Consider the following 57,671-nt stretch of genomic DNA (forward strand, 5'->3'; position numbering starts at 1 on the left):
GTGGGGAGTGTGGGGAGTGTGGAGGGTAATTTTTTGGATACTTAGCTAGAAATCCCACACAAAATTTCGTTCACCCGCTGGGGACATTGGGAAAGGGAAAGGGGTATGGTTCGACAAGCTCACCAACCGGGGAAAAGGGGAAAGATTAAATTTATTCCTTTTCCCTTTTCCCTTTTCCCTTTAACCTTTTCCCTATCCCCCCATCCTCCACACTCCCCACTAGCTTTTACAAAGAAACTTCTAGCCCGTAATGCTGACAGAGGGTTTTTAGTTTTGCAACTATTAGTGCTTGCACCTTTTCTGGTGCAATAATTACACAATCGGGTGCATATTGCATGACTTCCCGAATGAACCAAAAAGTATTAGAGACACCCCTCACCACGCGCTTGACTTTTGCTTTATCTGGTAGCCATTCATTGATTTTGTCTTCAAGTTTGGCTTGATAAGCAAAGGCTAAACCAGCCAACAGATGCATTTCTACATCTATCTCTGCTAATCCAGAACGTCGCCACTCACCAACAATCGGTGAAACAGCAGCATCTTGGATACGATCTAAACGTAAACTCCAATTGTGCTGTAAGTCTTCTACATCTAAGTTTCCCTCGGTCTCTTCACACCAGCAATCAAGATATTGGCGCTTTTCATGAACCGTAACTTTGGCGTAACGGACAGTAAAATTCCAGATATGCTGTCTTGCGTCTTGATAACTCAGTTGAAACGGTTGCTCTCGTAAAATGTAACGGTCTATTTCTAAACGCCAAGGTGGTGGTAAATTTCCTAAAAAGGTTTCGATTTCGCTACGCAGAGGTATAGGTAGTTCGCCACGCTCAAGTAATAATTGTGCTATTACCTGCGCTTGCTCATTTTGCCCAATATCAGCTAATGACAGCATTGCAAGATGAACAGCACGGATACGGGATTTTGACCAGTCGTGATTTTTACCAATGATTAAATGATGGCGCGCGATCGCTTCTATTAGTTTAGAGATATTCGGGCGATCGCCCCACATCATACCAAACTCCAGCGCCAGGTTTTCTAATTCGGTTTTATCCTGTTCTCGCAGAGACAGAGTTATCGATTGACCTTTACGACTCATTTTATACGGACACTTTTATACGGATATATCTTGCCAACTTCTATTGTGCGTGCCAATATAGGTTTTAACAACCAGTTACGGACACTATTTAAATGTATGTCCGAAAGTTACAAAATTACTCTCAAGCCTGTTTATTCCCAAACCGTCGCCACACCTGACGGAGTAAAATTACCTGAAAATTGGTCACTATCTTGGCATCAAGTTGAAACATTAAAAGCATTGCAAAACCCAAATATTGACGTAGTATTTAATACGGCGATGACTGGTGATGGTAAAAGCTTGGCTGCTTATTTAGAAGTGCTGCAAGGTGAATTTTCGGCTATTGGACTTTATCCAACTAACGAATTAGCGCGTGACCAAGAAATACAAATTCAAGGATATATTGAAGAATTTCAACCCAGAGATAAACCGCGTGTAGTGCGGCTGAGTGGCGCTGATTTAGAAATTTATGCTGAGAATGAAGGATTGAGAAAAAGTGCAGCGATCGCAACTTTGACAAATCAACGGGAAGCATTATTAACTAACCCTGATATTTTTCACTATTTGCATCGGGGTGCTTATATAATTCCTGGTGACAGCCCCGATAAACTATGGGGAAGAATAGATAAAGACTTTGACTTATTTATCTTTGATGAATTCCATGTTTTTGCGGCTCCTCAAATTGCTAGTGTAATTAATACCATGCTGTTAATTCGCTGTACAAACCGCCGCAAGAAGTTTTTGTTTCTTTCAGCTACACCAGATAAAAATTTAATTACCAGATTGCAAACAGCAGGTTTTCGCTGTCAAGAAATTAACCCTTTAGAGAACAATAAATATCAATTTCCTAATACGGCAGAACAAGAAAACGAACTGCGATCGCAAGGATGGCGGCAAGTAGCACGAGCAATTTCACTGAATTTTATTCCTTTGGAACCTGCTTTTAAAGCTTCGGAAACTTGGTTAAGAGAAAATAGCAATTTGATTTTGGCTCAGTTTCAGCAGTATCCAGGGAGTAAGGGAGCAATTATTCTCAATTCCATTGCAGCAGTCAAGCGGCTGACTTTATTTTTTCAAGAACTTTTGCAGCCTCATGGCTTGACGGTGGGGGAAAATACCGGATTATCAGGAAAAGCACAAAAAGAGCTAAGTTTGTCGGCTGATTTAGTTTTGGGCACAAGTACCATTGATGTTGGCGTTGATTTTAAAATTAACTTTTTAATTTTTGAATCATCAGATGCGGGGAATTTTATTCAGCGTTTGGGACGCTTGGGTAGACATGATGGCTATGAGAAAAATGGTGAGCAAATTAAGTTTGAAAACTTCACAGCTTTGGCTTTAGTGCCCAACTTTTTAGTGGAGAGATTATTTCAGGTAGAGTCACCACCTTTAGTAGTTAATAGTATTTGCGATCGCCCCACTCTGCAAAACATAATCAAAGAGCAATATCGCCAAATCAATGATTTTCATGGTTATTATCGCCGTTGGGGTGCTGTGCAATCATTTTGGCTGGCTTACAAATTAAGCGATCGGACAATTAAACAACAGTATGCCCAAAGTCGAGAGCAGTTTCAAGTAACTTGTGAAGCAGTCTTTGAAACCAGTTTAAAATCTCTAGCTGGACGTATTCAAGGATGGGCTAAAGATTGGCAAGCGCTTTCAGGTAAATCAGGAAATCCCATTGCTGATGATGCTTATAGTTTTCGAGGTTCTAGTCCTTTGCAATGCGGAATTTATGATTTAACAGAAAAAAACGAAGTAGACAAATTTAAAACCTATGATTTACCGGGAATTTTAAGCAACTTAGAAATTGAAATGTGGACAGAAGCGGCGTTTATACGGACACTCCAAGAAACCGCCAAACGCACCGGACAACCCATAGCCAAAGGTAGATTTGCTCACTGTCTCGCATTTATCAAGTTGCGTTCCTACCGCGAGGAACGGCTGAACTGGAAATTTACCTATTCAGGCGACTTGCAACCAAAAGCAGACGCTTGGAAAGTTCAGGTTTTAAAAGGTGTGGAAATTTGGCAACCTGACAACTACTGGATTGGGGAGATTAACAAACGCTTGAAAACACAGGGTTTAGTTTGTTATGTGATTCGCCGTCCAGTTGCAGAAGTACGGATGCGGTTGCGGCTACCGATGCATTTTCAGATTTACCCAATCAGCGATCAGTATAGCTTTCATGATGTTAACGCACCGTATGCGATCGCTTTCGGTCATTCTGCACTGCTGCTGGATACGCTTGCTTATACGTTTAAAAGCAAAGGAGATGAGATATGGGTTGCTTAGAGTTTCAATCCCTAATAGGGATTTTGTTTATTCATTGTCTTAAGGCAGAACAAGGAACAGTAGTACGTTCACAGAGAATTGTTTCAATCCCTAATAGGGATTTGAGTGCCTTAGACTTATACTGCTACTATAGTACACAAGTTTTAGTCATAGTAAAAGCTCTTATAGGGTTAATTACTGTGAACGTAAAATACTGTACCTTATTCTATGCAAATGAAACAATCTCAAATGCAGAACCAGAATGCCGACCTCCACCTGATCCGCATGGTACTCGATCAACTTCACTATTTAGTTGACGCAATAGAAGCAGTGCGACTCCAGAATGCCATTCAAGATAATCAGCTAGTTGACCTTGAGAATCGCGTCAGTGTTTTAGAGACAAATTTCGGACACCAAGTTTGTCGGAATCAGGATTTACAGAATCTCGTAGATTTCCATTATCCACCAGATTAAGATGCTGTTTGCAGTGTACACCCGACTTGTAATCGGAAGGTCGTTGTTTATATCTCTACCTACAAGACTGAGTTGCTGTTTCGAGTGTACACACGATAAAACAATCCACTCACACCACGTAACCATCAACGAACAAAAACTTTTGGAAAGAATCACAGTCAATCCTCAAATCTTTAGCGGTAAACCAATTATTCGCAGTCGTCGCCTTGCGGTTGAACATATTTTAGGAATGCTAGCAGCAGGAGACACTATCGAAACCTTGCTAGAAGGTTATCCCTGGCTAGAAAGAGAAGATATACAAGCCTGTTTAGTCTACGCGCGTCGGCTACTTGGTGATGAACGAGTTGAAAATTTTACGTTATGAGTAACCCCATTTCAGACAATTACAAAGATTTACTCATGGAAATAAAACAGCGTATTCGTTCAGCCCAGTACGAAGCACTAAAAGCAGTTAATCGGGAAATGATCAAGCTTTACTGGGACATTGGACAGATGATTTTTACCCGACAGCAGGAAGCAGGCTGGGGTCAATCGGTAGTGGAACAGTTAGCAAAAGACTTACAAGCTGAGTTTCCTGGTATTAGCGGATTTTCTGCCCGTAATATTTGGAGAATGCGAGATTTTTACTTAACTTACCACTCTAAAGAAATTCTGCCACCAATGGTGGCAGAAATTGGATGGACTCACAATATAGTCATTTTAGAAAAGTGTAAAGATGACCTAGAACGAGAGTTTTATATTAGAATGACTTGCAAATTTGGTTGGACAAAAAATGTTTTGATTCACCAAATTGAAAATCAAACGTATGAAAAGACTCTGCTGAATCAAACCAACTTTGATCGAACTGTTCCAACAGAAATTCGGAACCAATTAAAACTAGCTGTTAAAGATGAATATACATTTGACTTCTTGGAACTAGCAGATGAACACAGCGAACGACAGCTAGAGCAAGCGATTTTAACAAGAGTGGAACCATTTTTGCAAGAAATGGGCGGGATATTTGCTTTTATCGGTAGTCAATATCGGCTAGAAGTTGATAATGAAGAATATTTTATAGATATTTTATTATATCATCGCAGTCTAAAATGTTTGGTTGCAATAGAACTGAAGATTGGTAAATTTTTGCCTGAGTATGTTGGCAAGATGCAATTTTATTTAGCTGTTTTAGATGACAAGGTAAAGCTACCTAATGAAAATCCTTCTATTGGAATTATTCTTTGCAAGTCGAAGCAGAGAACGATTGTTGAGTATGCATTGAAAGAATCTAATAAACCAGTTGGTGTAGCAACTTATCAGATAGTTTCAACATTACCTCAAGAATTAAAAAATCAACTTCCTGCTCCTGAACAAGTTGCGAAATTACTGGAAGGATTTGAATAGAATTATAGAGTGAGCACATGAATGTTGACGATTATCTATTCGATTGGAGAATCATCAAATGCAAAACAATACTCCAACCATCTCAGAACTGCAAGAACTTTCATTACAACTTCCTGAAAAAATTCCTTACTTAAAAATGTTAGTTTTGTTTGGTTCTAGAGCTACTGGTAACACAAATGCCAAGAGTGACTGGGATTTTGCGGTTTTGTATGATGAAGAACAACGTGAGGTTTACGTAAAAGATAATGTTGTACGTTGGTTTGAATTACTTATGCAGATTGGTGAATTATTCAAAATAAATCCTGACCTGATTGATATTGTAGAACTTAATCATTGTTCAGAGCTAATAGCCCATTTTATTGCTCGTGACGGGATTATGATGTTTGAAAAATACCCTGGACAATTTGAGGAATTTAGATTAACCTCATTAAAATCAAAATCAGAGTTAAAGAAATTCCGTGAAGATCAACACAAAATTATTGAAATAGAACTAAATAAGTGGGGAGTATGAGTAATATAGATCCCGAAATAGTTTTAGTGAGACTGAGGTTAATTACAAAATATTACAATACTTTAGAAGAGTTTCGCTCTGCTAGCCTTGATAACTTCTTAACTGATTTTCGTCAACAGCTTGTTGTAGAAAGACTACTGCAATTAATGACTCAAGCTGCAATAGATATCAATGAACACATATTATCAAAATTAAGTCCTGGAAATTCGGTTACTAATTTTGAAGCTTTCATTGAACTTAGCAAATATCAAGTAATTACACCAGAATTAGCAAAACAAATAGCACCATCATCAGGATTAAGAAATCGTCTTGTTCATGAATATGACGAGATAGATCCGCAGCAAGTTTTTGAATCTATCAGTTTTGCATTGCAACAATATCCGCTGTATGTACGCCAGATTAACTCTTATTTAATTTCATTGAGTCAAGAAGATGATTAAAAAAAGTAAAATTGCTAATAAAGTTCAAAAATTATCACTTTTAGAAACAGAAAACGATATAAATTCTCAAGTAATGGATGAAGATTGGTTATCGGGTGATTTTGGATTTGATGGTGATTCTTCAGACCGCACTATCGAAATAGAAGCTGAACTACTCACACTCAAATTACTACGTGAAGCAATACAAACACAAAATCCAGGCGATAAAGTTATGGCGGATTTTGGCGAATATGTGTTACCAAACTTGCTGCGAATAGCAATTGGTGTCACTGCTAAAGGTGGTAAGTTTTTTGATGAAATTGACCAAAAACGAGAAGCAGAAGGTAAAAGTAAAGTTAGGCGAGATAACGCTGCTGACCAATCACTCAATACTCACTTACTTAATGGTTTATTTCCTGCAAATTTAATTGAGAAACGATTAGAAAATTTAGACACCACCGTCCGGCGAGTAGTAAAAGAACGGGAACGGCGATTAGTAATTGCTGCATTTATTCTACATGACTTTGAAAAATTCCCTGATGCGCCAGAAGAATGTCGCAAATTACCTTTAGATAAACATCGGCAAATCATTGAGGAAAAAGTTCAACAATTAGGACTCGATCAATTTATTAATCCAGAGCATCCCGAAGGGTATAAAGAATATATCGATGATTTGTTGTGCATGGCTTATAATGCACAAAGTCGCTGGGATACTAACTGGAATTTTTCTGAATTCGGTCTAAATCCTGTTCTTAAAGACCGCACTATTCGTAGTTTATGCGATCTGACTCGTTTAGCTGATTTACTCGCATCAGTAATTAAACATCCCCAAGATGCAGAACATAGGGGATTAAATGATATTCTCCACAGTCTTAGTGATGGACAATTGCAATTTACCTATCACCACATTGCTGAAAATCGGGGTGTTTTAACTAATGTGGTGAATAATGCTGTAATTCAAGCTTATACTAGCCTGAATACTGATGAGCATACATATTATGAACCCTTATTATATCTGCCAACAGGTGTAATTTACCTAGCTGTGCGTAATGCTCCTCCAATCTCTGCAAAAGATTTACCAGACCTTGTAGTTAATAATATTAAATCTCTGTGTGCGGGTCAATTGCGTTTGAGACAAACAGGATTTGGTCGAGATGGTAAAGGGATGAAATATGCCGAATATTACAACTTATTTTTTGATTCTCCAGGCTTGATGCAAGTGGCTTTGGATGCAACTCTACGCATTTTAAATTCTAATAAACCATCTGTTGCTCAAAGCCGCAGTGAAAATTTAGTCAAGTTTCAACAACAAGGAGTTTTACCAGCTGAATTTGATTTCAACTTTGCTGATGATATCCGCATTGACCAAATTGCAGAATTTGGTGATTTAGTAAGTCGGAAGATTTGGGAAGAAACTGTTAATCGGATTGAAGCTATTCGCAAAAAAGATAAAAAGTTACCAGAAATACCAAGTTTAAATTTGATTCATCAGGTAGCTGAATTTTGGCATTTAACAGAATATATTCCTCAAATTCGCTACATTGAGCGCATTAATGAAAGCCTGAAAGAAAATAACTTAAAGGGAAATACAGGCGGAGTTCCTTATGAATGGTATTATCTTGCAGCTAAATATCTGGAAAACCATCCTGGTATTGAAAATGTCAGAGAAAGTTGTCAGGAAGTTATCAACTATTTAACAAACTTAATTTCTCCAATTCTTGCACAATATGAGTTACCTGATGGTTGGGATGATTTAAGGGAATGGGTAACGCGAGTTGTGATGTTACCAAGTACAAATCAACAACTATCATCCAAAATTCAAAGTGAAAATTTTTTCCAGGAGTTAGATAACTATAATGCTGCGAAAAAACCTGGACGAGGACGGCAGTTAATTTGTTCAATTTCTCATTCTGCTTACACTGTCACCGAACAGATGGAATCAGCAGTTTTATTTACACCCCAAGTTTATACAAATAAACAAATGTTGGGTGGTTCTAATGCCAAGCGTAATATTTCTAGCATTGCGGGTGTAGAAATGATGCTGAGGCAAATTTTGATGAATCAAACCCAAGCAGTAGGTAAAAGATTTGAAGATGGTAAATATCGCTATCTCTACTTTTATCCCACTTATTATTTTACACCAGAAACTAATAAATTTTTACAAAAAGCTTATAGTGGGATTGCTCAAACTCGCTTTGATACGAGTGTTCGCAATCATTTTATTACTAAGGATTTGCAAGCTCATTTGGCTAAGAAAGATTATCAAAGTGTGGATAGTTTTTTGATTGATGAAAACTTAGAAGACGATAAAGACCGCACATTTAAGCTTTCCTATCCTGAAGACCAACCTTTAACATTTTACTTTATGGCGCTACCACCAGGAAGAGATAGCACTGATACAGAATCTTGGGTAATGCCTAGCTGGTTAGCGTTTGCTTTCCCGATGATTTTGGATGTGAAAACTGTAGTTTCTGAGTCGCCAATTCCACCTTTTAATGATGGTGCTGAGTTTGAAGAAAGCGTTTTTCTTGACAGTGCGCCTCATGCATTTCGCGCTTTGGTAAAAAGGGACAGATTTCGATTGGATTACATTCTTGAAGGTTGGAATGAAAATGGTATTGAATATCCAGCACCTTTAAATGTACTTACTGCTGCTTACGCGATTCATTTAGATGTGAACGCGCGACAAGGAAAGTCTGGTTATGATGCCAATTGGGGAAGATTTACAGAACTAGCAAAGGATTTTGAAACTAGTGCGTTGTATGTCTTTTCTTATCTTAACCGTTGGGTACGAAACCAGGGTGTGGAAACAGCCAGAATTGAAAAAATTCGGCTTTATACCTATCATTTTTACCCTTGTTTTGACCCTTATGCAAAATTTGACTCTATCAATGAGGAATTAATTGTGGGAGAAGAATCAAGTCTGAATCATCCTAAGAAATTAACCGAACTTTATCGCCGTTTTTATAGAGCTAATAAGCGTTATAATCCCAAGTCTAATGCGGTGTTGAAACCGATTGATATTGCTGCTGAAACTATACTCAAAGCTGAGTTAAGTGTGTTTCATGGTGAAACCTTAGTTGCAGCAGTAGCAGCAGAGGTTTTTAAACTGATGGATCGGGTGCATTCTTCCACAGCAGAAGGACGTTGGATAATGAGTAAACGGGAAGAAGAACGGCTGGCTGTTTTAGAATTTGCACGGTATTTTGTAGAGGAGGTATTTGAAAAATCTTTTGCAGGCGATCGCGCTCGTTTAGCAGGTCGTCAACTCAATTTAATTCGAGATACTTGTGAATTTCTCTATCGCCTAAAAGACGATCAAGAAAACTTAGAAAGAAATGAAAAATCTCCTGAATCTGAGTCTGACTAAAAATTTCACTTTTTCTAAAAAATACATCATTTTGGAGGTTTATTATGGCATTGCTTAAAGCAGTTGATAGCAAATTATTCCAAGCTGAAATTCCCTATAAACCTATGGGTAAATACGCTCATTTTTTAACGATTCGCATTACTGAATCTTATCCGCTATTTCAAACAGATGGCGAACTCAATAAAGCAAGAGTTAGGGCTGGAGTCAAAGATAAAACTACTATTAGCCGTCTATCAATGTTCAAACGAAAGCAATCAACCCCAGAACGTTTAGTTGGTCGTGAATTACTGCGTAATTATGGCTTAATGACTGCTAAAGAATGCGAGTATAACGTTAATTTTGCAATGGATAATCCTGATTGCATTATTTACGGTTTTGCCATTGGTGATTCTGGCTCTGAAAAATCGAAAGTTGTTGTCGATACAGCATTTTCTATCACAGCTTTTGATGAATCACATGAAACTTTTACCTTGAATGCTCCTTTTGAAAATGGGACAATGGCTTCTAAAGGAGAAGATGGTTCTAAACCTGGTGAAGTTACTAGCAGAATTAACCAACAAGACCACATCAGACCGCAAGTTTTCTTCCCCAGTATTGTCACAGTAAAAGACCCCACTGAAGCTAGTTTTCTCTACGTCTTTAATAACATCTTACGCACTCGTCACTATGGAGCGCAAACAACCCGTACAGGTCGCGTTAGAAACGAATTAATTGGTGTTGTATTTGCTGATGGAGAAATTACTAGTAATTTGCGTTGGACTCAAGGAATCTATGACAAAATGCAGTCAAATCAAACTATTAATTCTCCTGAGCCTTTAGATGAAGATGATGTAATTAGTGCTGCGAAAAGTGCAATTGAAAGTTTAATGGCTGATGAATTTATCGTTCATACCGACTTTATTGGTGATGCTTTTAAACCTCTTTTGAATGAAGTTAAAGTTCTCACAGGTAGCGAAACAGGAATCAAGTCAATTTTACAAAAAGCTGATGCGGAAGCTAAAGAATACGCCAAAAAACACATTACTAAAAAGAAAACTGCTGCTAAGGCTGGATAATAGCTATGCCAATCATCTATTGCTGTCAATTAGAGCTTCATGACAGCCTTTATTATGCAACTCGTGAAATCGGGCGACTTTACGAAACAGAACCAGTAATTCACAACTACGCACTCTGCTATGCGTTAGGCTTAGTAGACAGCGAAATTTACTCTACTACTGTCACTGAAGAACATTCTTATCGTTACTTTTGTTCCGAACAAGTTCCTAAGTATGAGGCACATTTAACGCCGCTAAATCAACAAGGAATTTATGTAACACCTGGGCGTGCAGTTAAACATACTGCTATTCTCAACACATGGAAGTATGCTAATAATAACTATCATGTGGAAATGGAGAAAACGCAAAAAAATATTCCTAGTTTTGGTAGGGCGAAAGAAATTGCACCGGAAAGTCAATTTGAGTTGTTTATCATTTCTCAAAAGCAACTGAAGCTACCAAAATGGATTCGTTTAGGCAAATGGATGAGTAAAGCTGAAGTGACAATTCAAGAAGTTACCAAAATTGAATTAAAAACAGGTGACTTTACTTTTTCTTACCCTTTAAATCCTTTGGATGTGATGTTTACTCATCAAGTTATTAGCTACGATGTAGTAAATATGCCCCCGGTGAGTCTGATTCAAAATGTCAGTATTCGCCAAGGACAATATTACGAATTCAATAGTCCTAATAAAACTGAAAAATTGCGCTTACCTGCAAAAATGCAGTATCGATTTAAAGCTTAATTTCAACCTTTCAAGGTGACTGGAAAAATTACCCTCTGCGCCCTCTGCGTCTCTGCGGTTTAATAGTAATTTATCTAACCACAGAGGCACAGAGAACACAGAGATAAGAGGAAAGAAAGGGATTTTTGACCCTTGAAAATAGTAGCAATGCCTACCTTACATCTACCATTTTAAATTATTCATGCCCCACAGTCTTGTCCTCAACTTGATTCCCCAATCTCCCATTTACCCGGAATTTCTGACTGGGAGACATTACCATGCACTATTTCTGACTCTGATTAATTCTGTTGATTCTAGTTTGGCAGATTATTTGCATTCTTCTAATACAGATAAAGCCTTTACTCTCTCGCCGTTGCAAATACAACGACAACACAAACAACATCACCAGATGTTGCAATTTAATCATCAAAAACCAATTCCGGCTGGTACTCCCTGTTGGTGGCGTATTTCTCTACTTGATGACAGTTTGTTTAGTAAATTAACTGGACTTTGGCTCAATCTTAATCCGGAACATCCTTGGCATTTGGGTTCTGCAAATTTACATATTACCAGTATTCAAGGTACTCCGCAATCTACGCAACCTTGGGCTAATGCTTGCAGTTATACACAATTGTATGAGCAAGCATCCCAAAGCGATCGCACTATCAATTTCACTTTTGCTACACCGGTATCTTTCCGCCAAGGTGGATATGATAATGTCCTCCCTATCAAAGAATCTGTGTTTAATAGCCTTTTGAGTCGTTGGAATAAATACAGCGGGATTGAATTATCTAGTATTTCTGTTGAATCAATTTATCCCAGTGCTTTTGATATTAATACTGAAGTTATCAGCAACTATGAAAGTAAGTTTATTGGTTGTGTTGGTGGAATTAGCTATCGGATTTTAGGTGATGTTGAACCGTTAGTAATTAAGCAAATCAATGCTTTAGCTAATTTTGCATTATACGCAGGATTGGGACGGAAAACAACAATGGGAATGGGAATGGTACGCCGAATATAACCATTTTAAATTTTGGATTTTGGATTTTGGATTTTGAAATAGTTAATCAAAAATATGAATGAAAGTGATTACATTGCTATTGCGGCTTTAAATCAATATAGCTACTGTTCCCATCGCTGTTGGCGAATGTTTTGTGCTGGAGAATTTATTGATAATCAATACACAATTGAAGGCACAAGTTTACATGAGCGAGTGCATACTGTTGGTGAGGGACAACGGGAAGATACTTGGCAAATAAGAGCTATTTGGCTGAAGTCTGAAAAATACAAATTAATCGGTAAATCTGATTTAATTGAATCGGAAAATGGTGAGTGGTATCCAGTAGAATATAAACGAGGACGTAAGGGCGAATGGGATAATGATGAATTACAAGTTTGCGCCCAAGCTTTATGTTTAGAAGAAATGACAGGCCAAGTTATTAATACTGGCTATATCTACTATGCACAAACTCATCAACGGCAATTAGTGGAGATTTCTGAAGAATTACGACAAAGTGCGATCGCCACTATTGAAGCCGTGCAAACACTGTTATTCACGGGTGCAATGCCCAAAGCTATCAAATCCAAACGCTGTGATGGATGTAGTTTATTTTCACACTGTTTACCTCAAGCTACAGAAAAATTACAACGCTATCAAGAAGGGAATTAATCAGAATTCAGAATTCAGAATTCAGAAGTCAGAATTCAGAAGTCAGAATTCAGAAGTCAGAATTCAGAATTTAGAATTTAGAATTCAGCATTTAGAAGTTAGAAGTTAGAAGTCAGAAGTTAGAATTCAGAAGTCAGAATTCAGAATTAAAAGAGAGTTTTTAGGTCAATCCAATTCATTTCAGTGCAAATTTACTCTTGTAGAGACGTGATTTATTGCGTCTTAAAAGCCAGTTTTTTGTTAATTTAGGATGTAATTATGGGTACAGTATACGTTACTCAAGAAGATGCTTTTATTGGGAAAGTTGACGAAAGGCTACATGTCAAATTTGAAAAAAAGACAATTTTAGATGTGCCATTAATTAAGGTTGATGGTGTTGTAGTTTTAGGACGTGCTACTGTTTCCCCAGCAGTGATTTCGGAACTACTAGAACGACATATACCTCTGACTTTTCTCACAGAAAATGGTCGTTATTTAGGAAGGATAGAACCAGAAGTGACTAAAAATATTTTTGTGCGTAAAGCCCAATGGCAAGCAGCCGGTGAATCAGCCCAAGCAATTCATATAGTACAAGGTTTTGTGCGCGGAAAGTTGAAAAACTATCGAAATCTTCTCAACCGCCGTCAACGTGAAAATCCAGATTTAGATTTGTCTGTAAATGTAACACGTTTAGAGCAAGCGATCGCTCCCATTGAAACTACTCAAAATATTAACTCACTGCGCGGTTTAGAGGGTGCTGGAAGTGCAGCATATTTTGGTTGTTTTGACGAATTAATTAAGAGTACAGAATTTAGTTTTGATAAACGCGTCCGCCGTCCTCCAACCGATCCGGTGAATTCTTTACTCAGCTTTGGTTATTCGTTATTGCGCCATGATATTCAAGGTGCTGTCAATATTGCTGGATTCGATCCATATTTAGGATATTTGCATTGCGATCGCTACGGTAGACCATCACTAGCATTAGACTTAATGGAAGAGTTTCGTCCGTTAGTTGTAGACGCAATTGTATTGTCTGTATTAAATAGACAATTGTTAACAAAACCAGATTTTATCACAGAACCGTTGAGTGGAGCGGTTTCTCTAACCCCAGAAGGGCGAAAAAGATTTTTGCAGCAATATGCACAAAAAAAACAATCCGAATTTAAACATCCTGTATTCGGACGCAAATGTACTTATCAAGAAGCATTTGAATTACAGGCTCGATTATTAGCAAAATACTTGATGGGTGAAACCGAAAAATATCCACCATTAGTGTTGAAGTAGAAACTTAGCTATTTTTCATAATAATTCGTAATTAATCAATCTTTAATTACGAATTACCTTACCAAAAAGCGGCCTACCTCATTACAAATTAGTAATTATTGAGTCATTGGTGTTGAAAGTGCAGAAAAAACTAGCAATGAATGTTGTTGTGTCTTATGATATTTCTGAAGATAAACGCCGTACTAAAATTCACAAAATTCTCAAGTCCTATGGACAATGGGTACAGTACAGTGTATTTGAATGCCATCTGACAGATACTCAGTACGCAAAATTGCGATCGCGTTTAAACAAGTTAATCAAGCCGGAAACCGATAGTATACTTTTTTACTTTTTGTGTGCCTGCTGTCTCGGTAAAGTTGAACGTATTGGTGGCGAAAAAATTCGTGATGACTCTATTTTCTTTGCTGAGTGCGCGGATGGGTAGATGTTCAAAACCAAATTGCAGTAAGTAACCTTCAAATCCCTCTGCTGCAAGAGTTTCGGGGAAAATAGCTCAGAAAGTACCCGCGCACCTTACACAGACTACGTTCTAGCCATTTTCCTCAAACCCAATGTCCATTTCACATGCTATGATTTCCTCATCCGCGCTACCGAACCTTGAAAACCAAATACAAACAATGTTTCAGGCTACCGCTATTGAAATTTCATCTACTCCCTATTAGGGATTGAAACTAGAGCAATATACATGAATAAAACACATTCTGATTATTGAAATTTCATCTACTCCCTATTAGGGATTGAAACGGAATTTTCAACATTACTGAGCTGATGGGCTAGCGCATTGAAATTTCATCTACTCCCTATTAGGGATTGAAACGAATAATCATCTGGTTCTGGAGGTTCGCCAGAATTGAAATTTCATCTACTCCCTATTAGGGATTGAAACGGATAAATAAAACTTGCGACGAATTGATTGATAAAGAATTGAAATTTCATCTACTCCCTATTAGGGATTGAAACTAGTAACCGTGGTGGATCACCAGTTATTAATAACTGATTGAAATTTCATCTACTCCCTATTAGGGATTGAAACCTTGAATTGCTAAAGCTTGGGCTTGGGGCGTACTATTGAAATTTCATCTACTCCCTATTAGGGATTGAAACGCAAATTCAACAACAAGACAAGGATTTATTAGAAAATTGAAATTTCATCTACTCCCTATTAGGGATTGAAACTTACAATCGCTTGCTCAAGCTATCATTGCGATCGCAATTGAAATTTCATCTACTCCCTATTAGGGATTGAAACTTCATAATTCACGCCACTGCCAAGTCCTACGCGCTTGGCGATAATGATTGAAATTTCATCTACTCCCTATTAGGGATTGAAACGGCAAACAGCCTTTGACATCCTGAAATTCCAGTAGATTGAAATTTCATCTACTCCCTATTAGGGATTGAAACACATCTAAATCAAGTGCATTCGCCTGAATTTTATTCTCATATTGAAATTTCATCTACTCCCTATTAGGGATTGAAACTCTCCGCAGGATGCAGAGAGAATAGACACCTTTAGAGAATTGAAATTTCATCTACTCCCTATTAGGGATTGAAACACCTAGCACTTCATAAATCGCTTCTTCTAACTGAATATTGAAATTTCATCTACTCCCTATTAGGGATTGAAACACAGATGAAACCTAATGTGCAGAGATACTTAATACATCGCTAATAAAACTGAGCAAACCTCTGCGTACCTTTGCGCTGTCCTCCGCGCCCCTCTGCGTTTAAAACATTGCTCCCATACCTCACTTAACTAAAAATCCCTATAAAAAAGTGAGAGATTACAACTGATTCCTCAATCAAATAGAAATCATCACATTCAATAGTGAAACACCAATATCCAGCATCCAAAATCCGAAGCTGACTATAGTGTTAGGAACTTTTTTTTTAAAGATTTACCTCCTGAAATATCCGAAATTTGTGGTAATTCAGTTCTATTTAATGACTCAACAAAACTCAAACCCAGAGACTTACTAGAAATGCTGTGAGTGTAGCTAGCATTAAGATAACGAATATATTGTGACTTTCCTGCAATATAACTTTGGAAAAAAGGCAAACTTAAAACAGTCATATAACGACGCGCTTGGGAAGCATCGCCAATCATATCAGCAGGTAATGATACTTGTTGGTTTGTAGGATTTGCATTACCAATAATGGAAAAGTGAGTACCACCTACAAGCATGACAAGATACTTTTGGGGATTTGCTAACCCAGAGAAAGGTAGAATTTGTTCGTATAAAGCTGGTGCAACAGTATCATCACTACTGCTAACAATCATCACTGGAGTTTTTATTTGATTTAAGCCAGATTCACCGAAAATAGAACTAGTAACTGGATTAACTGCGATCGCTGCTTTAATTCTCTCATCTCGTAGGCTATAATTTTTCCCAAAATGATTAATATTCAATTCCAAAGCACGACACTGAAGCAGTAAAGACATGTTCCAGGTTTTTTTCAATCCTGTTAACTGACAGTCTTGTTTTAACTGCTCAAAATTAATTTTAGCGCCCGCCAAGGCTAAAGCTGTGTAGCCTCCCAAAGATTGACCAAATACACCAACGTGTTGCACATTTAACCGATTTTTAAACCTTGAATCAAATTGGTTAGCTTTTTCCAATTGATTCAATATATACGTAATATCTAAAGGTCGGTCTTTAAATTCACTTGGTTGTGCTAGTTCGTTGGTGTGTTTATTCAACAGCGAAGGCGATTTTATTGTATTGCTACCAGGATGATTGGGAACAACTACAGCAAATCCGTATGATGCTAAATGAGAAGCTAAATATTGAAAATTGCTGCTGTCTAAACCCAAGCCGTGAGAAATCACAATTACAGATGCGGGAGTTGAAATTTTGGGAAGATAAACATCAGTTAATAGTAGGCGATGGCGTTGGGAATCCAAAAATTTTAATGTATATTTTTGTGACTTATATTTTCCCGGAATTTCTAACTTAGGTAGTTGTGATAAATTTGATTGTTGGATGCTATTAGCTTCGATATTTGACTTTTGAGAAACTGCCGCGATCGCTCGATGGGTTTGATTAACAAGTTTATCCAATTCTGTAGCTATTTGAAAAGTCTGCGCTACATCCAGATGAATGCTTTTGCTTGGATATTTACGTAACACATTTAAAAGTGTTAAACCTCCTGATTCTCCAGATGCTAAAATCAGCGCCGAACGCAAAGCAGCAACTTCTGATTCTGGCTGAGGAGATTTGCTTTTAATCACTTGCGCCAACCGATGCAGTAGAAATTCTCCTTGGGATGTGTACAAAAGTTGCGAAACTATTGGCGGACTAACTTTCACGCGATTTAGTAAAATCCGTCGCAATTCTTCAAACTTTTCAACAGGTAAATATTGTTGATATGCAGCTAAATCACCTTCGATTACACCTGTTTTAGCGTAATTTTCTAAAGCCGTCACAGAAATTGACAGCTCTAAAGCTGAATAAGACGCATAAATGCGTTCTGCTGCCAAAACAGAATTACTCATTCCAAACATTGGCAGCACCATTGACAGAACCAGCAATAGAGAATTTTTTCTCAGGGTGCTGGCCCAATTACCAAACAAACTATTCATCGCTCAACTGTTTCGGTAGTCTGGTTTTGACGTGTTGGCTTTGGTAGTTTTTCGGCCACCCTGCTACGTTGATAAAAGAATTCAGAATTCAGAATTCAGAATTCAGGAGTTAGAATTCAGGAGTCAGAAGTCAGAAGTCAGAATTCAGGAGTCAGAAGTCAGAATTCAGAATTCAGAATTCAGAATTTATTATGATTTGTGTATCAATTGCAGATAACACAGCATTACCAAGTGCGCGAGCATCTGAATAAATGGGTTTTAAACCCCCTACAAAATCATAAATTTGACAGTCAACAGTCAACAGTCAACACTCAACAATCAACTGTCAACATTAATCCCGCCTTCCAAATTCTTCTTCAAACATTTTTTTTGGCTATCAATTGAACAAATTAAATCGCTACAAAGTCAAACTTGTGGGAAAAGTATCGATTTTACAGAAGCATGACTTCAGTAGTTCGCCTTCACTAGAAAATCATAACAAACGAAAAAATATCTTGCCTCAGTATCTATGTTGTAACTTTGAAGATGGCACAACTTTGATTGATAAAAAAATAGCAAAATTGTTGAAAAAAATTCTTATTACAATGAAAAATAATTCCGAATTCAGAATCAATCACGGTTCGTAGTAAGCACTTTAGTTCTTGATTTTTTAAGCACTAAAGTGCTTACTACGAACATTTTTTACTACAACATTAATGGGACAGACCACCAGAATAAATTCCGACTTCCGACTTCCGACTTCCGACTTCTGACTTCTGAATTCTGAATTCTGAATTCTGAATTCTGAATTCTGACTTCCCACTTCCCACTTCTTCAATCACTTTTGCCCAAAGCAATAGCCACTGAACCCGCGACTACTAAACCTGCTCCTAATATTCCAACAAAAGTGAAGCGTTCTGGTGGAATTAAATTAGGTGCGATCGCTGATACAATGGCAACTGATATTAATGTGACAATGGGAGCTAACGCTAATACTGCACTTACTCTTGATGCTTCCCAATGTTCTAATGATTCAGCAAAAGCACCATAAGCAATTAGAGTATTCAAAGCACAAAAAATCAACATTCCTGAGTGCAAAGTATCAAGTATAAAAATTGATTTCACTTGAGCTAAGGGAGTGAATAATAAAGCACACCCTCCGTAGATAATTAGCATGATGCTAGGGGAAGATAAAAATTGTAATAATTGCTTTTGCGCCAAAGCATAAATCGCCCATGCTGCTCCTCCCAGCACAATTAAAATGCTACCTATTATGTAGGTATTAGGTGCTGTAATTAAATTCGTTAGCTGTTCCCGAAAAAATAACAAGTAACCGCAACTCAGTACACTTACACCAAGCCATTGATACAACTGATAACGTTCGTGAAAAATTACTAAACCGCCCAAACCTAATAAAACAGTAGCTAATTGAATCAGAACTTCAGCATTCGCCGGTGATGTTAAGGCCAGCCCTTGCATAAATAAAAAGTAATTCATCGCTAAAAACAATGTAGCGATCGCTAATAATTTCCTAGAACCAGAACGCAATTGTTCCAATCTTGGTAATTTTCCACTTGTTCCCAAATACACAAAAAGCAAAACAAATGATACTAGAAAACGAAACCAAATAACTGTATATACATCCAATGCTTGCAGAGTTACCGCCAGAGCAATTGGTAAAATTCCCCACAATAATACTGTCAGCAATGATAACGCCAGCCCTAAGCGCCAGCGGCCAGAAATTTGATGTAGTGACATTTAAATATGCTCTGCAAACTATGGCTAATAATCAACTTAAACATATATATTCTACATATCTAAATTTTATCAACCTCTTACTAGTTAAGGATATCAACGATTTTTTCTCTAAAAAATGTAAATAAAGATTGCTAACTTTCATCAATTGAGTTATGCCTTCATGAGTTTTTTGTTCACATAAAATTAGTAATTCTTTTACCTAAACAATAAATTTCATGGTTTTTACTGAACGTATAATTTTTTTCAGTCTTAATTTATAACCAACAACTATGGGGACTATACCCGTAATAGTCTTGGTGCTAGTTTTGACTAGCCTACCAATTTATTTACTACTCAATTCAACAGGTAGATTTTCGCTCAAATTTTTGGTCGCAAGAATCAAGCAAGCAATTCCAGGCTTAGCTAATCAGCCAAAATTGCAGCGCTATGAATTGCCTATTGACATCAAGCCCCAAAGGCAAAGATCTAAATCTGGCAAGTTTAATCCTTGGAGATGGAGATTTTCCAAAACCATAGTAATTGCTGTGATGATTATGGCAGCAGTAATAGCTGGAAATACTGTCTCAGCCCAGATTACCACATCGCCACCTTCCCTCAAAAGTGTGCCTGTTCCAGAACCAGACAATCTCAGAGACTTTATCAAAGACAAAGCAGCCGCCATCAAATTAGGAAAGGCTTTTTTTTGGGATATGCAGGTGGGTAGCGACGGCGTGACCTCCTGTGCCACTTGTCACTTTCACGCTGGAGCCGACAATAGATCCAAAAATCAAATAGCTCCAGGACTGTTGCGGGTTAACGCAGATGGCACAGAGAATCCCGATACAGTTTTTGACATCGGAGGACTACCAAACTACCAACTCAAGCCACAAGATTTTCCCTTCCACAAACTAGCAGACCCCAACGATCCTAACAGCGTCATATCCGATCGCAACGATGTCAGTTCTTCCCAAGGAGTTACCAATACGAAGTTTGTTGATGTCGTACCTGGTAGTGCGGAAGACCAAGTACAAACTCAGCCAGATCCCGTGTTTAACGTGGGAGGCGTAAATGTGCGTCGCGTCCAGGCCCGTAACACCCCAAGCGTAATTAATGCAGTATTTAACTTCCGCAACTTCTGGGACGGAAGGGCACAGAACATCTTTAATGGGGTGAATCCTTTCGGCTTGAGAGATCCTAACGCTTCTGTTGTCAAAGCCAAAAATCTAAATCAGCTGGAGTTTGTCAAAATTAGCCTGAATAATTCCTCTTTAGCATCCCAAGCAGTTGGGCCGCCACTCAGTTCCTTTGAGGTGTCTGCTGATGGTCGGACTTTTCAAGAAATTGGTGATAAATTTGGCCGAACCAACCCTAGTAAAGGTAAAAAACTACCCCGAAAACTTGCGAAAAAGTTATTTCCTCTGAGACCGCTAGGTAAACAGCTTGTGCATCCACAAGATAGTGTTTTAGGTGCAGATAGCAGATGGCCTAGACCAGGACTCAAAGATAGAACCTACGATCGCATGATTCAAGATGCCTTTAAACCAGAGTGGTGGAAGTCTAACAAACTCATCCAGGTTGATTCCCAAGGTAGACGTACTTTCGTTAAAAGACCCGATCGCTCCTTGGAGACTAATGAATATACATTGATGGAGTACAACTTCTCCCTATTCTTCGGTCTGGCAGTTCAGTTGTACGAGTCTACACTCATTTCCAATGACACACCCTACGATCGCTTCCTAGAAGGTAAAAACACCGCCCTCACCCAACAGCAGCAACTAGGTAAACAACTATTTGAAGGTAAAGCTTTGTGCATTGGTTGTCACACTGCACCAGAATTCACCGCCGCTTCAGTGAGCAATGTCACCAAGAACGGACGAATCAAACGTGCGCCGTTCCCACCAAACAGCCCCGAAGATAATGGCTTCTTCAGAATTGGTGTTAGACCAAACACAGATGACCTTGGCTTGGGTGGTAACGATGGTTTATTTGGTAACGGCCAAGGTAATCCCTTGTCAGAGGCTCGATTGGCGCAGTTAGGGAAATTTCAGCTTCTCCTTGGTGAAAACCCCCCTACCCTAAATCCACCGTTGCAGCCCACTGAAACCGTAGTTGCCGATGGAGCTTTCAAAGCACCCGGACTTCGCAACGTGGAACTCACGGCTCCCTACTTCCACAATGGAGGTCAAGCAACTTTAGAACAAGTCATTGATTTTTACAATCGCGGTGGTGACTTTGGAGCGCTTCCCCGCCTGAATCTTTCACCAGAAGAAAAACAGCAATTAGTAGCCTTCTTAAAAGCGCTAACCGATGACCGAGTCCGTTACGAAAAAGCACCCTTTGACCACCCGCAACTGTTTGTCCCCAACGGACATCCCGGTGACACCACAAAAGTCACCAACGACGGTACTGGCAAAGCCACAGATAGCCTAATAGAAATTCCCGCCGTTGGTAAGAATGGTGGTAATGGTACGCCGAATTTCCTGAGCTAATACCAATTTGAAAAAAGAATGCGACACATAGACAAGACCCCTCCCCAACCCTCCCCTTGGCAAGGGGAGGGTGCCGTCAGGCGGGTGGGGTATCTGTCGCAAACATTTTTTGAATCGGTATTATTTGCATTTGTTCTGAGAGATAAATTGTCAGGATTTACGCTTATTAGACTTCTAGCAGAAGTGGGGAAAAGGGGAAGGGGAAAGGTTTGGTATTTTCTCTTTCCCCAATAAAGATGCATCCCTTTTACCACAACAGTGCAAAAAGCACTTTTGCAAGATGTCTATTGATTTTAGGCAAATACTTGCATCACAAATTGGCATAGATAGGATTTTGGAGATTTATGAAACACGCTCTCAATCCAAAATTTCAACTCTAAAATCCAACATTTGTATTCATGCCTTACCCTACATTTTACTTGAAGTTGAATAATTCCGATTCCGAAGATTCCCAGCATAAAATGTTGCTGGAAATCTTTCAATTGTTTTGATTTCCTGTTATTTATAAATTTTTTACCGAAATAACCTTAGAGTGGCTTCACCTACTATTTATGAATGACTATTGGTGTACCCACGGATGCCCATCCAAATAGCCATTTAGCATGTTTAGGTGCAAGATTTACGCAGCCGTGGCTCACTGGAGTACCAAATCTCTTATGCCAGTAAGCACCGTGAATACCGTAGTTACCTTGGTAAAACATGGCATAGGGAACGTTAGGAACATCGTAGCCTGTTCCCCTCATCCTTGTAGTTTTAAACTTGGATTGAATATTAAAAGTACCAACTAAGGTGGGAGTGGATTTTTTACCAGAAGAAATGGCACTCCCATAAACAACTCTGTCGCCTTCCCAAGCTATTAATCGTTGTTTTGTAAGATTAATTTGAATCCAACGTTTATCCGATTTTTGTAATTTCTGCATTGTTTGGGTAAAGCTTGGATTTTGAGAATTTGCCCAAACTTCACTTGTTTCAGTAGTAGTAAAAACACTTAAAGATAGTGCTGTACCAGCGAGGAGGATTTTAAAATTACGCACCCAGTTAGGATAAATCTGCCTTTTCATACTAGATACACTCACACTCAAATTATCTGGTTTTAGGAAAGTTACCAGTTTTCACTTTTCTTTCCATATCTATTAGTTTAATAGACATAAATTTTTGATGATTTGATTCTAAATTAACTCAAATGTTGCATTAGTTTTGCTGCCTTAGTTGCGATCGCCTCCCAATTACCCTCGCTAACAAGGTTTTTGGGAAATAATTCACTGCTCAAACCCACGGCCATCGCCCCTGCTTGTAAAAATTCTTTGGCATTTTCTACGCTGACACCGCCAGTGGGAATTAAGGGAATCTCACCCAGGGGGCCTTGTAAACTTTTAATATAATTAGCCCCGCCCACCGCTTGCACGGGAAACACTTTTACACAACTAGCACCGTGACTCCAAGCGGTAATAATTTCTGTAGGCGTCAGCGCTCCTGGGATAATAGGCACATGTTTTTCTCGCGCTGCTTGAATCATTGCCGAGTCAACATGGGGTGTAAACAAAAATTGCGCCCCAGAAGTGATGGCTTCCTTGAGCTGCTGCATATTAAACAGCGTACCAGTGCCAATAGTACAGCCTGGTAATTCCGAACGTAGTTCACTGATTAATTCCTCAGCACCATCACTATTCCAGGTAATTTCAATTAGCTGCATTCCCCCAGACGCCACAGCCATAGCCATTTCTCGTCCCCATTCTTTTTTAGCAGCGCGAATAACTGCGATCGCTTTATGTTTTTGTAACTGTGATAACCAAATTTGATTAGGCATAGGATTGGGCATTGGGCATGGGGCATTGGGCATTGAAAGCTAGGATTTGGCAGTCTCAACTAGTTTTCTAATACCTAATTTTCAATACTAATATGCCCTATGCCCTATGCCCCATTCCCACACTTGCTTATTGCATCAAGCTATGAGATATTGCATATAATAAAATAACGATAAACCGATAGGTTTATCGTAGTTATAAGAAAATAACCTCAATGCTTGGGACTCAAGGAGTGATTACAATGACAATTGCGCGAGAAAACACAGTAGCATCGTTTCACGATTCCAATAGCGTTAATGTAGTGAATTGGCTGAAGTTTGTACAGTTAGGTACAACACAAGCCAAGGCCTTTTGGTGGCATATTCACGCATATAAGACGATCTTGACTGTAATGCTATTGACTTTGAGTAGTTTGATTTACTTGATAATCCATTGGTCTTTAAGTAACTTGCTACGAGTTCCTATGCATCAAGAACGATGGAAGATTAGTAGTAGTAAATGAAAGTAATTATCATAGGTTATTAGTCATTAGGGAACAACAAAGTTGGCTGAGTACGGCGTATGTTAAGCCGAGTCCGCTAGCTTTTGACTTTGGTATCTCTTATCGGTAAACAAGCTAGCAACAGCATTTTTACCAGGAAAATTTCAAAGACAAATAGCTAATGACTGATAACTAATAACCAATGACTAATGATAAATGACACTTCTAGTAGAGGAGATAGCCCATTGAAAATCAATATACTGTTATTACCAAGCAATAGTTTGATAGCTTCTAGTTAAAGACCAACTAGGAGCTTTTTTTCTGGATTATCTACCCCAATAGGAGGATATATGAAATCAATTAACACTTATTTAAGTACTACTTATGGATATTAATAATTAATTCGGATGATGGATGGAGTACTAATACTCAGATTGTTAATATTAATTTGTAAGTAAAAAACCTGTTACCAAATTAATAATCATGAATATTCTTGCTTGGATTGTTTTAGGTTTAATTGCTGGTGCCATCGCCAAAGCTATCTACCCCGGTCATCAAGGCGGCGGAATTCTCGGAACAATCTTGTTAGGAATTATCGGTGCTTTTGTTGGTGGTAGCTTGGGTATCTTTTTTAGTACGGGAACGTTAACTCTAGCAGCTCCCACTCTCAGCATACCCGGTGTCGTAGTAGCAGTTTTAGGCGCACTTGTAGCAGTTTTCTTGTGGAACTTGTTAACTCGTAGCAGTGCTGTATAGGAGCAATATTGCAACCAATCAACCAAGAAGATTTAGCAAAGTCATTTAAATATTTTATTTTTGAATTAAATCAAAATAATAGCGTTATCTTCAAGGGAAGGTAGCGCTAATTTTTTATTACAAGAGTTTGAGCTTAAGTTGACACCAATGACAGCTGTACACCCCTACCCATCCATCTGTATCAGGTATTTCGTGAAATGGTATGACGCTGGGATTGTTTCCCTACACTACGTTCTAGTTGCAATGACAAAATATTCCTTGCGTAAGTCCTAGTATAAATACGCCACAATCTCTAGCTTTCATGAAATTTTCAACAAGTTCTATTGGTTCCTACACACAATTCGGCGATGTTCAGCTAAGCTATAAGCTCTATGATTATGGTTTATTGAACGTCTTATGCATTGGTTGTTATCTGGGCCGTTGAGTACAGAGAAATTGACGGTTAAGATTGCAGGATTGCCTGCATCATTACAGGGTAAGAAGTTGGTGCAGTTATCAGATTTTCATTACGATGGTTTGCGGCTATCGGAAGGTATGCTAGAAAAGGCGATCGCAGTTAGCAATGAAGCTGAACCAGACTTAGTTTTATTGACAGGCGACTATGTAACTGACGATCCCGAACCAATTCACCAATTAATACTTCGACTCAAGCATCTGGAAAGCCGTTTTGGAATATGTGGTATTCTTGGCAACCACGATATTCATTATAAACACGCAAAAGCAGCAATCACAGAGGCATTAACCAGCATTGGAATTCACGTCCTTTGGAACGAAATTGCCTATCCTCTAGGAAAAGAATTACCCATTGTTGGACTAGCCGACACTTGGTCGCGGGAATTCAATCCTAAGTTGGTTATGAACCAGCTAGACCCGAACACACCCTGCATTGTTTTATCTCATAACCCAGATACTGCGGAGATATTACAAAACTGGCGAGTGGATTTACAACTATCTGGTCATACTCACGGCGGTCAAATTGTGATTCCCAAAATTGGCCCAGCAGCCTTGGTTTACAGCAAAATTGCCAAAAAAATACCCCACAAACTACGACGGAAAGCGCGATTTTTGGAAGAAAATGTTTCTGTAGTAACTCATTGGGAATGGGCCCAAGGTTTCCATCGCTTAGGAAAAAATCAGCTATACGTCAATCGTGGCTTGGGAACTTACCTCCCTGGACGCTTATTTTGCCGCCCAGAAGTTACTATAATTACGCTAGAAAGTGAGTGAAAAATTCTCAATTCTACATCAAACGGGGCAATTCTAGTCACTATCCTAACTCACCACTAGCGACAAATTAAATCTAAAAGCGCTTTAGTTGAGCTTGATAATCGAAAACAATTAATTACAGCGCTTTTCCACTAATTTAACTACACCACTCCCCACTCGCTATTTCCCTATTCCCCTTACCAATCAGGTCTAAATAGCTGAAAACTGCTGTAATTATATTTGGAGTAGATGACATAAATTATTGCAATTTATCAAGTTGCATTTTGATTTTTGGTAAGCTGTAAGCGCTGGTATGAGGAGTATCGGTTGGCTTATGCATTGGTTATTTACAGGACATTTAAGAGTAGATAAAGTCACGGTTAAGATTGCGGAACTTCCCACATCTTTAGAAGGTATCAAACTGGTACAGTTGTCAGATTTTCATTACGATGGTTTGCGGCTATCGGAAGATATGTTAGCAAAAGCCATCGCACTTACTAACGAAGCTGAACCAGATTTAATAGTATTAACTGGTGATTACGTAACAGATGACCCAACGCCGATTCATCAATTGGTGCTGCGATTAAAACATCTGCAAAGTCGTTGTGGTATTTACGCCGTCTTGGGTAATCATGATATTTATTACAACCACTCCCAAGCAGAAGTGACAAAGGCGTTAAATAGCATTGGCGTACATGTGCTTTGGAATGAAATAGCTTATCCACTAGGAAAACAATTACCCCTAGTGGGACTAGCTGACTATTGGTCGCGGGAATTTCATCCAGCACCAGTAATGAATCAATTAGATTCTGTTACACCCCGTATCGTTTTATCCCATAACCCAGATACGGCTAAGATATTGCAACAATGGCGGGTAGATTTGCAATTATCTGGCCATACCCACGGTGGTCACATCGTAATCCCCGGCATTGGGCCTTTGGTATTTTATTATAAAAAGCTTCTCAAAAAAATTCCCAAAAAATTACGGCGTTGGGTAACACTTTTACTCGGAGACTGCTCGAAAGTCGTGCGATATTGGGAATGGGCGCAAGGATTTCACAATGTGGAAGAAAATCAATTATATGTCAATCGTGGTTTAGGAACTTATAAACCAGGACGCCTATTTTGTCCGCCGGAAGTAACTGTAATTACGTTAATTGGTGATTAAAAAGAATTCAGAATTCAGAATCCAGAATTCAGAATTGATTGGCAGTTTAGTATCCTTGATATACTCATTCATCAAATATTTTCACGATTTTTTAGTTTTTCTGACTCCTGAATTCTGACTCCTGAATTCTGACTCCTGAATTCTGACTCCTGAATTCTGACTCCTGAATTCTGACTCCTGAATCCTGACTCCTGACTCCTAAATTCTGACTCCTGAATTCTGACCCCTGAATTCTGACTCCTGAATTCTGACCTTAAAACAGAAACCGCCTGAAGCTACGATGGATAGATATCGGTAGCTTGGGCGGTTTCTTGAAGATTGGATAATTCAGAGGTAACTAATTCAACTAAAGGTGGACACTACTCGCGATCGCTTTACGCAAATGTTGACATCCTTACATAATATATTCCAACTAGGCAGGCATTTTCTGGCTGTGCGTTCTAAAACCTCCAAATAACTCGATGAACACAAGGCTAAAACACATTCAACGGATGCCACAACTAATTGAGCGATCGCCCTAAAATTAGAGCAGGAGGTACAGGCTCTAACTTAAAAGTTTCACTTAACTTTTAACCTGTTTGTACCTTGCTCTTAATCTAGCACCACAGTTATTGAACTAGATTACATATTTACCAATATTTATTACCATTAATTTATTGCAATAATTCTGAAATATTCCTTAAAAATTAGCCCACTTGTTGTTGGTGTGAATACCAACATTAGCAAGTGGGCTGAAAAATTCACCGACCAGCTAATGGGTCACAAGCCCCGCCCCAAGAGGGTGATGGGCGTGGTTGAAATCCCCTTACTAGCTTAGGACTTACGCAAAAGTATGAATAAACTAACCGCAAAGGACGCAGCGAAAAGTCGGAGCGCCGGCTTCCGGCGTACACCGAAGGGGTTGCCGCAGGCATCTGAACTTTTCAAGACAGAGGGCACGAAGTTATAAGAGTTTGAGAGAGTTCTTGCGTAAGTCCTATAGCTTTTACTATTTCCTATTCCCTATTCCCTATTCCCTGATGCCTTTAAAACTGCTATTGACCAGAATTCCCTGTAGAACTGCTATTAGATGTACTATTTGGCTGTTCTATACCTTGAGGTGTAGTAACTTTAGAGTTGTCGCCTTGGGTATCTGGAGTAGCAGTATTAGTAGAACTATCGTTCTGGGAAGTAGGAGTATTGGTACTTGGACTAGTAGTTTGGCCTTGGGTAGCATTGGGTGTTGGCTGGGTTCCAGAAGGCGCTGTTTGCTGGGGTGGAACTGTAATATTAATATCCGGTTGGGGTGGCGCAGATGGAGGTACAGCCTGTTGTTGTGGAACGGGAACAGGAACAGGTATTTCCCTAGTTCTTTCGATAATTGTCGTTTGTGGTTGAGGAGATTCCGTAGGTGTTGCGGTGCTATTACTCGGTGCAGGGGTTGTAACAGGCGCACTATTGTCAACTGCTGCGTTATTAGCCTGGTTAAAATACCATAGACCACCAACAATTAAGCCAGCCAAGGACGTAATGATAATACCCATCAGCAAACCATTACTAGTATTATTGTCATCCCGTTCGGCTAAATTAACTTCTTGGTATCTACGCTCAGCATTTCGACCTTGTACGTAACCGTTTTGGTAAGAGTTGGGGTTAGTTGCGTTGTTGTTAACTGTTTCTGTGGTTCGTGTCAGGTGGGTATGAGTATTACCATTAGTGCCAGTGTAAGTTTCTTGTCTAACTTCACTTTTTTTTGTTTCGCGTTCATTGGGAATAGACATAGCTTTTGATTTCACTCCTCGATACGATATTTAGAAACTAAAGTTTATAAAAACAAAGGATTTTGATGATGTGAAAAATGTGTGTTGCTGATAAAAATTGAGTTTTATTTAGCTACCCAACCGTTGGTAATTTTGAGAATAACCTCTGCGATTAAAAAAGTGGCTCTATCTCTAGTGAGTTAATACTTCATCAAAAGAAAGAGTATCCTAACGATAGACGTTATTATGCTGTTAGCTGATATTCGAGTGTGAGTAGAGGCAGTAAGCAATAGGCAATGGGCAATAGGCAATAGGCAATGGGCAATAGGCAAGACTAAAGTGTAGGAAATTTTTTCCAAAATCAAATAGTAGCCTTATAAATGGATCGAAAATTTAGTAATTTGTTGAACCAGTCTCAATTGTTAATTTCTGATTAGACATCACAGTGCGAAATTTTTATTTTTATAGCAGTTGAAGCATAGTTAATAACATAAGCTAACCGTAAAATCAAGACATCAAAAGACTTTTAACCTTGTTGACTGTTGGCTGTTCACCGTTGACACTCAACAGTCAACAACCACCACGAGTGCTTATATCCAACGCCGATTTAGCCGCAGTAAAGATTTGATTCCCTGACAAAATCTTGTTAGCAGAGGCTTAGGCTTTGATACGCGTCTTGGTGATGAGGAACTACGCGCAAAACCTGGATTTCTTATCTCTTGTTCTAACTCTCTAGCTTTATTTAAATCTGAAGAGGCTCTATATTCATATCCCAATTGAGAGCAAATTAGTCCACGATATTTATATGCATCGATATATTGAGGATTAAGCCGAATTGCATGGGTAAAATCTGCGATCGCATCTTCATATCTTCCATTAGTAGCATTCTCTACTCCTAAAGTATAAAAAGCTTCTGCATCCCAACGTTTGACAGATACTTTTGTGGGATTTTTTGGTGAAGATGAGGATGGATTTACAGTAGTGGGAGGCTCGGATGACAATTCAGACTTGAGCTTGTTGTAAGCTGCGTTGATTTTTTTGATTTTTTCTTCTGCTTTTTGTTTTTCCGTTTCATCGAAAAAGCGATCGGGATGCCAAACTTTCACCAGTTTACGGTAAGCTCGCTTCAGCTGTGCCGGCGATGCACCAGGTTCCAACTGCAAAATTTCATAAGCATGATTAATGTCGAAATCGTCGCGCATACTGAAAAAATCAGCAACTATGTAAATCCATGTTAACTATTCCTCTAAATTTCCTTTCGTCAACCCAAACACCCCATTCTGGTTATCACTGGGATGGAAGTAGCCGCCGCTTTTTTGAAGGCTGGTATTACCGCGTTACTTTACCAGAAATTGGACAAACATTCGCCTTTATGTACTCCATTGAAGACCCCATAGGAAATAAACCTTACAGTGGTGGTGCAGCCCAAATCCTCGGCCCGGATGATGAGTATTTATGCCGTACTTTCCCCGACGTAAAGAAATTCTGGGGTAGTCGTGATGTTTTGGGTTTAGGACATTGGGGTAAGACTGATTTACAAATTTCTCCTCTGTATCTTCTACCAACAGAGTTTGAGTATTATGTTCGAGAAGGCTATCAAGCCACAGCAACATTAAATCAAGGAATTATTCGCGATCGCGCTACCAACAATTATTGCCGTTGGCAGTACGAAATTCAACCGATATACGCTTGGGGCGATAAAAATAGTATTCAGCAGTCAACCGCAGGCTGGGTATCATTTTTACAAATTTTTGAGCCGGGATGGCAAATTTTGATGGCTCACGGCTTAGCTAGCGGCAAAATCGACTGGAATGGCAAAATTTATGAATTCACCAACGCCCCAGCTTACGGTGAAAAAAATTGGGGTGGTGCTTTTCCCCAAAAATGGTTTTGGCTAAACTGCAACTGCTTTGAGGACGAACCAGACTTAGCCTTAACTGCTGGCGGCGGACGGCGTGGTGTTTTGTGGTGGATGGAATCTGTAGCTATGATTGGTTTGCACTACCAAGGCAAGTTTTATGAATTTGTTCCCTGGAATTCGCAAGTTGATTGGGAAATTCAGCCTTGGGGTAGATGGCAAATGAAAGCTACTAACTGCAACTATGAAATTGAATTGACAGGAACCACCGATTTATCTGGTACACCCTTACGTGCGCCCACAGCCGGAGGTTTAAGATATTGTTGCCGAGACACAATGCAAGGAAAGCTAAATTTAGAATTACGAAAAATCAATGGCACAAAATCTCAAATCATCTTAAAAGCACAAAGTTTTCTCTGTGGTTTAGAAGTGGGGGGTCAGCCTTGGGATGAATGTTGGCAGTCTCAGTAAAAATGCTATAATCTCCAACATGGCATTTTTTTGGGGCTGTAGCTCAGTTGGATAGAGCGAGCGCCTCCTGAATAATCGGGCACCATAAGGGAAACCTTATGAGTGAATGTGGTTGAATTCGGTGAACCCTAAAGAGTGAAAATTTCCTTCTTTCAAAATGCTTGTGCGATCGTAAAAAGTATCATCATAGCTATTGATAGAAAGTAGGAGTGGTTGTGTGTTTACCACAGTGTTGACACTCCAGGGGAATACCGAGCCAAGCTTGATTAAATTCAAGAAGGTGTAGAGACTAGGTAGCCACCACCTAAAGGCTAAAACCTATGGTGAAAGTATAGTCCAGAGAGTGGGGAAACTCACACAAATCTGAAGCGCTAGGTCGTGCGTTCAAGTCGCACCAGTCCCGTCTCTAATGATTCATAATTCATAATTAGCAATGTAGTGGACTGACATAGCTAAAATGTTGCAATGAAATTTCTTATGGGGCGGCTAGAAGCCCCACACAGATGGGCGAGACGCCATTGCTGCCAACTTAAAGTTAAGGAGTAATTATCAACAAGTAATTTTACTTAAAACTTGCCAAAATCTGAGTAGAAAACATAATTTATCGCTAGCGATCGCACCATATTTAAACGCATCATTAATTTTTACCCTCAAAAGTCAGTACAAAATTTAAATTAATACTTGATGTTGTGGCTAATTTTCAGCATAATTACTAGTTGAGCAAAGTGATTTTGTCTTAAATTGACACAAATTGCAAGATGCCCATCCTATATTATGCAAGTAAAATATGTAACAGCTTATTTGTTGGGTTTCACTACCTTCGGAAAGCCACCTTCGGTGTCTAAGTTCAACCCAACCTACAACTGTTTTATTCCTGAATTCTGACTTCTGAATTCTGACTTCTGCCCTATTATGCCTCTTTCAACCGAATCTTAGTTTTTATTTGGTCAAAGATAGCACCTTCATTAAAGAATTGTTTTTGAATTTTCTCCCATCCTCCTAAATCTTGAACTTTGAAAAGAGTTTTGATTTTTGGATATTTGCTTTCTACTTCTTTGGCAATTGTGACATTAACAGGACGAAATCCTAATTTGACAAACTCTTTTTGTGCGTCTGGAGTATAAAGAAATTTTACAAATGCTTCTGCAACTAAACGAGTTCCATGTTTATCGACATTTGTATCTACAATAGCTACAGGATTGTCAATAGAAATATTGACATCAGGAACTACATAGGAAAATTTTTCACCATTTTGTGCTGATAAAATCATCTCGTTTTCATAATTGATTAAAGCATCACCCTGACCTTTTTTAAAGAACAGTTCAGTGGCATTGCGAGCAGTTTTTGGTAGCAGAGGTACGTGTTGATAAACATCGGAAATAAAGTTTAATGCTTGAGCCTCGTTTTTACCAGTTTTGATGGCTGAACCCCAAAGTCCAATAAAGTTCCAGCGAGCGCCACCAGATGTTTTGGGGTTTGGTGTAATTAACTGCACCTGATTTTGTGTGAGATCTGTCCAAGTTTTGATATTTTTGGGATTATTCTCACGAGTTGCGATCGCTCCTACAGATTGAGTTACTATTGCATCATTGGGGGCTTCTTTTTCCCAACCCTGTTGAATCAAACCTGCTTCAACTAATTTCTGGACATCAAGAGCAAGCGATAAATGCACTACATCAGCTTCTAACCCATCAATTACAGCTAATGCTTGGGAACCAGAACCTTCATAACTCTCCTCAAAAGTGACATCTTGCTGATGTTCTTTCTTCCACTGTTCTATAAATTTAGGAATAATTTGCTTATACGCTTCACTGGTAACTGAGTAAGAAACAAGCGTCAGCTTTACATTATCCTTGGTAGTAGAATTAACACTACCTGCGTTATCTGTATTTTGTGACGAGCAGGCTGTCATTGCTACGCTCAAACTAACTCCGATTAAAAATAGACTAATCAAGCTCCAGGAATAACGCCTATGCAGACAACTTCTGATTAAACGAAGGTGCAAATTTTTGGTAGCTTGCACAGTTCTGATAGTATAAATTTGAACTAACTTGATTAAGCGTCTGACTGAATGAGAAGTTCTTAGCCACTGTTTCATCAATTTTTTTCCTTAAACTGCGATAAATTGGGCGGAATATCGTAGTTAAAGGGAATTATAGAACAGTAGCTCAGGTGACATAACCTTTTGTTAACCGAATTTTAGATTGTCAACATTGCTCAATTTTGACCTTTAACTTTTAGTTGCTTACCTGTGGAAAACTTGTGGAAAAACACGCTACTTTTTCCACAAGGTAATTATACTTAATTAAGTTTAATTAAAAAAAACTCAAGTTTTCCACAGATTTTTCCCCAAAAAGTAAGATTTTTTCCACAAGCTAAGTAAAATTTAATCAATTTTTATACGTTACTTAATATTTTTAACCAATTGTCTAACTTTGAAGGCTTGACAATTAAAGTGCTAGTTGTGGAAAACTTCAAAGTCAGAATTCAGGAATCAGGATTGGTGAATTGAATATGGTAGGGAAATCAAGGATAGTGAGGTGGTGGATTTTCTTCAAATTATGAAGTTTGAGTTTCCAAATCTTAATAGATTCTGAATTCTGACTCCTGGATTCTGACTCCTAACTCCTGACTCCTAACTCCTGACTCCTGACTCCTAACTCCTAACTCCTGACTCCTGACTCCTGAATTCTGACTCCTGACTCCTGAATTCTGACTCCTGACTCCTGACTTACGATGATTTTTGAGGGCGACTAGTCATATTAATGCGATCGCTCAATTGGCGTAGGGTTTGTGCTAAAGTGCGATCGCTCTCTTGGAGTTGGGCAATTTTGTCACAACTGTAGATCACCGTTGTATGGTCTTTACCGCCAAACTCCTCCCCAATTCTTGGCAAACTCAAAGACGTGTGTTGACGCATGAGATACATGCCAATTTGACGCGCCCAGCTAATTTCTCGGCGTCGTGAGTTACCTTTGAGGTCATCAATGGAAACATCAAAATTCTCAGCAACAACTTTCAAAATTGTTTCTGGGGTAGCCACCACTTTTTCATTCGGCGGCCCTAAAACTGGTGCAATATTTTCCACCGTCATCGGTAAACCCCAAATAGAAATATAAGCCAGTGCGCGAATTAAAGCTCCTTCTAATTCTCGAATATTAGAAGTATAGTTAGAAGCAATATATTCAACCACATCACGAGGCAAGCGGATATTTTCATACTCAGCTTTTTTTTGTAAAATCGCCATTCTCGTTTCTAAATCCGGCGATTGCACATCTGCGATTAACCCCATAGAAAAGCGAGAACAAAGACGTTCTTGTAAACTCGGAATTTGGTTCGGGGGACGGTCAGAAGCAATGACAACTTGTTTACCTGCTTCGTGTAAAGTATTAAAAGTATGAAAAAATTCTTCTTGGGTGTATTCCTTACCTTCTAGAAACTGAATATCATCAACTAATAAAACATCAGCGGCTCGATAATGCTCGCGAAAACTTTGCATACTATCCTTACGAATCGCTGTAATTAAATCATTAGTAAATTGTTCAGTAGAAACATAAAATATCTTACAACCGGGGGAAATTTCCCAGCGATAATGACCGATGGCTTGCATGAGATGAGTTTTACCTAAACCCACGCCGCCACATAAAAATAAAGGATTAAATTCCCTCCCAGGAGATTCTGCAACTGCTAAAGAAGCAGCATGAGCCATACGATTATTTGCACCGACTACAAAGCGTGAAAAAACATATTTAGAGTTTAATTCAGTAGTTTTTTGGATGTTATGAGAAACAGGTTCAGAAATACTGCTAGGATTTGGTGATTCCCAAGAAACCCCTCGTTCGCTAACATGAGAAACTTCATCACCTTGAACAACGGTAATGTAAATTTCCACAGGATGACCCAAAATATCTTGTACTACATGAGCAATGGTGTTGACATAATACTTCTGTAACCAATTACGAGCAAATGGGTTAGGAGTACGTATTACCAAACAATTATTTTCTAATCGCTCCGCACTAGCAGTTTTGATCCAAGTTTCAAAGGTAGGTCGGGATAGCTCAAGCTTTAAACGCTCTAGTACCTGAGTCCACAAATTTTCTATCGAAATTTCCACGATCCACCACCTTTGCTGCTAATCGTCACAATAGAAGAGAAAGCACCAATTTATCATCCAGACTACCGCACTGCGGAAGTCAAAAGTAGAGACTCGATTAATCGCGTCTGTACAAAAGTCAAAAGAATTGTATTTACGACTTCTGCGGCATATTGATGCTGTACTAGACCTAGAACAGGCTCTTAAGTTGTAACCATTTTTGGGACATACCCGGTAGGCAAGATCCTAACACCCACTGACTGACAAGGGAGAAGCAACGACAGATGAAGACAACAAATCATGACTTAAGATTCAAAAATATTAATATTAGGGTTTTGCCCAACAGATTGTGGATGCTCTCAATAGTGGTGTTGCTGGGGAGCTGCTCTCTTCTAAGTGCCAAAACTTTTGAGAATCAACAAAGCACTCCTGAAACTCAAAAGACAATTGAGGCCAATCCAGTAATCGAACCTCCACGAATTCTTGCATCCTCTGGAGACCCTAATTTTGTGGTGAAAGTCGTGCAAAGTGCGGGGTCTGCGGTGGTTAGAATTGATTCTTCCAGAACAATTACTTCTCGCCTACCAGAAGAATTTAACGACCCTTTACTTCGGCGGTTTTTTGGAGACACAATACCCCAGCAGAGACAACGAGTAGAACGGGGTAGTGGTTCTGGATTTATCATTAATTCCTCTGGTCAAATTTTGACCAATTCCCATGTAGTAGATGGTGCTGATAGGGTGACTGTTACACTCAAAGATGGTCGGACTTTTGACGGCAAAGTTTTAGGTGAAGACGCGGTCACAGATGTAGCTGTAATCAAAATTGACGCCAATAACCTACCAACCGTGCCTGTAGGCAACTCAGATATTTTACAACCAGGAGAGGCAGTAATCGCCATTGGCAACCCCTTAGGCTTGAACAATACCGTCACTTCTGGGATTATTAGTGCTACAGGTCGTTCTGGTAGCGATATCGGCGCTAGTGATAAGCGAGTTGATTACATCCAAACGGATGCTGCCATTAACCCTGGTAATTCTGGCGGCCCGCTACTCAATACCCGCGGTCAAGTAGTTGCCATGAATACAGCCATTATCCGAGGCGCTCAAGGCTTGGGATTTGCCATTCCCATGAACACCGTGCAAAGAATAGCCCAAGAACTAATCGCCAAAGGCAGAGTAGATCATCCTTATTTGGGCGTGCAAATGGTGACACTGACACCAGAAAACAAAGAAAGACTCAAAAATATTGCAGGCGATCGCTTAAATCTTACAGCCGATGAAGGCGTTTTACTCGTGGAAATTGTGCCGCGATCGCCCGCCGCCGCCGCCGGACTCAGACCAGGTGATGTAATTAAAAGCATTAGCAACCAGCCTGTGACTAAAATTGAACAAGTACAGAAGCTAGTAGAAAATAGCAAAATTGGTACTCCCCTACCAATACAAGTAGAACGCAATGGACAAATCCTCCAACTAGCAGTCCGACCTGCCCCTTTACCCGTAAGACGTGAAGGATAAATATTATTGGGCATGGGGCAAAGAAACAGGGGAGGCTCTTGAGACAGGGGAAAAGGTTAAAGGGAAAAGGGAAAAGGAATAAATTTAATCTTTCCCCTTTTCCCCTTACCCCTTTCCCTTTCCCCATGTCCTGTTTGCCCAATGCCCCACTTACCAAAGGAGTTTTTCATGTCTCAATCAATCATTCAATTAGGCAATCCCACACTCCGCCAAAAAGCCGCTTGGGTTGATAATATTCAAGATCCAAGTATCCAAAAATTAATTGATGACTTAATGTCCACAGTTGCCACGGCCAACGGTGTGGGAATTGCTGCACCCCAAGTTGCACAATCCTATCGTTTATTTATTGTGGCTTCCCGCCCTAATGCTAGGTATCCTAATGCTCCAGAAATGGAACCTACTGCTATGATTAATCCTAGAATTATTAGTCACTCAAAGGAAGTTGTCAAAGATTGGGAAGGCTGTTTAAGTGTTCCTGGCATTAGGGGGTTAGTTCCTCGGTATAAAAATATCGAGGTTGAATATAGCGATCGCCAAGGCAATGTCCAAAAGCAAGAATTAAGGGATTTCGTCGCTCGTATATTTCAACACGAATATGACCACCTCGATGGCATCGTATTTGTAGACCGCCTGGAAAACACTCTCGATATGATTACTGAGCAAGAATACCAACAACGAGTAGTTAATAAGACTTAATCTGAAATAATTCTTTAGAATGTATAGTTCACAGAAAGTTTAAGGTATACTTAACCTAACGTTAACCTTTGGTTGGGTGTAGTTATCGGGTAAATGACCAATATTATTAGTAGTCACGAGGGGTTAAGTCCGCAGAATAGTATGTCTCCTGACTTAATTCCTCACCAGCATCAAAGTGATGAAGTAAAACTAAATATTAGTATTACAGATACAGCTGCACAGTCAAAAGTGCAACTGCCTTTAGAGAAATTGGAAATTGTTCATACGATTGCTGGGCGGGTAAGAATCCGCGCTAGTGAGGGTGTTTCCAAATCAACAATCAGAGATATATCCCAAGGCTTACGGCAGCAGTATGGGGTGAAGGAAGTTGCTACCAATGAGCAAACAAATAGTATAGTTGTCAGTTTTGATGAAAAAAAACTGTCACTACCAGAAGTTTTGGGACTATTGCAACAATTTAATATTCACCAAGCTCAAGTTTTGCCAAACTCAAATAACCAGACAGATCCTTTTGCAGCCTGGAAATCTGTTGATTTTTGGAAGGAACAAACTATTTCGTTGATTCCTTTAATGACGGGGTTAGCAGTGACGGGTGGACTGGGGATCAGCGGCTTGGTAGCGATTCCAGTTTATATGATTACCGCAGAAGCAACTCGTAAGGTCATAGATTCTTTGGAAGTAGAAACTTCGGGATCGCAAAAGTTACAACAATCAAAGGGCAAGGGAGACGCAGACTCCAAAAATAAGGCAAATGCTTTTGGTCAGAACCAACAGGTGCGAGATTTGAAAGGTAAAAATTCAATAACACAGCCAGCCAAAATTGCTTACAGTGTAGTCCATGCAATTCCAGGACGCATCAGATTTCATCTCCCCCGACTAGCGGAAGATCGTGTCTATGGACGACGGCTAGAAAGGTTGCTTAATAACGATCCCCAAACGGTAAGCGTGCGTGTGAATATTGATGCAGCATCCATCGCCATCGCTTACAAGCCGAGTCAAATTAGCGTCAGCCATTGGGTAAATCTCATGGAGTTGGCTTTGCAAACTAATCCGCCCAGCGATACCATCAAAGTTGCACAGCCACAAACATCTCAAGAACAAGCATCTCAAGAACAAGCTAGTCAGACAACACAAATAGATACTACAACTGTGTCGAAGAACACAACCTCAAATGTGACTCATACGGCACAATCAGACAACATCAACGTGTTAGAAGACACAACCCAAAAAGAGAGTCGGACGACAGAAGTAGAGAATACAACTCTGAACTTATCAAATTTATGGGCTGATTTGAAGCCTGCAACTTTGTCTTATTCCTTAGCCATGATGGCGAACTTTCCGTTATAGACGGTTCCATACCTTAGGAACACAGGAGGATAACAATGGAGGGTTCTAGCTCACAACTAGATTCAAATAATTGCACTTACAGACAATCTGTAAGCATAGCTCATAGGGTTACCCATACACATAACAGACGAGTCAGATTATGTGTGCCTGGGAACGCTGAAAATTTAGACTATCAGCAACATCTCATCGAGTTGCTACAAATAAAGCGGCTTTGAAGCGGCAATATCGCATAGCCGATGCGTTCGACCTACCAAAATAACGTAGGTATGGCAAATGCGATGGTCTTTAACAGAATTTCAGACATTAAAATCTAGTACTCAGTTAAAGGTGGGAGTGGGAAAGAGTTTTTACTCTCCTTGAATTTTCTCCTGTTTCATTAACTTGAGAGGCTACTGGTTCATTGTATTAGCGATCGGGGCTGATAGATCCCCGACTTGTTAAAGAAGTCGGGGATCTGAACACCCACAAACCAACAAAATTAATGCTACAGACCACTACTGGTGTGTCCCATTAATTTTGTAGGGAAAAAATGTTCGTAGTCAGGACTTTAGTCCTTTGATTTTTAAGCACTAAAGTGCTTACTACTAACCTCTCAAAAGTTTTGGGACATACCACTACTTGTTCATCGCATTAGTTATGAGGGTTTAAAGAAACGTAGACGCGTAGCGGCTTGCCGCAGGCTACCGCAAAGTACGCAAAGTACGCAAAGAAAGAGGAAGAACGTCTTCTTCCCTACTGCCCTCAACAAACAAGTTTGTAAACCTTATATGAGACATAACGAATGGCACAAGTGACAGTCCAACCACCATCCCTACGAGTTCAAAAATCTCACCAGATTGTAGAGAAGCAGACTCAGATCATTCCTTTAGTACAAAAGAATGGCAAAATTTCTCTGGCTGAGAAAAATGGACATTCCCGCACACATACTGCTCAAGTTTCCTACAGTGTTGTCCATCAAATCCAGGGAAGGATCAGGTTGCGCGTGCCTCGATTACGTTATGATGCCGACTATGCTCAACGTCTTTTAGCTTTAGTGGAAGGCGATCCCCTCTTTAGTAATGTCCGAATCAAATCAGCGGCGGCGGCGTTAGTTGTGAATTATCCAGTTAGTTCAGTTGCAGATGCGAAGGTGCGATCGCGTTTGAGTTATTTGATTGGGGCCGCCACTGAAGTCGCAATAGTTGTACCAAAAGCTAACAATTCATTAGCTACTCAACCAACAGAGGATGCAGAGAATTCCTGGCCTGGGATGCAACTTTCAGCTATGGCCACCGGTTTAGCCGTACTCGGAGGGCCGTTAGGACTACCAATTCCCCCTTTAATAGTGGCGGGAACCATTGCCCTTGCAACCTTACCAGTGTTCCAAAGGGCAGTGGAAGGCATCGTCAAGGAACGCAAACTCAACATTGACTTTTTAGATTTTCTGGCCATCGCCATTACCACTGTCCAAGGTCAATTTCTCACACCATCGTTGATGTTGAGCTTAATTGAAATCGGTGAAAACATCCGCGATCGCACCGCCCGTTCTTCTAAATTGCAAACCCTGGATTTACTCAGTTCTTTAGGGCAATTCGCCTGGGTGGAACGCAACGGCGTCAAGGAACAAATCCCAATTCAGGATGTACAACGTGGCGATACAGTCATTGTCTATCCTGGGGAACAGGTTCCAGTTGATGGTACTATCCTCCGGGGGAAAGCCTTGTTAGATGAGCAAAAACTCACCGGCGAGTCCATGCCTGTGTTAAAGAGAAAAGGACAGCCAGTTTTTGCCTCTACCTTGATGCGTGAGGGGCGAATTTATATCTTGGCGGAATGGGTAGGTAATGACACCCGTGCCGGACAAAGCATTAAGTTGATGCAAGAAGCACCAGTCCATGACACCCGCATGGAAAACTATGCCATCAAAATTGCTGAAAAAGCTGTTGTGCCAACTTTGTTACTTGGTGTGGGAGTATTTGCCGCAACGCGGAACCCAGCACGGGTAGCTAGTGTCCTTACTCTGGATTTATGCACTGGAATTAGAGTATCAATTCCGACAACAGTTCTGGCGGCCCTGACTTATGCAGCCAAGCACGGCATCTTGATTCGTAGCGGTCGGGCATTAGAACAACTAGCAGCAGTTGATACAGTTGTGTTTGATAAGACGGGGACTCTAACAAAAGGTGAAGTATCAGTTGTCAAAGTTGAGAGTCTCAATGCTGCAACATCAGACTTGCGAGTGCTGGAACTAGCTGCGGCGGCGGAACAACGACTGACGCATCCCGTAGCGGAAGCAGTGATTCGCTATGCCGAAGCCCAGCAAATAGCGATCCCCAGCCGGAGTAAATGGGATTACCAATTGGGTTTAGGAGTACAAGCCGAGATAGACGGTGAGACTGTTTACGTCGGTAGCGAGCGCTTTTTGCGTCAGCAAGGCATGGACATGGAACCTCTCAATGGGCATAAGCCAGGAGACTCAGTGATTTACGTCGCTAGTAACAATCAACTTCAGGGTAGAATAGTCTATAGTGATATTCTGCGTCCTGAAAGTCAGGAAGTAATTACCCAGTTATTGACAGTTGATGGCGTAGAAGTTCACATGCTCACCGGAGATAACAAGCGAACAGCTAATGCGGTGGCTGCTCAACTGGGGATCGCACCAAAGCATACCCATGCCGAAGCTTTTCCGGAACAAAAAGCGACAGTTGTCCGCCAACTACACGAACAAGGCAAAACAGTTGCATTTGTAGGCGATGGCATCAACGATTCGCCAGCTTTAGCCTATGCTGATGTTTCAGTATCCTTCGCTAACGGTTCGGAAATTGCGCGGGAAACAGCAGACGTGGTGTTAATGCAAAATGATCTGCATGGTTTATTAGAAGCGATCGCGATCGCTCGTAAAGCCAAGCAAATAATTCATCAAAACACCAGTATTGTTGCCCTTCCTAATATCGCAGCGATGATTGTTGCCGTCTTCTTTGGTCTTAACCCCTTAGCGGCGACAGTAGTCAACAACGGCTCAACAGTAGTTGCAGGCGTCAATGGTTTGCGTCCAATCCTCAAACCTTCACCGAAAAAAGCTCTACCATCAGCAAGATGAGATAACTCTTTTAACTAGAGTATCCTAGATAGCTTTACGACAATTTTTCAACTTAACAGGAGGAATTTTAATTATGGCACCAAAAATTACCGATTTCATTGAAGATGCTGGCCCTGTAGGAATTGTAGCTGGAATTGGCGCAGTTATCCTGGCCCCCGTCCTAATTCCCATCGTTGCAGGAATTGGTAAACCCATAGCCAAGTCCGTAATCAAAGGCGGACTTCTAGCCTATGAAAAAAGCAGAGGAGCCTTTGCAGAACTTGGTGAAAGCTGGGAAGATATTGTAGCCGAAGCCAGAGCAGAACTAGCTGAAGACAAGCAAACTCCAGTATTTGAAGCTGCAAGTAGCTCCGTTGACAACACCTCAGATAATGGTGTGTAAAATTTTCAAAAAGGGGAATAAGGCATTGGGAAAGGGGTAAGGGGAAAAGGGGAAAGATTAAATTTATTCCTTTTCCCTTTAACCTTTAACCTTTTCCCCTACCTCCTCTGCTCCCCCATCTCCCCACTCGCTTCTTTAAAATCAAATTCAAAATCAGGACGGCAGTTGTGTGTTGACAAATAGTCATGGTAGTCTGACCGAGATGCCTAAAATTATTCAGCAAGCGGCTTTAAGCAATTCATCCAAACGAATATCCACAAAAATTGTCAGCAACACCCCAGGACGGCTACGCTTGAGAGTTGCTCCACCGCATCGTGAAAATGGGGAAATTCAACGCATTGCTAATGCACTGGCGGCGCAAGCTTATATTAACCAAGTGCAGACTAATATTCATCACGGTAGTATTGCCATCAAGCACGATGCTAAAGATGACACTTTGAAAAATATAGTTGCCACACTCACAGATTTAGGAGTTATTTTCGCTGATATTACTGAGGGTAACTCTGAAGCTGCGGTGGGCATTACAAATGCAATTGTTAACTTAAATAAAAAAGTCGAATTTGCAACTAAAGGAGAAATTGACTTGCGGGTGATTTTTCCCTTAGGATTGAGCATCCTTGCTGTTAGACAGTTACTAGCTAAGGGTTTGCAATTTGAAATTATTCCCTGGTATGTGTTGGCATGGTACGCTTTTGATAGTTTTATTAAATTGCATGGCGTCAGCAAACCACAATCAACAAATAATGGCTGAACATATTTGATATTCCCCGCCCTAAATGTATGGGGATTCTTGATTCAACCATGTTTTTATAAATTTACGAGAAGTTGAAGCAAAGGCTTATAGCAGTAAACAAGCAATAAGCAACAGGCTTTAACTTCTTTTGATGTCTGGCTATCAAGCCCAGCTTATGTCTTATATCAAGTTCGGATAACACTTGTAATTCAAAATTCTCCCTTGTTTTTGCCTCAGTCTTAATTATAACTATTCAATCGAATCTGATAATAAATAAAGAGTTTTTAAAGATTTAAAATTTTACAATTCATTGTTACTGTAAGCATGTTATAGCTATTGTAATCGTAAATACTCTTAACAAGAGATGCCAAGATTGAAATATGAGCTATTAAGTTAGTGGCATGGTAACGAGTAATATAACAAGTTACAACACTGTTAATTGCTCTGAGCTTTGAAATAATTGCGTTTAGATCATTTCATTGCAATTTGTGAATTTTGGTTGATGAAAAGCATTAGGATCGATTTACAAAAAACTATGTCTAAATCTCCACAACACAATTCCAAGTTTCTATTAAATTGGTCTTTTTATATAGGAATTTTAATTTTATTAGTTATTTTTTCTATTTATAGCTATTCAATATTCTCAGATAAATTATTTTTAGGAGAGGGTGATAAAGGAGGCCGTTTTTCCATAGCGATGCAGTTTGCTCATGAACCGAGCAAAGCTTTAGATCTAAAATATTGGGTATCAGCATGGCCGCCAGTTCCCTTTATCATTCAGTCTTTAATTCTACGCTTGGTTCTTTCTCCAATGGCGTCGGATATTAATGTAGGTATCAAAGCTGTTGAATTAACTAGCGTTACTTTTGTGTTGCTAGGTTTCTTTTTTATTGGTCGTTCTGTGGCTGTGCAAACTAATGAATTCACAGGGCTTTTAGCTTTGTTGTTGTCTTTTTGCACGCCTTTAATGATGAACTTAGCCCATACTCCAATGGCTGAAGCATACGCTTTTTTCTTTATTGCATTTGGTATTTATAATGTATTTAGTTATGTAAAAAATCAAAAACACTTTGTTTATATTATAATTTCCATTTTATCGTTTATTTTAGCATATTTTTGTCGTTCGGAGAGTCTATTTTTTTCCTTGGTTGCTGGAGTCTTCCTGATAGGACATAAAAAATGGAAATCAGCGATATTGCTTGTATGCATGACAATATTAGTAGCACTTGCTCAAATATTAGGAACTCCTTTTTTAATAGAGGGAACCCATCTTTATGACAGAGAGTTATGGGGAGGAAAAGGATTAGACAGACTAAAATATGCTAAGACACTACTGTTTTATTTTTTCAATGCTAGCAAAAAAATTATTGTCTTTTCTTTAATTTGGATTCTTCCTTTAGCTTATTTAAAGTTAAAAGAGCGTGGACATGTAAAGTCTAATAAGGTTGCAAAAACTCAAGAAAATTTCAAAGCTCTGATTATTAAGTTTTACAATAATTTTAATTTATGGATAGTGAATTATCCCATTACTATCTGGGCAATTTTCTTTTTGGTTGCATTAACACTGCCAATTCTGTTAGCTTTACAAGGTGCGATCGATCCACTATCACGATATTTGTACTTAGCTAATATTTTTATAACCACTGCGATCGCTATCATTATTGCTCAAACTGTCGATGCTTTCTCTGTGATTAATAAAAGGTTAGGAAAGCAGTTAGTTATTGCAAGCCTTACACTAGTCATATTATTTTCTAGTACGTTTAGTTTTCCTTATGCAAGTGGTAGTGTAAGCGCTCAAAAGATACCACCATCAATCAAGGAAGTTATTAATTTTATTTCTCTCAATAAACCCCCAAAGACTCGAATAGCATTTGATTTTTTAGAGTGGCAAGAATATGGAATGGCGGCGTACTTGTCAGATCCGCAATTAACTACAACTGCTACACAGTTTTCCCTTGTATGGACTGCTTTTCCACGAGAAATTGATTCAGAGATTACATCTTTATTACCCAAAGAATTCCAGGTTCCTGCACCTCAATCAACAGTGGAGGGAAGAACCGCTATTTTCCATTCCTATATTTATGCTAAAAATCCTCAGTATTTTGTAATTGCTAGTGATTCTTTGTATACAAAAGTAGAAAATTATCCCAGAATTAAGGATGCAGTAGGATTTGGCAGAAACTATATCCGAAAATATTTAACTCCCAAAGACCAAACAAAATCAATATTTGAGTTTCAGTCACCGTATATTTTTCCAGAAAAGAAAATCACCTTGAATAAAGTCTATGAAAATGATTCGTATATTATTCTAAAATATTAGTCTGCTATGGAGGTTTGCCATACATAAAGTTTAAATGGTCTGCAATCGTGTATCTTTATTATCAGTTATCAGTTTCGTCCGTTGGGTAAGGCTTCCTGCATTTGTCGGTCTTTATGCTTTTTTGAGCATTACGATCGCAGCATCAGCTCTGAGGAATGTTAACTGTTGACTGATTCTAAATACTGTTTGTCAGAAGTGACCAAACCATGAAAAAGCTGATCAACAAGCCAGAAGACTTTGTACGCGAAAGTCTAGAGGGTATGGCAGTTGCTCATTCTGATTTAATAAAAGTCAACTATGACCCCACTTTTGTCTATCGAGTTGATGCACCGATTCGAGGAAAAGTAGCAATTATTTCTGGTGGAGGTAGCGGTCACGAACCGATGCACGCTGGCTTTGTGGGCAGAGGAATGCTTGATGCAGCTTGTCCTGGTGAAGTTTTCACTTCCCCTACTCCTGACCAAATGCTAGAAGCAGCCAAGCAAGTAGATGGAGGGGCTGGTATTCTTTATATCGTCAAAAATTACAGTGGCGATGTGATGAACTTTGAAATGGCAACGGAATTAGTGCGTTCTGAGGGCATCCCGTCGCTAAATATTTTGATTGATGACGATGTGGCAGTCAAGGACAGTTTGTATACCCAAGGACGACGGGGTGTAGGAACAACAGTACTGGCGGAAAAAATTTGCGGTGCAGCAGCCGAAGAAGGGTATGATTTATCACAAATAGCAAATTTGTGTCGGCGAGTAAATTTGCATGGACGAAGTATGGGAATTGCTCTAACATCTTGTACCACACCAGCCAAAGGAACGCCGACATTTGAATTGGGCGATGGCGAAATTGAATTAGGCATCGGTATTCACGGTGAGCCAGGAATAGAACGTACAAATATAAAATCAGTAGATGAGATTACCGAAATTTTGACGCGATCGCTCATTGAAGATACAGCATACACTCGTACAGTGCGCCAGTGGGATGAAGACAAAGGAGAATGGACAGATGTGGAACTCATCGACCCACCACTGGTAAAAGGCGATCGCTTATTAGCTTTTGTCAATGGTATGGGTGGTACTCCAGTTTCGGAATTGTATCTTGTTTACCGCAAACTTGCCGAAATCTGCCAGCAACAAGGATTGCAAATTGTCCGCAACTTAATCGGGTCTTATATTACATCTTTAGAAATGCAAGGTTGTTCCATTACTCTGCTGAAATTAGATGATGAAATCATCAGGTTATGGGATGCACCAGTAAAAACACCGAGTTGGCGGTGGGGAGTTTGATATGGTGACTCAGGCGCAGATATTACAATGGTTGCAGGCATTTGCATCGGAAATAGAGCAGAATAAAACATATTTGACAGAATTAGATGCAGCAATTGGAGATGCTGACCACGGGATAAATATGGATCGTGGATTTAAAAAAGCGATCGCTCAGTTACCCAATGTTGCAGACAAGGACATTGGCAGCATTCTCAAAACCGTGAGTATGACCTTGATTTCTTCTATTGGCGGTGCTAGCGGCCCTCTTTACGGCACTTGGTTTTTGCGAGCTAGTGCTGTGGTAGTTCTTAAACAGCAATTAACAAAACAAGAGTTGTTACAACTACTGCAAGCAGGTTTAGACGGCGTGCTGCAACGTGGCAAAGCTCAACTAGGAGACAAGACAATGATAGACGTGTTGTCTCCAGCTGTGGCGGCTTTTAGGCAAGCTGTAGAAGAAAACCAAAGTACTGTGGAAGCTATGCAACAAGCTGTAGTGGCTGCCCAAAAAGGGTTGGAGGAAACTATACCAATGCAGGCGAAAAAAGGACGGGCTAGTTATTTAGGAGAAAGAAGTGTTGGACATCAAGATCCGGGAGGGACTTCTGCTTATTTGATGTTGAAGAGTTTGTTAGAGGTGTTACAAAGTTCTGGGGAATAATTATCTGATTGCTAATGTTCATACTAAAGCACGGATAAAATCACTTGATTGGAAATGGAATAGTATGGTAATCACACCCTTTTTTGACTTGTGCCTTAACAATCGAGATGATTAATTAAATATTGGCTTTTCGTAGATATTATCTAAAAATTCCAACTTATTTGAACCACAACCGATATACTCTGAATACGCCATTTGCCTCCGGAGCGAATCAAATCGTACCGGACTCGCAACTTTTCATTGGAAGAACCTTGAAATTGGCCATTTTCATATAACTGTGTAGCTTCTTGAACTGTAGCTTCCACAGCGGCGCGATCGCTAAATAATTCACCATTTTCTACAGATTCAATCTTCAGGCTATGATCGTACTTACGATAGCGGTTATCTGAGCGATCTTGTTGAGCAATCAGCCGCCATTGAGATAAAGCCGAACCAGTTAAAATGTTGTCTAAATTATTAATTTGATGATTAGGCCCTAAAGCTGCGGCTTTTGTAGATAGCCAAGTTTGAATTACTTCCTCAGCCGTTGCATTTGTTAAAGTTCCTTGTGATAATTGTGGTTTACTAGGTTCGGGAATAAATACTGGTGGTTGATTTATTTGTACGAATAACTGTAAATCATGCTTAGGTGGTGTGGGGAAAAATAGATTTTTTATCCATCCAAAAGCTGTTGTGGCTAACACCCAGAAAACTAATAGAGTCACAAGGGAAATAAACACTCTCCACACCAGCCGTGTTTTACCTTCTATTGTGTTAGCAAAAGTTCGCCGCCGCCGCCGTGGACGAGGACGAGGACGATTCTCAGGTATACGTTCTCGGCTAACAGGTTGAGTAGGTTTTCTTCGCCTACGCTTTTGGTTTTGATTCGCTGCTGTAGTCCTCGCCGAACCATTCCAATACTGATTAGTAGCTGTGGTCATGCGTTCAGCAGTAGGAAGTGGTGCAGCAGTTACTTCTGGTTTGACAGTTTCAGATGAATTCCATTTTGGTGGCGAGGAGTTGGAATATTCTGGTGCTTCTTGTGTTGGTGTTTCTGGTAAATCTAGGTTGGGTGTAGAATGGCGATCGAATTGTCGAAAAGTCCCAGTTGAATTTTGAGGAAAACGCGGATTATTGGTTTGTGGCTGTTGAAATAGCTGGGGATTAATGACACCAGATTCATTAGTTGTTTGGGCATCATTTGGCAATGCTTCTAAATAAGCTTGCACCTGGGGGTTAGCAAAGTACTCTTTGAGAGAAGCTTGCTGGTTTGCCAAATCTCGAAAATGCGGAAATACTTCGTGTTGTAACCATTGTTCTGTATATAAACATAACCCTGGTAATAAATCTGGAGAATCTTGAGATTTTTCCCGAATAAAAACTAAAGCTTCGTATTCTTGACTCAGTTCTAAAACACGAGTTGCTTCTTCGGTTTGCCCCAAAAGTAATGCACATAATGACTGTTCTAAATGTACATCTTGGCGATTGCCCAGACGCGCTAGCATCTGTTTTGCTTGACGAATTAAAGCTGGTTGTCGTTGAGTAAATCCTCTGGCTATTAAAGCATAAACAGCCAAATAAATGGCAACAGCAGAGGGTCGTTTGCTTTCGGCTTCAAATAACTTGTGTTGTTCTGCGGCCGTTAAGTAATTGCGTAATTGCTGGATAAAACGTAGAAAATCATCTATGTTTAAACCAGAGCGATCGCTATTGGTACCATCAATGCCACCACGATCTTCTAAAAGATTTTGCAATAATTCCAAGCCTTGGCGTCGTTCGGCAGTCTGTTCTAAAGGTAGTGCCAATAACTCTAAAATTCGATAAGGCCGCAATTTATAAAGATCTGCTTGAATTTCTGCCTGTACGCTGGCAAATAACCCTTCCCTAACTAGCAATTCCTCACCAGTTTCTAAAGATACAGCTGCATTTTCGTAGTGACCTTGTTGCCACTGTTCCCGTCCTAGTTCTAAACAAGCAAGGGCAACGGTGAGAACGACATCGGGACGTTCTGGACTTTCGGGAATTTCTGCCTCTGCTAGATTATTGCCTTTATTGTTACCGGAAACACCGTTTTTATTCACTAGGTAAGGACGACCTAGTTTGAGTACGAGTTCGTATTCCCCTAATTCTTGCAAAATCAACAAAGCGCCAACTAATTGGTCTTGGGAAACATCAATGCCCAAATTTTGAACATCAACGATTCTTTTTTGGCTTTCTTTGGGATTTTCTCCTGCTACTGTGCCAGCAGCAACGTTATCGGGGTCATAGGCGTGGGCGAGATAAAGGTGATCGTAAGTACTGCGTTGTTTTGGATCTGATAAAACCACGTAAGCTTCTTCTATAAGTTGTTTACGAGAAGAAATTGCTGCGATTGAATACTCACGTCTTGGCAATTGTACAATGCGATCGCTGTATGCCTGCCGCAATTGTTCGTCACTTGCCGCTAACGGTAGTCCTAAAATTCGGTAGTAATCTAGCGGAATTCGCACAGTCCACTTCCCCTGCACCGCGATCGACATAATTCACCTAGAGCGTTCCAGGCCAGTAAAACCGTGCCATAATAATGCCGTGTAGAATCTACTCTACAAGTGTATATTGCAACTACTTGTTTTGTACGTTCCCGAAATTTTGAGTCACATTCTAGTACTAATTTTTTGCCTTCGCCTAGAAAGCTTAAGCTTTTTGTCTTAATTCTTAGTATTTTTTGATTAATACAATCTTCGATACCATAAACCACAACTACCGCTGTTGTCAGGGCATAAATGTTGTGGTTACAGAAATCTATAGATTTTTTTTTGGGACTTTCCCTAGTATGCAGTCAGTAAACTACTACTTTTGGTGGTTGACCCTGATAACAGGAGACATGAATCATATCATATTTAACCTTTAATTACAATTACCTATTTAGGTATAGAAACTTTTGCCTCATTTTTTTTAAATTGTTAATGGGTATGCAGAAACCAGTCTATCTTGATTGGTACTGTATTAAGGGGAATGGTGAGACAAAAAAAACCCCAAACAGCAGATGTCCCATTTTGAGTCACATACTACAGGGTTATGGGGGCAAAAGTTAAAATTTCCTTTGGGAAATTCAATTGTATCTAAAATGACACCACCTACTTTCCCAAAAAGTAAAAATCCACCTATTCCCCAAAATCCTTTTTTGGTGCATAAATAAAGCTTGATTGTTGAGTCTTGCAAACGCTAACCTGTTAAAGGCTTAGACGTTATCAGATCGACTTATTTAAGACCGTAACTTTAAGTTGTACAACAGGGATACTGGAAAATAATGGTTCAAGAGCGTACTTTACCCGCATTTGATGTTGCCACTAGCCGCATCACTAAAGAAGAAGGGTTAAGGTTATATGAAGACATGGTACTAGGGCGCTTATTTGAAGACAAATGCGCTGAGATGTATTATCGGGGCAAAATGTTTGGTTTTGTCCATTTGTACAACGGTCAAGAAGCTGTTTCCAGCGGCATTATCCAGGCAATGCGCCCTGGTGAAGATTACGTTTGCAGTACCTACCGCGACCACGTCCACGCTTTGAGTGCGGGAGTACCAGCAAAAGAAGTCATGGCAGAATTATTTGGCAAAGCCACGGGTTGCAGCAAAGGGCGCGGTGGTTCCATGCACATGTTTTCCGCCGAACATCGCTTACTGGGAGGCTATGCATTTGTCGCAGAAGGAATTCCTGTAGCCGCCGGAGCCGCTTTTCAAACCAAATACCGCCGCGAAGTTCTAAAAGACAAAACCGCCGACCAAGTGACAGCTTGCTTTTTTGGCGACGGTGCAGCCAACAACGGTCAGTTTTTTGAGACCTTAAACATGGCGGCTCTTTGGAAATTGCCAATTCTTTTCGTGGTAGAAAATAATAAGTGGGCAATTGGTATGGCCCACGATCGCGCAACTTCCCAACCAGAGATTTACAAAAAAGCCAGCGTATTTAACATGGTGGGCGTGGAAGTAGACGGTATGGACGTGTTGGCGGTGCATACTGTTGCCCAAGAAGCCGTAGCCCGCGCCCGTGCTGGAGAAGGCCCGACATTAATTGAGGCATTGACCTACCGTTTCCGCGGTCACTCCTTAGCAGACCCCGACGAACTACGTAGCAAAGCCGAGAAAGAATTTTGGTTTGCCCGCGACCCAATTAAAAAGTTGGCAGCTTATTTAGTGGGGCACAACCTAGCCACCGAAGAAGAACTCAAAGGCATCAACCGTAAAATTCAAGAATTAATCGACGAAGCAGTGAAATTCGCTGAAACTAGCCCCGAACCAGACCCAAGCGAATTGTATCGTTTCGTTTTTGCAGAAGACGAGTAACAAAGTTAGGAGTTAGGAGTTAGGAGTTAGGACTTACGCAAAAACTCTCTGAAACTCTTATTCTTCCGTGTCTTCTGTCTTGAAAAGTTCAGATGCCTGCGGCAACCCCTTCGGTGTACGCCGGAAGCCGGCGCTCCGACTTTTCGCTGCGTCCTCTGTGGTTAGATTTTCCGTTGCCTGTGCGTAAGTCCTGATAATCTTTAACTCCTAACTCTTAACTCCTAACTCTTAACTCCTAACTTATAATCTTTAACTCCCAACTATCCCCTCAACTTTGGACTAAAATTTGTGTTTACCATTGCAGTTCAACAGCAACAGTACAAAACTTATATCCTTTCAGATGAAGCGGCTGCTTCTCAATTGGAAGTTGTCCCAGAACGCGGTGGTATTATTACCCGTTGGCGGATACAGGGGCAAGAAATTTTTTATTTGGATACTGAACGCTTTGCTAACCCTGATTTGAGTGTCAGAGGCGGAAATCCGATTTTGTTTCCTATCTGTGGCAATTTACCAGATAACGTTTACACTCACGACGGGAAACAATATACTCTCAAACAACATGGCTTTGCCCGTGATTTACCTTGGCAAGTCACCGACCAAGTGACTCAAGATAAACTTAGCCTCACCCTTGTCCTCCGCAGCAACGAGCAAACACGGGCTGTTTATCCTTTTGAGTTTCAGGTAATTTTCACTTACCAACTCCAAGGTAATACCTTAGAAATTCACCAGCAGTATCAAAATCTTTCAAGCGCGCCATTGCCCTTTTCTTCGGGATTTCACCCCTATTTTCTGACCTTCGATAAAAATGGGCTAGAATTTGAAATTCCCTCTCAGGAGTATCAAGACCAAATAACCAAAGAAATTCACCCCTTTAAGGGCAATTTTGACTTCAACCAAGATGAAATTGATGTTGCCTTTAAGCAGCTAACCAGTAAATCAGCAAGTGTGACTGACAATAACCGCAAGCTGAAGCTGACTTTAGATTATGGCGATGAATATCCCATTTTGGTATTTTGGACGCTCAAGGGCAAAGACTTCTACTGTCTCGAACCCTGGAGCGCTGCTCGCAACTCTCTAAACACTGGCGAAAATCTCACTATATTAGATCCAGGGGGCAGCTACACGGCATCTGTAAGGTTGACAGCAAATTTTTTCTAAGCCCCTTTACAAATCCATATATGTCTATGCTATGATGGCAAAGTTGCGAAATGAAAGAAAGGGTCGCTAACTCAACGGTAGAGTACTCGGCTTTTAACCGATTAGTTCCGGGTTCGAATCCCGGGCGACCCATAAAAGAGAATTCAGAATTCAGGAGTCAGAATTCAGAATTAAATTAGTCTATCGACCTAGTGAGTAAGGTTAGCTAGTGTACTTCATTAAGTGGAAATTTGATGTATATTTTGGGTTGGAGGTTGCTAAGAGATATACCGTTCAATCCAATTTTGGTTGAATATCAATTGATAAATACGGTTTTGGACTTTCAGAGAACCTTGGTGTTTAATAATTAGCCCTGATAAGAGCAATTCTTTTTCTTCTGGACTATCAACAGAAGGTATTTCCCCTTGTTGTAAAATTTGCTGATAAAGCTTTAGGAGTTTGTTAACTTGTAAATCGCTATTGAAAATGCGATCGCGAATTGTTCTTAAATGCTCAGGCTCATCCTGGGATTCCCAATTATCTATCACATTTGTCACGACCAAATTTTCTATCCATTCGGCTTCAGTATTTGCCAAAATCATAGATGAAGAATTACGAATCAGCTTACAGAGTTTTTGAGTCAAAAAAGGCTGTCCGTTTGTCCAGTGTAATACTTCTCTGATTATTTTACGAATGGCGATCGCATCGTTCACTTTCTCTTTTAAACCTTCACCTAAAGGATAAACTTCATCTTCTTTAAAACCCTGTAATTGAATTGATTGACCAATATTAAATGGCGTTCGCTTATGGTCTGAGATTAAATCTGAGGGTGTTGCTACGCCAAAGAAAGCAAAAGTTAAACGTCGATATTCTACATTTAGACTACGCTGGTTGTAACAGAAGCGCACCAAAGCAAAAAAATCATTTACAGAGAACTTTAAACCTAAAACGCTATCAATTTCATCAATAAATATATAAATTTTTTCACTCTGGACTTGTTTCAGTAAAATATTTTCAATAAATTGACTCAATTTTTGGGTGGGCGATAAATCTTTGTATTCATTCCACCAAATTGGAAGATTTACCTTATCTAACAAATCAAAATTCTGCCATAACTCCACTGCTAACCCCAGATACCATTGAGCCGGGGTAATATCATCACTACCAATGCGGGTTAAATCAATTGCCGTACAACTAAATCCTTCTTGCTGAAGATGATGCATCATCCGTACCATCAAACTTGATTTACCCATCTGTCTGGCATTTAAGATGTAACAGAATTCACTATGCCTCAGTGCTTGATAAAAGTGGCGGTCAGCAGAACGCACAACATAGGTCGGAGCATCCATTGGTAAACTACCGCCAATTTGATAATCATAGTTTGAGAGTTTTTCTGAACTTTTAAGTAAATCGTTTTCAAATTTTAGTTTTTCTTGAGTAACTTTTAGTTCTTCTAATGTTTTTAACAGTTCTCGATTTCGTTCTTCAACTTTTTCTTCTAAATTCCGATTATAATTTTCTAATTGTTTGTATAAACGTGAATTTTCAATAGAAATAGCTGCTTGAGCAGAAAGAATTTTTAAGATTTCAATGCGTTCTGGAGTAAATGCGTGTGTAATTAAATTATTTTCTAAATATAGAATGCCGATTAATTTACCTTGATTAAGTAAAGGAATGCAAAGAATCGATTTAGGTTGCACAACAGTAACGTAAGGATCGGTGATAAATTGCCCTTCATGTTGTGTATCATCTAAAACTACGTTTTCCTGGCTATGGAGGACATAGTTAACAACTGTAGTGGGAAGAAGAGGTAAATTGCTAACAGTATCAATAAAATCGAGAGTGATAGATTGTAAAACCGTAACATTATCATCATCCATTCCTCCTTCAGCTTCAATCACCCAATGTTTGTCTTTTTCAAGAATTAAAAAACCTCTTTGAGCGCCTGCATTTTCAATACAGATTTTCATCAGTTTTTTTAACAATTTATCAAGGGTGATTTCACCAGCTATGGTCTGTGAGGCTTTAACAACAGTTATCAAATCAAGTTTTTTACTATCATTATTACTTGTAGAGATAGTGCTATTGATATCCTGATTATCTGTTTGATTTTTGACATTTACTAACAATTGTGGGTATTCGACTTCCAGATTTTTAACTTTGGCTATGGCTCCCCATTGAAGATAACAATAATGAGCATTTTTTAAATAAAAATAACCAATTTTATCTCTACCGATTTCAAGATAAAATTCCCCTGCACGCTCGTAAGCTATGGCTTCTTCATGAATAAATTGATATTTTTTAGCGCCTTGAATAGCTTGTTCATAAAGTTCTTCAGCTTGCCAATTTTGTCTTAAAATTCGCGCTTTTTCAGCCTCTATTAAAGCATATTTATGCTGAAAATTTTCTGGGCAATGTTTAGCCCACTTTTTCATATCGTTTTGATTAATTTTAATTTGTCTAATTACTGATGTTTGCTCTTTTTTAGAAGAATTTTTATAATTAGCAAGCAAAGCAAGGGAAGAATAAAAAATATAATGTGGTAAAGTTATGTACGAACTAATATTTTCAACGTATTCTCCGGCTTGAATTCCGTTTTGGGAAGCTTGCTTAAAGTCTTTAAAAATATAAAAATTCATTAATTTTGTAAAATAATTAATGAATAACAACCAAGTATTAAGATTGATCGAATCATTATCATCTTTAAATGTATTATCAAGTTTTAAAGAATTCTCCATTAAATTAATTATCATCTGTCGGCATTTTTTGGCATAAAAGGCAGAATACTCTTGCATTACCTTTTCCATCAATTGAATAAAATTAGTAAAATTATTTTCAATTTCTTCGAGAGGATATCCACCAAAAAATCTGATTAAACAATAACTAACAGAGGCAAAAAAAGCATATTCATAATCGCCAACATCAATTCCTCTTTGGAAAGCATCTAGTAAATTTTCTTGTGCAGTGGTATCCCGAATCCAATAATTCCAATGCCAGATAAAGCCATAATAATCATGTATCACTAAGGCTTTTAATTTAACAAGATTATATTTTTCTACTAAATTAATAGAGAGTAGACCAAATTCATATCCTAATTGAATATTTCTATCTATATTAAGTCCTTTCATTCCCTTACATATAAATGTTCCGTAAAGAGAATAAGGGCAAGGTGCATGAGGAGAATTTCCATATTGAATGCAAAGATTAACTTGTATTAATACAGCCTCAAGATATAACAAAAAATTTGTCACTATTGTAGAAGTCATAATTTGCTGCAATATTGACATAGCTGCAAGCTTATACGGATCAGTCATTTGGGGAAGATACAAAAGAGCCTGAACCGAAGTTTTTTTTAAATAAGACTGTAAAAATTCCTGTTCTTGGATAATTTTATTAACTATTTCATGGGGATGTTGAGCAATATTTATTCCTAGTTCTGCTAAAGCTTTAACTGCAATATCTATGGCAATTTGTTCCTGAAGTTTAGCATTATGCAAAAGAATTTTGGTTTGATATATTTTGACTTTATCAAGAATAGTTTTAGCTTGCTGGAGAACAATAACAGACAACTCTTCCGCTTCTTCGTATTTGACGTTTAAGTAAAGAGTTTCTATAGTTTCTGTATAGATTTCTAAACTTAATATATAATGAGACTTCCAGCTATTTTTATCTAATAATTTTAGACCGATTTCTAAATACCTGAGAGATGCTTCATAGGCTGTTGATGCTTTTGCTCTTTTTCCGGCTTCAAGATTGAATTTAGCAATTTTTTTTCTTTGTAACTGTTTAGTAATTAATTCAATTCCTTCATTGAGTTGATTAACAATTTTAAAAATATTTTCATTTATTTGATGTTCTGTAAAATTGTTTAACAACAAGTAGCCTATTCGTAAATGTAGCTTTTTTTTCTCTAGTTCTGGAATTAAAGAATAGGCAGCTTGTTGAACGCGATCGTGTAAAAATTTATATGGGATTAATTCTGGATATTTGGGAATAAAAGCATCAGCTATTTCAGAAGAATCGCTCGGTATTTCATCTGGACTCCAAAGTAGAGGCATCTTGTAACTATTATTTAGTGGTACGATTAAACCTTCCTGTACTGCTTGCTGAAGTTCTTGAGATGTCAATCCTTGAGATTTTTTATTGACAATTGATAAAAAATCTAAATTAAATTGGTTTCCAATACAAGCAGCTAATCTGATAATTTTCTGTGTTTGACTATCTAGCTTAGTAATTTTATTAATCATTAAATCAATTATGTTGTCAGTTATTTGAATTTTTTGAATTTGTTCTAAATCCCACTGCCAATAACCTAAATTTTTATCAAATATCAATAACTTTTCTTGATAAAGTGAATGCAATAATTGAGTTAAAAAAAAGGATTGCCTTGAGTTTTAGCAGTTAGTAACTTTGCTAGGGGCTTTGACTTTGATTCTGAACATTTTATGGTATTAGCAATGAGTTGGTTAATGTTTTTAATTTCTAAAGGTTTAAGCTCTATCTCATCTACTAGCGTACCGGCTTTTTTTATTTGCTCTATAGTTTGGATTAATGGATGAGTAACACTAACTTCATTGTTTCGGTAAGCTCCTATAATTAATAAAGTTAAGTTTTTAGGAGCAGACATCAATACTTCAAGCAACTTCAAAGATGATAAATCTGCCCACTGTAAATCATC

Annotated in this window: 41 protein-coding genes, 1 tRNA gene and 1 CRISPR repeat array (1 of these 43 running past the window's edge); of the genes, 30 read left to right on the forward strand and 12 right to left on the reverse strand. The window is 39.3% G+C overall.

Annotated elements, in window-relative coordinates; all coding sequences use genetic code 11:
- Window positions 1–226 precede the first annotated feature (226 nt).
- Window positions 227–1,096, reverse strand: a complete 870-nt coding sequence (locus GNE10_RS01605; RefSeq protein WP_185563359.1) for a YafY family protein — start codon at window positions 1,094–1,096, stop codon at window positions 227–229.
- A gap of 96 nt (window positions 1,097–1,192) precedes the next feature.
- On the opposite strand from GNE10_RS01605, the gene cas3 reads away from it, so the two are divergent.
- From cas3 to cas2, 13 genes are all read left to right on the forward strand, one after another.
- Entirely contained in the window at window positions 1,193–3,370 is a 2,178-nt protein-coding gene (gene cas3, locus GNE10_RS01610) for a type I-D CRISPR-associated helicase Cas3' (protein ID WP_185563395.1), read from the forward strand.
- A 228-nt stretch (window positions 3,371–3,598) separates the two neighbouring features.
- Entirely contained in the window at window positions 3,599–3,823 is a 225-nt protein-coding gene (locus tag GNE10_RS01615; RefSeq protein ID WP_185563360.1) for a hypothetical protein, read from the forward strand.
- A 142-nt stretch (window positions 3,824–3,965) separates the two neighbouring features.
- Window positions 3,966–4,187 (forward strand): DUF433 domain-containing protein, encoded by a 222-nt coding sequence (locus GNE10_RS35685; protein ID WP_260446713.1) that lies wholly within the window; start codon window positions 3,966–3,968, stop codon window positions 4,185–4,187.
- Window positions 4,184–5,203 carry a YhcG family protein gene (locus GNE10_RS01625; protein WP_185563361.1) on the forward strand — a complete coding sequence of 340 codons (1,020 nt, stop codon included), beginning with the start codon at window positions 4,184–4,186 and terminating at the stop codon, window positions 5,201–5,203. Before GNE10_RS35685 ends, GNE10_RS01625 begins: the two co-directional genes overlap by 4 nt.
- A 58-nt stretch (window positions 5,204–5,261) precedes the next feature.
- Window positions 5,262–5,714, forward strand: coding sequence for a type VII toxin-antitoxin system MntA family adenylyltransferase antitoxin (locus GNE10_RS01630; RefSeq protein WP_185563362.1), 453 nt, complete (start codon window positions 5,262–5,264; stop codon window positions 5,712–5,714).
- Window positions 5,711–6,154, forward strand: a complete 444-nt coding sequence (locus GNE10_RS01635; protein ID WP_185563363.1) for a type VII toxin-antitoxin system HepT family RNase toxin — start codon at window positions 5,711–5,713, stop codon at window positions 6,152–6,154. Before GNE10_RS01630 ends, GNE10_RS01635 begins: the two co-directional genes overlap by 4 nt.
- Window positions 6,147–9,503, forward strand: a complete 3,357-nt coding sequence (gene cas10d / locus GNE10_RS01640) for a type I-D CRISPR-associated protein Cas10d/Csc3 (protein ID WP_185563364.1) — start codon at window positions 6,147–6,149, stop codon at window positions 9,501–9,503. Before GNE10_RS01635 ends, cas10d begins: the two co-directional genes overlap by 8 nt.
- 44 nt (window positions 9,504–9,547) lie before the next feature.
- Window positions 9,548–10,558 (forward strand): type I-D CRISPR-associated protein Cas7/Csc2, encoded by a 1,011-nt coding sequence (cas7d, locus tag GNE10_RS01645; RefSeq protein ID WP_185563365.1) that lies wholly within the window; start codon window positions 9,548–9,550, stop codon window positions 10,556–10,558.
- A 5-nt stretch (window positions 10,559–10,563) separates the two neighbouring features.
- Window positions 10,564–11,283 carry a type I-D CRISPR-associated protein Cas5/Csc1 gene (cas5d, locus tag GNE10_RS01650; RefSeq protein WP_185563366.1) on the forward strand — a complete coding sequence of 240 codons (720 nt, stop codon included), beginning with the start codon at window positions 10,564–10,566 and terminating at the stop codon, window positions 11,281–11,283.
- 181 nt (window positions 11,284–11,464) lie between these two features.
- Window positions 11,465–12,283, forward strand: coding sequence for a CRISPR-associated endoribonuclease Cas6 (gene cas6, locus GNE10_RS01655; RefSeq protein WP_185563367.1), 819 nt, complete (start codon window positions 11,465–11,467; stop codon window positions 12,281–12,283).
- Window positions 12,284–12,337: 54 nt separating this feature from the next.
- Window positions 12,338–12,931, forward strand: coding sequence for a CRISPR-associated protein Cas4 (gene cas4, locus GNE10_RS01660; protein WP_185563368.1), 594 nt, complete (start codon window positions 12,338–12,340; stop codon window positions 12,929–12,931).
- 258 nt (window positions 12,932–13,189) lie between these two features.
- Window positions 13,190–14,194 carry a type I-D CRISPR-associated endonuclease Cas1d gene (cas1d, locus tag GNE10_RS01665; protein WP_185563369.1) on the forward strand — a complete coding sequence of 335 codons (1,005 nt, stop codon included), beginning with the start codon at window positions 13,190–13,192 and terminating at the stop codon, window positions 14,192–14,194.
- A gap of 136 nt (window positions 14,195–14,330) precedes the next feature.
- Window positions 14,331–14,618: a CRISPR-associated endonuclease Cas2 gene (cas2, locus tag GNE10_RS01670; protein ID WP_099066222.1), complete on the forward strand. Its 288-nt coding sequence runs from the start codon at window positions 14,331–14,333 to the stop codon at window positions 14,616–14,618.
- Window positions 14,619–14,829: 211 nt separating this feature from the next.
- A CRISPR array of direct repeats spans window positions 14,830–15,823; the repeat unit is 37 nt; unit sequence ATTGAAATTTCATCTACTCCCTATTAGGGATTGAAAC.
- Window positions 15,824–16,061: 238 nt separating this feature from the next.
- Here the strand turns inward: cas2 and GNE10_RS01675 are convergent.
- The gene (locus GNE10_RS01675) at window positions 16,062–17,777 is read right to left on the reverse strand and encodes an alpha/beta hydrolase (RefSeq protein WP_185563370.1); all 1,716 of its coding nucleotides are present in this window, start codon (window positions 17,775–17,777) and stop codon (window positions 16,062–16,064) included.
- An 813-nt stretch (window positions 17,778–18,590) separates the two neighbouring features.
- Window positions 18,591–19,514 carry a DMT family transporter gene (locus GNE10_RS01680; RefSeq protein ID WP_185563371.1) on the reverse strand — a complete coding sequence of 308 codons (924 nt, stop codon included), beginning with the start codon at window positions 19,512–19,514 and terminating at the stop codon, window positions 18,591–18,593.
- A gap of 269 nt (window positions 19,515–19,783) precedes the next feature.
- On the opposite strand from GNE10_RS01680, the gene GNE10_RS01685 reads away from it, so the two are divergent.
- Window positions 19,784–21,982, forward strand: coding sequence for a cytochrome-c peroxidase (locus GNE10_RS01685; RefSeq protein ID WP_185563372.1), 2,199 nt, complete (start codon window positions 19,784–19,786; stop codon window positions 21,980–21,982).
- Window positions 21,983–22,527: 545 nt separating this feature from the next.
- Here GNE10_RS01685 and GNE10_RS01690 read toward each other — a convergent pair.
- Together GNE10_RS01690 and GNE10_RS01695 are read right to left on the reverse strand one after the other, a co-directional pair.
- Window positions 22,528–23,043 carry a L,D-transpeptidase gene (locus GNE10_RS01690; protein ID WP_099069439.1) on the reverse strand — a complete coding sequence of 172 codons (516 nt, stop codon included), beginning with the start codon at window positions 23,041–23,043 and terminating at the stop codon, window positions 22,528–22,530.
- 113 nt (window positions 23,044–23,156) lie between these two features.
- Entirely contained in the window at window positions 23,157–23,789 is a 633-nt protein-coding gene (locus GNE10_RS01695) for a bifunctional 4-hydroxy-2-oxoglutarate aldolase/2-dehydro-3-deoxy-phosphogluconate aldolase (protein ID WP_185563373.1), read from the reverse strand.
- A 962-nt stretch (window positions 23,790–24,751) separates the two neighbouring features.
- Between GNE10_RS01695 and GNE10_RS01705 the strand changes: the two genes are divergently transcribed.
- The 3 genes from GNE10_RS01705 (at window position 24,752) to GNE10_RS01715 (ending at window position 27,398) form a co-directional block, all read left to right on the forward strand.
- Window positions 24,752–25,024 carry a GlsB/YeaQ/YmgE family stress response membrane protein gene (locus tag GNE10_RS01705; protein WP_185563375.1) on the forward strand — a complete coding sequence of 91 codons (273 nt, stop codon included), beginning with the start codon at window positions 24,752–24,754 and terminating at the stop codon, window positions 25,022–25,024.
- Between the two features lie 396 nt (window positions 25,025–25,420).
- Window positions 25,421–26,251: a metallophosphoesterase gene (locus tag GNE10_RS01710; RefSeq protein ID WP_185563376.1), complete on the forward strand. Its 831-nt coding sequence runs from the start codon at window positions 25,421–25,423 to the stop codon at window positions 26,249–26,251.
- A 313-nt stretch (window positions 26,252–26,564) separates the two neighbouring features.
- Window positions 26,565–27,398: a metallophosphoesterase gene (locus tag GNE10_RS01715; protein ID WP_185563377.1), complete on the forward strand. Its 834-nt coding sequence runs from the start codon at window positions 26,565–26,567 to the stop codon at window positions 27,396–27,398.
- A 1,034-nt stretch (window positions 27,399–28,432) separates the two neighbouring features.
- Here the strand turns inward: GNE10_RS01715 and GNE10_RS01720 are convergent.
- On the reverse strand, window positions 28,433–29,158 hold the full coding sequence (locus tag GNE10_RS01720; protein ID WP_185563378.1) for a hypothetical protein: 726 nt from the start codon (window positions 29,156–29,158) through the stop codon (window positions 28,433–28,435).
- Between the two features lie 569 nt (window positions 29,159–29,727).
- A complete protein-coding gene (locus tag GNE10_RS01725; RefSeq protein WP_185563379.1) occupies window positions 29,728–30,339 on the reverse strand; it encodes a DnaJ domain-containing protein in 612 nt (203 codons plus the stop codon).
- 29 nt (window positions 30,340–30,368) lie between these two features.
- Here GNE10_RS01725 and GNE10_RS01730 point away from each other — a divergent pair, with 29 nt between their 5' ends.
- The gene (locus GNE10_RS01730; protein WP_185563380.1) at window positions 30,369–31,466 is read left to right on the forward strand and encodes a tocopherol cyclase family protein; all 1,098 of its coding nucleotides are present in this window, start codon (window positions 30,369–30,371) and stop codon (window positions 31,464–31,466) included.
- Between the two features lie 910 nt (window positions 31,467–32,376).
- Here GNE10_RS01730 and GNE10_RS01735 read toward each other — a convergent pair.
- Window positions 32,377–33,564 (reverse strand): sulfate ABC transporter substrate-binding protein, encoded by a 1,188-nt coding sequence (locus GNE10_RS01735; RefSeq protein WP_185563381.1) that lies wholly within the window; start codon window positions 33,562–33,564, stop codon window positions 32,377–32,379.
- A gap of 633 nt (window positions 33,565–34,197) precedes the next feature.
- Window positions 34,198–35,580, reverse strand: a complete 1,383-nt coding sequence (dnaA, locus tag GNE10_RS01740; protein WP_185563382.1) for a chromosomal replication initiator protein DnaA — start codon at window positions 35,578–35,580, stop codon at window positions 34,198–34,200.
- A 263-nt stretch (window positions 35,581–35,843) separates the two neighbouring features.
- On the opposite strand from dnaA, the gene GNE10_RS01745 reads away from it, so the two are divergent.
- From GNE10_RS01745 to dhaL, 9 genes are all read left to right on the forward strand, one after another.
- On the forward strand, window positions 35,844–37,076 hold the full coding sequence (locus tag GNE10_RS01745) for an HhoA/HhoB/HtrA family serine endopeptidase (RefSeq protein ID WP_185563383.1): 1,233 nt from the start codon (window positions 35,844–35,846) through the stop codon (window positions 37,074–37,076).
- Window positions 37,077–37,244: 168 nt separating this feature from the next.
- Window positions 37,245–37,772 (forward strand): peptide deformylase, encoded by a 528-nt coding sequence (gene def, locus GNE10_RS01750; RefSeq protein WP_185563384.1) that lies wholly within the window; start codon window positions 37,245–37,247, stop codon window positions 37,770–37,772.
- Window positions 37,773–37,913: 141 nt separating this feature from the next.
- Window positions 37,914–39,119, forward strand: a complete 1,206-nt coding sequence (locus GNE10_RS01755) for a hypothetical protein (RefSeq protein ID WP_260446714.1) — start codon at window positions 37,914–37,916, stop codon at window positions 39,117–39,119.
- 781 nt (window positions 39,120–39,900) lie between these two features.
- The gene (locus GNE10_RS01760; protein ID WP_185563386.1) at window positions 39,901–42,198 is read left to right on the forward strand and encodes a heavy metal translocating P-type ATPase; all 2,298 of its coding nucleotides are present in this window, start codon (window positions 39,901–39,903) and stop codon (window positions 42,196–42,198) included.
- Window positions 42,199–42,271: 73 nt separating this feature from the next.
- The gene (locus GNE10_RS01765) at window positions 42,272–42,580 is read left to right on the forward strand and encodes a DUF5132 domain-containing protein (RefSeq protein ID WP_185563387.1); all 309 of its coding nucleotides are present in this window, start codon (window positions 42,272–42,274) and stop codon (window positions 42,578–42,580) included.
- Between the two features lie 169 nt (window positions 42,581–42,749).
- Window positions 42,750–43,331, forward strand: a complete 582-nt coding sequence (locus tag GNE10_RS01770) for an HMA2 domain-containing protein (protein WP_185563388.1) — start codon at window positions 42,750–42,752, stop codon at window positions 43,329–43,331.
- A gap of 517 nt (window positions 43,332–43,848) precedes the next feature.
- A complete protein-coding gene (locus GNE10_RS01775; protein ID WP_185563389.1) occupies window positions 43,849–45,633 on the forward strand; it encodes a hypothetical protein in 1,785 nt (594 codons plus the stop codon).
- Window positions 45,634–45,839: 206 nt separating this feature from the next.
- The gene (gene dhaK / locus GNE10_RS01780; RefSeq protein WP_185563390.1) at window positions 45,840–46,913 is read left to right on the forward strand and encodes a dihydroxyacetone kinase subunit DhaK; all 1,074 of its coding nucleotides are present in this window, start codon (window positions 45,840–45,842) and stop codon (window positions 46,911–46,913) included.
- A 1-nt stretch (window position 46,914) separates the two neighbouring features.
- On the forward strand, window positions 46,915–47,553 hold the full coding sequence (gene dhaL / locus GNE10_RS01785) for a dihydroxyacetone kinase subunit DhaL (protein ID WP_185563391.1): 639 nt from the start codon (window positions 46,915–46,917) through the stop codon (window positions 47,551–47,553).
- 143 nt (window positions 47,554–47,696) lie between these two features.
- On the opposite strand, the gene GNE10_RS01790 is transcribed toward dhaL, so the two are convergent.
- The gene (locus tag GNE10_RS01790; RefSeq protein WP_185563392.1) at window positions 47,697–50,021 is read right to left on the reverse strand and encodes an IMS domain-containing protein; all 2,325 of its coding nucleotides are present in this window, start codon (window positions 50,019–50,021) and stop codon (window positions 47,697–47,699) included.
- A gap of 800 nt (window positions 50,022–50,821) precedes the next feature.
- Here GNE10_RS01790 and pdhA point away from each other — a divergent pair.
- From pdhA to GNE10_RS01805, 3 genes are all read left to right on the forward strand, one after another.
- Window positions 50,822–51,856: a pyruvate dehydrogenase (acetyl-transferring) E1 component subunit alpha gene (gene pdhA / locus GNE10_RS01795; RefSeq protein WP_185563393.1), complete on the forward strand. Its 1,035-nt coding sequence runs from the start codon at window positions 50,822–50,824 to the stop codon at window positions 51,854–51,856.
- A 288-nt stretch (window positions 51,857–52,144) separates the two neighbouring features.
- On the forward strand, window positions 52,145–53,014 hold the full coding sequence (locus tag GNE10_RS01800) for an aldose epimerase (protein WP_185563394.1): 870 nt from the start codon (window positions 52,145–52,147) through the stop codon (window positions 53,012–53,014).
- 60 nt (window positions 53,015–53,074) lie between these two features.
- Window positions 53,075–53,146, forward strand: a tRNA-Lys gene (locus GNE10_RS01805).
- A 125-nt stretch (window positions 53,147–53,271) separates the two neighbouring features.
- Here the strand turns inward: GNE10_RS01805 and GNE10_RS01810 are convergent.
- Both GNE10_RS01810 and GNE10_RS36330 read right to left on the reverse strand, forming a co-directional pair.
- Window positions 53,272–57,327 (reverse strand): AAA-like domain-containing protein, encoded by a 4,056-nt coding sequence (locus tag GNE10_RS01810; RefSeq protein WP_311774779.1) that lies wholly within the window; start codon window positions 57,325–57,327, stop codon window positions 53,272–53,274.
- 35 nt (window positions 57,328–57,362) lie between these two features.
- Window positions 57,363–57,671 carry part of the coding region annotated (locus GNE10_RS36330) for an AAA family ATPase (RefSeq protein WP_311774780.1) on the reverse strand (this coding region is incomplete at its 5' end). Its footprint extends 1,366 nt past the window's final position, so 309 of the 1,675 annotated nt are shown.

The sequence above is a fragment of the Nostoc sp. 2RC genome, assembly GCF_014222165.1.
GTDB lineage: Bacteria > Cyanobacteriota > Cyanobacteriia > Cyanobacteriales > Nostocaceae > Nostoc > Nostoc linckia.

Bases quoted from the DNA above. Each gene is read 5' to 3' on its own strand.
- GNE10_RS01605 (WP_185563359.1), bottom strand. From the start codon at position 1,096: ATGAGTCGTAAAGGTCAATCGATAACTCTGTCTCTGCGAGAACAGGAT.
- cas3 (WP_185563395.1), top strand. From the start codon at position 1,193: ATGTCCGAAAGTTACAAAATTACTCTCAAGCCTGTTTATTCCCAAACC.
- GNE10_RS01615 (WP_185563360.1), top strand. From the start codon at position 3,599: ATGCAGAACCAGAATGCCGACCTCCACCTGATCCGCATGGTACTCGAT.
- GNE10_RS01625 (WP_185563361.1), top strand. From the start codon at position 4,184: ATGAGTAACCCCATTTCAGACAATTACAAAGATTTACTCATGGAAATA.
- GNE10_RS01630 (WP_185563362.1), top strand. From the start codon at position 5,262: ATGCAAAACAATACTCCAACCATCTCAGAACTGCAAGAACTTTCATTA.
- GNE10_RS01635 (WP_185563363.1), top strand. From the start codon at position 5,711: ATGAGTAATATAGATCCCGAAATAGTTTTAGTGAGACTGAGGTTAATT.
- cas10d (WP_185563364.1), top strand. From the start codon at position 6,147: ATGATTAAAAAAAGTAAAATTGCTAATAAAGTTCAAAAATTATCACTT.
- cas7d (WP_185563365.1), top strand. From the start codon at position 9,548: ATGGCATTGCTTAAAGCAGTTGATAGCAAATTATTCCAAGCTGAAATT.
- cas5d (WP_185563366.1), top strand. From the start codon at position 10,564: ATGCCAATCATCTATTGCTGTCAATTAGAGCTTCATGACAGCCTTTAT.
- cas6 (WP_185563367.1), top strand. From the start codon at position 11,465: ATGCCCCACAGTCTTGTCCTCAACTTGATTCCCCAATCTCCCATTTAC.
- cas4 (WP_185563368.1), top strand. From the start codon at position 12,338: ATGAATGAAAGTGATTACATTGCTATTGCGGCTTTAAATCAATATAGC.
- cas1d (WP_185563369.1), top strand. From the start codon at position 13,190: ATGGGTACAGTATACGTTACTCAAGAAGATGCTTTTATTGGGAAAGTT.
- cas2 (WP_099066222.1), top strand. From the start codon at position 14,331: ATGAATGTTGTTGTGTCTTATGATATTTCTGAAGATAAACGCCGTACT.
- GNE10_RS01675 (WP_185563370.1), bottom strand. From the start codon at position 17,777: ATGAATAGTTTGTTTGGTAATTGGGCCAGCACCCTGAGAAAAAATTCT.
- GNE10_RS01680 (WP_185563371.1), bottom strand. From the start codon at position 19,514: ATGTCACTACATCAAATTTCTGGCCGCTGGCGCTTAGGGCTGGCGTTA.
- GNE10_RS01685 (WP_185563372.1), top strand. From the start codon at position 19,784: ATGGGGACTATACCCGTAATAGTCTTGGTGCTAGTTTTGACTAGCCTA.
- GNE10_RS01690 (WP_099069439.1), bottom strand. From the start codon at position 23,043: ATGAAAAGGCAGATTTATCCTAACTGGGTGCGTAATTTTAAAATCCTC.
- GNE10_RS01695 (WP_185563373.1), bottom strand. From the start codon at position 23,789: ATGCCTAATCAAATTTGGTTATCACAGTTACAAAAACATAAAGCGATC.
- GNE10_RS01705 (WP_185563375.1), top strand. From the start codon at position 24,752: ATGAATATTCTTGCTTGGATTGTTTTAGGTTTAATTGCTGGTGCCATC.
- GNE10_RS01710 (WP_185563376.1), top strand. From the start codon at position 25,421: ATGCATTGGTTGTTATCTGGGCCGTTGAGTACAGAGAAATTGACGGTT.
- GNE10_RS01715 (WP_185563377.1), top strand. From the start codon at position 26,565: ATGCATTGGTTATTTACAGGACATTTAAGAGTAGATAAAGTCACGGTT.
- GNE10_RS01720 (WP_185563378.1), bottom strand. From the start codon at position 29,158: ATGTCTATTCCCAATGAACGCGAAACAAAAAAAAGTGAAGTTAGACAA.
- GNE10_RS01725 (WP_185563379.1), bottom strand. From the start codon at position 30,339: ATGCGCGACGATTTCGACATTAATCATGCTTATGAAATTTTGCAGTTG.
- GNE10_RS01730 (WP_185563380.1), top strand. From the start codon at position 30,369: ATGTTAACTATTCCTCTAAATTTCCTTTCGTCAACCCAAACACCCCAT.
- GNE10_RS01735 (WP_185563381.1), bottom strand. From the start codon at position 33,564: ATGAAACAGTGGCTAAGAACTTCTCATTCAGTCAGACGCTTAATCAAG.
- GNE10_RS01745 (WP_185563383.1), top strand. From the start codon at position 35,844: ATGAAGACAACAAATCATGACTTAAGATTCAAAAATATTAATATTAGG.
- def (WP_185563384.1), top strand. From the start codon at position 37,245: ATGTCTCAATCAATCATTCAATTAGGCAATCCCACACTCCGCCAAAAA.
- GNE10_RS01755 (WP_260446714.1), top strand. From the start codon at position 37,914: ATGTCTCCTGACTTAATTCCTCACCAGCATCAAAGTGATGAAGTAAAA.
- GNE10_RS01760 (WP_185563386.1), top strand. From the start codon at position 39,901: ATGGCACAAGTGACAGTCCAACCACCATCCCTACGAGTTCAAAAATCT.
- GNE10_RS01765 (WP_185563387.1), top strand. From the start codon at position 42,272: ATGGCACCAAAAATTACCGATTTCATTGAAGATGCTGGCCCTGTAGGA.
- GNE10_RS01775 (WP_185563389.1), top strand. From the start codon at position 43,849: ATGTCTAAATCTCCACAACACAATTCCAAGTTTCTATTAAATTGGTCT.
- dhaK (WP_185563390.1), top strand. From the start codon at position 45,840: ATGAAAAAGCTGATCAACAAGCCAGAAGACTTTGTACGCGAAAGTCTA.
- dhaL (WP_185563391.1), top strand. From the start codon at position 46,915: ATGGTGACTCAGGCGCAGATATTACAATGGTTGCAGGCATTTGCATCG.
- pdhA (WP_185563393.1), top strand. From the start codon at position 50,822: ATGGTTCAAGAGCGTACTTTACCCGCATTTGATGTTGCCACTAGCCGC.